Genomic DNA, 56,006 nt, shown 5'->3' with positions numbered 1-56,006 from the left:
AGCGCGCCTTCCTCGTCCACCCTGTGAATTTCGCGGAGGCTCTCATCCGTCCTCACAAGGCACACCTGGCGGTCGAGGCGTTCGAAGACTTGCGGCGGCTCGGAGTGGTATCGACGCACCTCTCGGAGCAAGGCCCGCTCTTGCTCGCCCAGCTGCAAATCGCTGACGGACTGAGCGAGATGGACGCTTGCGCGCTCGGCCTGGCCGTTGACAACGACATCCCACTGGTGACCTTCGACAAGCGGCTTGCTGCCGCAGCGCGGAAGCGCGGACTCCACGAACCCATATCCGCCTGAGCCGCCGGACACCTCTGCGCGCCGTCACTAGACTGAGCCGCATGAGTGAGCAGTCACCGGTGCCCTCCGTCCATCCCGCGACCTCGTCGATGCAGTCGCTGAAACGGGTGCGCACCCGCCACTTCCAGGCGGCGAAGGAGGAGGGGGCGCCGTTCACCGGCTTGACCAGCTACGACATGCTCACCGCCCAGATCTTCGACGAGGCGGGCATCGACTTCCTCCTCGTCGGCGACTCCGCCGGCAACAACGTGCTCGGCTACGACACCACGCTCCCGGTGACGGTCGACGACCTCATCCCCCTGACGCGTGCGGTCGCCGGCGCGGTCAAGCGGGCGTTCGTCGTCGCGGACATGCCGTTCGGCTCGTACGAGACCGGCCCGCTGGAGGCGCTGCACACCGCGGTCCGCTTCATGAAGGAGACCGGCGCGCACGCGGTGAAGCTCGAGGGCGGCCAGCGCAGCGCGGAGCAGATCCGCCGGATCGTCGACGCGGGCATCCCCGTCATGGCGCACATCGGCTTCACCCCGCAGAGCGAGCACGGCCTCGGGGGTCATCTCGTGCAGGGACGCGGCCAGGCGGCGGACGACGTGCTCGCCGACGCGCACGCTGTCGAGGAGGCGGGCGCGTTCGCGGTCGTCCTCGAGATGGTGCCGGCCGAAGTGGCCAAGCGCGTGACGGCCGAGCTGCGCATCCCGACGATCGGTGTCGGTGCGGGGCCGCACGTCGACGGCCAGCTGCTCGTGTGGACCGACTGGGCCGGCTTCACCACGGGCCGGGTGCCGCGCTTCGTCAAGCAGTACGCCGACATCAAGACCGTGCTGTCGGATGCGGCGCGCGCGTACAAGGCGGATGTGCAGGAGCGGACGTTCCCGACCGACGAGCACAGCTTCTAGCGGCCGCCGGCGCCCGCGAGGGCGCCGCGGCGCGGCCGGCCGCGGCAGAGCGGCCGACCGTCGCGGGGCTAGCGACCGTCCTCGGCGTCCTCCTCGGCCCACTTCGCGGAGTTCTCGCGCAGCTTCTCGAGGGCGTGCTCGGCCTCGTCGCGGGTGTCGAACGGGCCGACGCGGTTCGGCGCGGGCGACAGGAAACCCTGCTCCACCTCGCCGGTCTTCATGTTGTACCAGTACTTGTGCTCGGCGTCCTGCTTGATGCCGTACTCGTCGCTCGTCATAAGGTTGATCGTATGCCCAAGGATTCCGCCGGTCACCTGATCCCCGGTCGCGTCACACCGATGCGGCCCGTGCCGAGCCGGATCGCGCGCCCGGAGTACGTCGGCCGCCCCGGGCCCGCTCCGTACACCCGCGGCGACGTCTACACGCCCGACGAGGTGGAGCTCATCCGCGAGTCGGGGCGCATCGCCGCGCAGGCGATCGAACGCGTCGGCGAGGCCGTCCGCCCCGGCGTGACGACGGAGGAGCTGGATGCGATCGGGCACGAGTTCTTGCTCGCCCACGACGCCTACCCGTCGACGCTCGGCTACCGCGGCTACCCGAAGTCGATCTGCAGCTCGGTCAACGAGGTGATCTGCCACGGCATCCCGGACGACACCGTGATCGAGGACGGCGACATCGTCAACATCGACATCACCGCCTACAAGAACGGCTTCCACGGCGACAGCAACCAGACCTTCATCGCCGGCACCGCCTCCGACGAGGTCGTCGGACTCGTCGAGCGCACCCGCGAAGCCTTGAACCGTGGCATCAAGGCCGTCGCCCCGGGGCGGCAGGTCAACGTCATCGGCCGGGCGATCGAGTCGTACGCCAAGCGCTTCGGCTACGGAGTGGTCCGCGACTTCACCGGCCACGGCGTCGGCGCGGCCTTCCATTCCGGCCTGATCATCCCGCACTACGACTCGGCGCCCGCCCACGACGACGTGATGGAGCCGGGGATGGTGTTCACCATCGAGCCGATGCTTACGCTCGGCACCCACGAGTGGGAGATGTGGGCCGACGACTGGACGGTGGTGACCCGTGACCGGAGCATCACCGCCCAGTTCGAGCACACCCTGGTCGTGACCGAGCGCGGCGCCGAGGTGCTCACGCTCCCCTGACGTCCACGGGAGCCGGCGCGACCGGAGCCGGGACCGCGTCGTCGGCCGTCGCCCGCGCAGGCGACGGCAGCACGAACGCGATCCCCACGCCGAGCACCGTCGCCGCCGTCGCCACCCAGAACGCGGTGTCGAAGGCCGACGACACCGACGCCCCGCCCTGCACCGCCGCTTGCAGCAGCACCGCGAACAGCGCCGTACCGAACGACCCTCCTAACTGCTGCGCCGTCCGGGTCAGGATGCTGGAGTGCGCGATCTGCTCCCCCGCGAGCCCCTGGTACGACGCCACCATGAGCGGCATCGTGATCGCGCCGAGCCCGAACCCGCGCACGAACAGGGCGACAAGCAGCAGCGGATCGGCCGCCGACGTCGGACCGAGCGCGAACGGGATGGTCGCCACCGCGACCACCGCGAATCCGGCCACCGCGATCCACCGCGCACCGATGCGGTCGATGAGACGACCGGCGATCGGACGGCACGCCAGCGTCCCGAGCCCCTGCGGCACGAGGAGCAGTCCGGCGCCGAGCGCATCCGTCCCCCGTGCCTGCTGCCAGAACAGCGGCAGCAGCAGCATCGCGCCATACAGGGCGACGCTGGAGAGGAACAGCAGAGTGGATGCCGACCAGACCGAGCGGACGCGCAGCAGCCGCACATCCACCAGCGCAGCGCCCTTCCGCCGCAGTGCCCAGAACGCGAAGGCGGCGACGAGGACGGCGCCCGCCACCAGGGGCAGCCACGCGTCGAGCCGCGCGAACCCGCCGTCGAGCACCGAGTCGGACAGGCCCAGCAGCAGTCCGGCGAGCCCAGGCACCAGGAGCAGCACGCCGATCAGGTCGAGGCGGCGCTTCGGGTCGCGGCCGCGGTCCGATGGCAGCATCCGCCAGGCCAGCAGGAGACCGGCGACCGAGAACGGGATGTTGACCCAGAACACCCAGCGCCAGTCGCCGAGTGCGAGGATGAGGCCGCCGATAACCGGTCCGAGGATCGGGCCGGCCATCGCCGGGAGCCCGATCACCGCCGAGACGCGGCCGAGCTGTCGGCCGCCGGCCACCTCCATCACCATGGTTGTCATGACGGGCAGCATGAGACCGCCGCCGACGCCCTGGAGCACGCGGAAGGCGATGAGGGAGTCCGCGTTCCAGGCCAGGCCCGAGAGCACCGAGCCGGCGAGGAAGATCGCCAGCGCCACCATCCACACGCGCTTGCCGCCCCACCGCGCCAGGCACCACGCCGACAGCGGCACCGTCGCGGCGAGCGCGAGCAGGTACCCGGTGGTCACCCACTGGATCTGCGCGACCGTCGTGTGCAGGTCGCTCGCCAGGGTGTGGAGGGCGACGCTGAGGATGGTCGTGTCGAAGACCACCGCCAGCGCGCCGATGACGAGTGCGGTCGCCGTCCGCACGACCGTCCGATCCAGTTTCTCCGCCATGTCCGCTCCTTAAGATGCGCGTCTGTATCTTAACGAGATCGTACGACGATCGGATAAGATGCGCAAATGGACTCTAAAGAGACCCAAGGTCGCCGACGCCGCGGCGCGGCCCTCGAGAGCGCGCTGCTCGACGCCGCCTGGGACGAGCTCGACGAACACGGCTTCGCCGCCCTCACCATGGAGGCCGTCGCCGCCCGCGCCGGCACCAGCCGCCCCGTCCTCGCCCGCCGCTGGGCGACCCGCAGCGACCTGGCGCTCGCGGCCATCCGCCACCACTTCGCGGCCGAGCCGATCCAGGTGCCCGACCACGGCAGCCTGCGGGAGGACACGCTCGACCTGCTGCGCCAGATGAACACCCGGCGGCGCGGACTGGTGACGGAGGTGCTGCTCCGGTTCTCCGGCGTCGTCACCGAAGCCGACGGCGGCATCGCCGGCCTCCGCGAACGTCTGATCGGCGACCAGCCGACACAGCTCGGCGCCATCCTCGAGCGCGCGGACGCCCGGGGCGAGATCGACCTCGCCCGGCTCTCCCCCGTCGTCGCCGACCTCCCGCTTACCCTCGTCCGCCACGAGATGCTGATGCGGCTCACGCCGGCCGACGACGCGACGCTCCAGTCGTTCGTCGACGATGCGTTCCTCCCCCTCGCGCTGGCGACCCGTCGGCCGGGTGGCGGCACGCAGTGAGGTTCACGGCGCGGTAGATTCGAGGCATGACTTCGCAGAAGCACGCGATCGGCATCGACATCGGCGGAACCGGCATCAAGGGAGGCCTGGTCGACCTGTCGACCGGCGAGCTCGTGAGCGACAGGGTCAAGCTGCCCACTCCGGAGGGCGGCAAGCCGGACGACATCGTCGAGACCACGAAGGAGATCGTCGACCGCCTGGCCCAGGAAGAGCCGGATGCGCCGGTCGGCGTCTGCTTCCCCGCGATCGTCAGCCACGGGGTCACCCTCTCGGCCGCCAACGTCGCGAAGGACTGGATCGGGCTCCACGCCGAGGACCTCTTCGAGAAGGCGCTCGGTCGCGACATCCACTTCGTCAACGACGCCGACGCGGCCGGATACGCCGAGACCCGCTTCGGCGCGGCGAAGGGCAAGGACGGCCTGGTCATCATGACCACGCTGGGCACAGGCATCGGCTCCGCGCTGATCTACGACGGCATCCTCATCCCGAACGCCGAGCTCGGCCACCTGGAGATCGACGGCCACGACGCCGAGTCGCGCGCCGCGTACTCCGCCAAGGAGCGCGAAGACCTCAGCTGGGAGAAGTGGGCGAAGCGGCTGCAGAAGTACTACTCGACCGTCGAGTTCCTGTTCACGCCCGACCTCTTCATCGTGGGAGGTGGTGTCTCGAAGCACTACGAGGAGTTCCTCCCTCTGCTGAAGCTGAAGACCCCGATCGTCCCCGCCGTGCACCGCAACAACGCGGGAATCCTCGGCGCCGCGGCCCTGACCGTCCGCAACGAGCGCCGCGACGCCGGCGAGCGCGGCCGCAGCGCGGAGGCCGGGACGCCCCAGGACGCGCCCGCGCCGACCCCGGCGTAACATCCCATGCCGCGGGGTCGCCTCCGGGTGATGCTGGGTGCCGCCCCGGGCGTGGGCAAGACGTTCGCCATGCTCGAAGAGGGCGAACGGCTCCGCGCGCTCGGGAAGGACGTCGTCGTCGCCATCGTCGAGACGCACGACCGCGCGGCCACAGCCGCTCTCGTCGACACGCTCGAGGTCGTGCCCCGGCGCACCATCGAGCACCGCGGGGTGACGCTCACCGAGCTGGACCTGGATGCGGTCCTGCGCCGCAATCCCCGCGTCGCCCTGGTCGACGAGCTCGCGCACACGAACGCTCCGGGCTCGGAGCACGACAAGCGCTGGCAGGACGTCGAGACCCTGCTGCAGGCGGGGATCGACGTGATCTCGACCGTCAACATCCAGCACATCGAGTCGCTGAACGACGTGGTCGAGCAGATCACCGGCGTTCCACAGCGGGAGACCATCCCGGATGCCGTGCTCCGGCGGGCGGACCGCATCGAACTGGTCGACCTGGCGCCGCAGGCGCTGCGCGACCGGCTGGCCGACGGCCTCGTGTACCCGGCGGCGCGGGTGGATGCGGCCCTGTCGAACTACTTCCGCCTCGGCAACCTGACCGCCCTGCGCGAGCTGGCGCTCCTGTGGCTCGCCGACGAGGTCGACAACGCGCTGCTGGCGTACCGCGCCGAGCACGGGATCGCCGGTACGTGGGAGGCGCGCGAGCGCGTCGTCGTCGCGCTCACCGGCGGCCCGGAAGGGGAGACGCTGCTCCGCCGCGGAGCGCGTATCGCCGCACGGAGCGCCGGCGGCGAGCTGCTCGCCGTGCACGTCACCAGCCAGGACGGCCTCCGTGAGGCGCAGCCCGGCGTCCTCGCGGCGCAGCGCGCGCTGGTGGAGCAGCTCGGCGGCAGCTATCACCAGGTGGTCGGCGACGACATCCCACGCGCCCTGGTCGAGTTCGCCCGCGGCGAGAGCGCGACCCAGCTGGTGATCGGCGTCTCCCGCCGCAGCCGGCTCGCCGCGCTCCTGACCGGTCCGGGCATCGGCGCGACCGTCATCCGCGAGTCCGGTGACATCGACGTGCACATCGTGTCGCATGCGCGCGCCGGCGGGCGGTTCTCGTTGCCGCGTCCGCGCGGCGGGCTGACCGTGCGGCGCCGCGTGTACGGGTTCGCCCTCGCCCTGATCGGCGGCCCTCTGCTGACCCTGCTGCTCACCAGTGTGCGGTCAGGCGAGTCGATGACGGCGGATGTCCTCAGCTACCAGCTCCTCGTCGTGCTGGTCGCCCTCGTCGGCGGCATCTGGCCGGCGCTCTTCGCGGCGCTGCTCTCGGGGCTGACGCTCGACTTCTTCTTCGTGGATCCGCTCTACACGATCACCGTCGGCGAGCCCCTGCACCTGCTCGCGCTCATCCTCTTCGTCGTCATCGCAGCGCTCGTCAGCCTGGTGGTCGACCAGGCGGCGCGCCGCAGCCGTGCGGCGATCCGGGCAGCAGCGGAGGCGGAACTGCTGGCCACCGTCGCCGGCGGGGTGATCCGCGGCGAAGACGCGCTGCAGGCACTCGTCGCCCGCACCCGGGAGGCGTTCGGACTGAGTGCGGTCCGCCTCGTGGTCGCCGCGCAGGACGGCGGACAGACCATCGTGGCCGAGGACGGCGAGGCCGGCGCGTCGGAACCCGTGCAGCGCATCCCGGTCGGCCCGGCGGCGGGCGACGACCGAGGCGGGACGACGGGCCGCGCGTCCACCTCGTCCGCGCCGCGCGAGATCGCGACGCTGGAGCTGTACGGACGCGACCTGGAGGCGAGCGATCGGCGGCTGTTGTCGGCCATCGTCGCGCAACTGGAGGCCGCACTCGAACACCGCCGCCTCACCGCCACGGCCGCGGAACTCGCGCCTCTCGCCGAAGCCGACCGCGTCCGCAGCGCTCTGCTCGCCGCGGTCGGGCACGACCTCCGCCGTCCGCTCGCCGCCGCGACCGCCGCAGTGACCACCCTGCGCCAGTCGGACCTCGCGCTCGGCGACGACGATCGGGAGGCCCTGCTCGAGACCGCGGAGGACAGCCTCCACGGGCTGGCATCGCTCGTCACCGATCTGCTCGACGCCAGCCGGGTGCAGGCCGGCGCGCTGGCGGTCTCGCTGGCCCCGACCGAAGTGGATGACGTGGTGCTTCCCGCGCTCGACGAACTGGGGGCCGGCCCCGGCGACGTCGAGCTGGATCTCGGCGCCCACGTGCCGCCGATGCTGGCCGACGGCGTCCTTCTCCAGCGTGTCATCGTGAACCTTCTCGGCAACGCCCTCCGGTACAGCCCGCCGGACGCGCGGCCGGTACTCGCCGCCAGCGAGTTCGCCGGGACGGTCGAGCTGCGCGTCATCGACCGCGGGCCGGGCATCCCCGCCGAGCGCCGCGAGGCAGTCTTCGCGCCGTTCCAGCGGCTGTCGGACACCGACAACGATGCCGGCATCGGTCTCGGGCTCGCCCTGTCGAAGGGTTTCGTCGAAGGGATGGGCGGCACACTCGAAGCGGAGGACACGCCCGGCGGCGGACTCACCATGGTCGTCTCCCTGCCCGCGGCACGGGAGGCGGACGCGTGAAGATCCTCATCGCCGACGACGACCCGCAGATCCTGCGCGCGCTGCGCATCCTGCTCACCGCGCGTGGCTACCAGGTGCTCACCGCGCGGAGCGGGGCCGAGGCGCTCAGTGTCGCCGTCGACCAGCATCCGGAGCTGGTGATGCTCGACCTGGGGATGCCGGAGCTCAACGGCATCGAGGTCATCGAAGGGCTCCGCGGCTGGTCGAGCGTGCCCATCCTGGTGGTCTCCGGCCGCACGGGCTCCGCCGACAAAGTCGACGCCCTCGACGCCGGCGCCGACGACTACGTCACGAAGCCGTTCGCGGCGGACGAGCTGCTCGCGCGCATCCGCGCCCTCACCCGGCGGCAGGGCACGACGGCGGACGAACCGGTCATCACGTTCGGCGACGTGACGGTGGACCTCGCGGCGCGCCAGGTGACCCGGCGGGACGGGGACGGGACACACCCGGTGCGGCTCACGCCGACGGAGTGGCAGATCCTGGAGGTGCTGCTGCGGAACCCGCGGCGCCTGGTGACGCGCCAATCCCTGCTGACCCAGGTGTGGGGACCGCAGTACACGACGGACACCGGGTACCTGCGGCTCTACCTGTCGCAGCTGCGCAAGAAGCTGGAGCCCGAGCCATCGCGGCCGCGCTACCTGCTGACGGAGCCCGGGATGGGCTACCGCTTCACGCCCGACGACGCCTGACGCCGAACATTCGGCACGAATGTGCGTTTTGAGCGCCCGAAAGCGCACATTCGGCACGAATGTCGCGAGGGAATGGGCCGGCTGATACGCCGGGTTCTGTCACGGTGCGAGCACCGCGGACGGCCATCTATCTCGGGACGACGTTGCCGCCGCCCTCCAGCGGTCTACCCGGGGACGAGACGAGCAGCCTCATGGTCCCCTGTCCGACCTTGCTCCGGGCGAGGTTTACCCAGCCGGCCGGGTCACCCCGGCCGCTGGTGGTCTCTTACACCACCGTTTCACCCTTACCGCGGGCCGAAGCCTGCGGCGGTCTGCTTTCTGTTGCACTTTCTCGCGGGTTGCCCCGGGTGGGTGTTACCCACCGCCCTGCTCTGCGGAGCCCGGACGTTCCTCGGCGGTCCGCTCTCGCGGACCGACGCGACCGTCTTGCCGACCCATTCCGCGCTCAACGATAGCGCAGCGGCCTGAGCTGGTCCGCCGCCCGAGGTCAGGGCCGCACGTCAGGCCGCGCGTCAGTACCTACGTCAGAGCCGCGGATCGGACTCCCACGTCAGAGCCCGGAGTCCTCCCCGCGCACCAGGATGGCGCCGCTGTCGGGGCAGAGCACGACGTCGTCGGCCGCAGCGCGACGGATGTCGGACAGGTCCGACTCCGTCAGCTTCACGTTGGAGCCCATGGAGACGCCGCGGATCAGCGCCGCCGCGCCGATGCCGTAGCGGGTGCGCTGGCGCTCGTACAGCTCGATCAGGTCGGCCGGGAGCGTCTCCGCGATGGCTGCCCGGTCTTTCGCGAGTGCCGTGCGCTGCGCCTCCAGCTTGCCGGCCTCCTCGTCGCGTTCGCCTTCGAGCGCGGCGACGCGGCCGTTCAGTTCGGCACGGTCCGCCTCGACTGCGGCGAGCGCCTGCTCGAGGTCCTCGACGCGCTGCATGACGGTCAGCTCGATCTCTTCGAGGTCGTTCTTGCGCTTGGCGAGCGAGGCGAGCTCCGCCTCGAGTGCCTGGACGTCCTTCATCGAGGCCGACTGCTGCACGCGGTCGGAGTCGCGCTTCGCTCGCGCATCGACGACCTGGACGTCGGACTCGATGCGCTTGAGCTCGGCCCGGGCATCCTCGAGCTCTCCGGTCGCGGCGATCCACCGCGCTCGGAGCGCCTCCACCTCCGGCTGCAGCTTCAGGAGCTCGGCCGCCTGCGGCAGGTTCTTGGTGGCGTGGGCGAGCTGCGCCAGGCGGGTGTCGGCCGCCTGGAGGCGCAGCAGCTCGTTCTGGTCGGCAGGGCTGGCTTTCACGGTGTGGTGCTTCCTTCGTGCGAGGTGGTCATTGCAGGATGACGAAATCCCAGGGGTCGGTGCGGAGTTCGCTGACGACGACCTCCACCCCGGGCAGCGCGGCGCGCAGCTGATCGGCGGCGGTGTCGAGCCAGAGCCACTCGCTCGCCCAGTGGGAGACGTCGAGAAGGGCGGGACCACCGCCGAGCACCGCTTGCTCGCGTGCTTCTGAGGCGGGATGGTGCCGCAGGTCGGCGGTGATGTAGACGTCCGCACCGCGCACGGCGTCGCTGCCGAGCAGGGAGTCGCCCGCTCCGCCGCAGACGGCGACGCGCGTGACCGGCTGGTGGTAGTCGCCGGCGGCCCGGACTCCCCCGGCCGTCGGCGGGAGGATGTCGGCGAGCGCGCGAGCGAGCTGCCCGAGCGTCGTCGGCTGCGCGAGGTCGCCGACGCGCCCGATGCCCGTCATGCCGTCGGCCGCCGGTGAGATCGGGCGGGTGTCGCGGAGCCCCAGCCGCGCGGCCAGGACGTCGCTGGTGCCGTCGGCGACCACATCGGCGGTGGTGTGCGCCGCGTACAGGGCGACGCCGCCGCGGATCAGTCGGGCGAGCAGCGCGCCCTTGTAGCGGTCCTCCGCGATGCTGATGATGCCGCGGAGCAGAAGCGGATGGTGGGCGATCAGCAGGTCGGCATCGAGTTCGACCGCCTCGTCCACGGTCGCCGCGACCGCATCCACGGACAGCAGGATGCGCTCGATCGCGGCAGCCGGATCGCCCGTCACGAGCCCGGGCGCATCCCAGCTCTCGGCACCGGCGAGCGGCCAGAGCTGCTCGATGGTGTCACGGACGGAGGCGAGGGTGTGGGGCACGTCGTTCAGCCTACGGGATGCGGTCCGAACGGCACCGGACGGGGTCGGGGATGTGGACAACGCGCCAGCGCCCAACCCTGTGGACGGAATCCCCTTCGCGTCACGCGGCGGCCAGCTCCTGCCGCCGGACGGCGGGGACCGCGCTCACGAGCACTCCGAACATCCCGATGACGAGGGCGATGACCACCCCGATGTTGCTCGCACCGATGCCCGCGTTCGGGTCGATGCCGACGAGCCGGAAAAGGTACCCCTCCCACGCCAGCCAGGGCAACGGCGAGCTGATCGTGCCCCACCCGACCGCCGTTCCGGCCACCAACAGGCCCACGTTGATCCACCGCCAATCCGGGTAGACACCGCCACGGGCGAGCAGCGACGCCTGGTGGAACCGCCGCGTGCGCAGCATCATCTCGCCCGAGAACACGCCGACCCACGCCGCGACCGGCACGGAGAGGGCGGTCGGGACGCCACGGATGACGGAGGAGAGGTCGGTCACCGTCGCGGCCAGCACCACACCCACCGCCGCGATCGCCGCACCGGCGATCAGCGTGCTCCATCGCCGCCCCAGCCGGACGCCCAGCGCGTCGAGCGTGAAACCGGCCGAATACACGGTCAGCACGAGCGCCGAGACGAGCGACAGCCCCACCGCGAGCAGCAGCGGCACGGGGTACCAGGCGGGCAGCCCGAGCTGCACCAGACCCGCCACCGGGTCGCGCGCGAGCTCCCCCGCGAGCCCCGGATTGGATGCAGCCAGCAGTCCCCCGTACGACACCAGCAGAAGCGGAGGGACGCCCGCGCCGAACGTCGCCCACAGCATCGCCGCACCGCCCGACGACAGCGGCCGCTGGTAGCGCGCGACCTCGGCGCTGCTCATCGCCCACGCCAGTCCGACGTAGCTGAACACGATGACGGCGCCGGTGACGACGTGCGTCCACAGCGCGTCGGGCACGGCGAGCGCTCGCGACACATCCACGTGCCGCCAGGTCGCCGCCACCATCAGCGCGATGAGCACGGCGGAGGCGATCGTCAGCACCAACTGCACCCGCGCGACGAGGGCGTACCCGAAGTAGGCGACGGCGACGGCTGCCAGGATGGTGACGGCGAGTCCCGCGGACGTCGCGAGCACAGCATCCCCCGGCCACTGCTCTGCGACCGTGAGCGACCCGGCCGCCGACCCCGCCAGCCAGAGCAGGACCGACCCCCAGAACAGCTTCACGACCAGCGCGAGCACCGTCGGGATGATGTTCCCGCGGAACCCGAACGACGCACGCGAGACGACCAGCGTCGGCTGGCCGCTCCACTTGCCGGCGAGCGTGCCGAGGCCGAGCGGCAGGAACGACAGCGCGACGCCGACGAGGGTCGCCACGAGCAGCTGGCGCAGGCTCAGCCCGAGAGCGAACAGCGTCGCGCCGACTCCCACGCTGATGAGGGAGGAGGTGCCGGCGAACCAGAGCCAGAACATCCGGGAGGCGCGTCCGACACGGCGCTCGACGGCCGTCGGTTCGAGGTCGGCGGCCTCGGGGATGAAGACCGCTGGACGGCGTTTCGCGGAGGGCTCGGGTGCCGGCGCTTCTCCGGTGGCCGGCGGAGTGGTGGTCGTGGCCGCGGAGGCGGCTACGGGAGCGGGGAGGTCTGCGCGGGTCGAGTCGTCGGTGAGGGTCTCCGACGCGACCCGCTCGGGCTCGACGGGAGGCGCTGCGGGAGCGACCGCCGTCACCACCGGGACGAGGGGAACCGGTTCCGAATCCCGCGGCGCCAGCTCCTCCGGCACCAGACCGAGTGGCTCCGCCCGCGCGAGCGGCGGATAGGCGGGCGGGGCGACGGCCGCGACGGGTTCCGGCTCCGGCTCCGGCTCGGCTTCGGCGGGCGCCGACGCATGCCGCCCCGGCCGGTGCCCCTCGTCCCCGTCCTCCGGCTCGCGCTCGCCGATCGGCAGGGCGTGCGCGCCGGTGGGATGCGCCTCCCGCGTCACGGGCACCGCCTCCGGCGCCGGCTCGCTGCGCTGGATCGGGATGGCCGCCGTCGCCACCCACGGGCTGAACGTCGGCTCGGGCCCGGTCGGCTCCCGGCGCACGGGCAGGTCGTCGAAGCTGATCGCCTGCGTGGGCGGCCCCGTCCACTCCTCTTCGTCATCCTCCGCAGCGTCGGCATCCGCCTCGTCCGCATCCACCTCGTCGGGCGCCACAACGTCGGGCCCGGTCTCGCCGGGCGCCCCGCCCTCGGCCGCCTCCTCCGCACCCCCGCGGAGCGCCTCGGGAAGGATGATCGGGATGGCCGACGTGATGCGCGCAACCTCTTCCTCGAGCACGCTCGCCAGCTCGTCGTCGCTGTGCCGATCGGCCGCTCCCCGGTCCATGGCCCCCAGACTACGACGCGCCGCCTCCCAGCAGCAGAGCCTCCCTCCCGCCGCCGCCCCACCCGCCGACCCCACCCACCGTCGAGTCCGCACATTTTGCACGTTTCGCGCCGAGAAACGGTAAGTCTCTGCGGACTCGGCGGTGGCGGGCCAGGATGCGCGGGCGGGGGAAGTAGCATCGGGGGTGTGAGCGAGATTGCGACCCCGTACGAGGACCTCCTGCGCGACGTGCTGACGAACGGCGCCCACAAATCCGACCGCACGGGCACGGGGACGCGCAGCGTCTTCGGCCGGCAGCTGCGGTTCGACCTCGCCGACGGCTTCCCGCTGATCACCACCAAGCGCGTCCACTTCAAGTCCATCGCGTACGAGCTGCTGTGGTTCCTGCGCGGCGAGAGCAACGTGGGCTGGCTGCGCGAGAACGGCGTCACGATCTGGGATGAGTGGGCCGACGCCGACGGCGAGCTCGGCCCGGTGTACGGGGTGCAGTGGCGCTCCTGGCCGGCCCCGGACGGCCGGCACATCGACCAGATCCAGCAGGTCATCGACACGCTGCGCAGCGACCCCGACTCCCGCCGCATCATCGTCTCGGCGTGGAACGTGGCCGACATCCCGAACATGGCGCTCGCCCCCTGCCATGCCTTCTTCCAGTTCTACGTCGCCGACGGCAAGCTCTCCTGCCAGCTGTACCAGCGCAGCGCGGACATGTTCCTCGGCGTCCCGTTCAACATCGCCAGCTACGCGCTCCTCACCCTCATGGTCGCCCAGCAGGTCGGCCTCGAGCCCGGTGAGTTCGTCTGGACCGGTGGAGACGTCCACATCTACGACAACCACGTCGAGCAGGTCACCGAGCAGCTGACGCGCGATCCCTATCCCGCGCCCACCCTGCGCTTCGCCCGCACGCCCGACAGCATCTTCGACTACCGGTTCGAGGACTTCGTCGTCGAGGACTACCAGCACCACCCGGCGATCCGCGCGGCCGTCGCCGTATGACGATCGCACTGATCTGGGCGCAGGCCCACAACGGGGTGATCGGCGCGGACGGCGTCATGCCCTGGCACCTCACCGAGGACTTGCGGCACTTCCGCGCGCTCACCGGCGACGATCCGGTGGTGATGGGCCGCCGCACCTGGCAGTCGCTGCCCGAGCGCTACCGGCCCCTCCCTGGGCGCGACAACATCGTGGTCACCCGGCAGGCCGACTGGACGGCCCCCGGCGCGATCGTGGCGCATTCTGTGGATGAGGCCATCGCCTCCGCGGGAGACGCCCCCACCGTCTGGGTGATGGGCGGCGCCGAGCTGTACCGCCAGACGCTTCCGACGGCAGACCGGCTGGAGGTCACCGAGATCGACCTCGACGTCGCGGGAGACACGTACGCCCCCGAACCCGGCGACGGCTGGACGGTCGACGCGGGCGAGTGGCTCACCGGCTCCAACGGGATGCGGTACCGCTTCGTCACCTACACGCGCTGAAGCACGTCAGGTCAGCCCGGCGACCAGGTTCACCGTCGCTGCGACGATGACCGTCCCGAACAGGTACGACAGCAGGGTGTGCCGCAGCACCGTCGCCCGGATGTACGCGTTCTGGATGTTCGTGTCGGAGACCTGGAACGTCATCCCGAGCGTGAAGGCCAAGTAGGCGAAGTCGCTGTAGCGCGGCGGCTCCTCCTGGTTGAAGTCGATGCCGCCGCCGGTGCGGTAGAAGATGCGGGCGTACCGGAGCGCGTAGACGGTGTGCACCAGCGTCCACGAGAGCGCGACGCTGACGACGGCCAGCAGCGCGACGCCGAGCTGAGCTCCACCCTTGAGAGTTTTCGCATCGACCAGGATGTACACGACGGCGACGACGCTCGCCAGCGACGCCAGGAGGAGCACCAGATCGGTGGTCCGCCTGCCCGGATCCTCGAGAGTGGCGTGGTCTTTCGTGGAGGTGCCGTCGAGCCGCCAGACCGACAGCCACACCCAGGCGATGTAGACGATGCAGGCGGCCGCCCAGCCCGCGATGACCGCGTAATGCCAGGCGTTCAGCAGCCCGACGGCCACGGCGACCACGACGCCGGCGGCGACGGCGGTCGTCATCTTCGCGCGGGTCCGGCCGCGGCCCTTGTGCAGATCGTCGGTCACACTCCGGATGTTCGCACACGCCGCCTGAGCGCGCCGTGAAGCAGCGCCGGTACGATCGATGTCGTGACGTCAGCAGCCCACTCCGCCTCCGCTCTCCGGCCCTCCCCTCTGGCCGACCTCGACACCGCCACGCTCCGCGAGGCGCACTCCGCGTTCGCCCGCGCGTACGACGACCTGAAGGCCGCCGGCCTGAAGCTCGACCTCACGCGCGGCAAGCCGTCGGCCGAGCAGCTGGACCTCTCGAACGACCTGCTGCACCTGCCCGATGGCCGCTATCGGGATGCTGCGGGCACCGACCTGCGCAACTACGGCGGCGCGACGGGGCTGCCCGAGCTCCGTGCGATCTTCGCGGACGCGCTCCGCGTGCCCGTCGAGCAGCTGCTCGCGCTCGGCAACTCCAGCCTGACCCTCATGCACGACACCGTCATGTTCGCCCTGCTGCACGGCGTTCCGGGCGGCGAGCTGCCGTGGGCCGGCCGCCCGATCAGCTTCCTGGCGCCCGTCCCCGGCTACGACCGGCACTTCACCATCGCCGAGCGTCTCGGCATCCGGCTCATCCCGGTGCCGTCCGACGACAACGGCCCCGACATCGATGCGGTCGCGTCGCTGCTGGAGACGGATGACAGCATCCGCGGCATGTTCTGCGTCCCGGTGTACTCGAACCCGACCGGCGCCGTGTACTCGGAGGAGGTCGTGCGGGCGCTCGTGTCGCTGCCCGCCGCCGACGACTTCCGCCTGATCTGGGACAACGCGTACGCGGTCCACCACCTCACCGACGAGCGCCCCGAGCCGATCGACGTGCTCGCCCTCGCCGCCGAGGCCGGCAACCCGGACCGCCCGCTCGTGTTCGCCTCCACCTCCAAGGTCACCTACCCGGGCGCGGGCGTCTCGTTCTTCGGCGCCTCCCCCGCCAACGTCGAGTGGATGCTGCACAACCTGTCGGCCCAGAGCATCGGCCCCGACAAGCTCAACCAGCTGCGGCATGCCGAGCTGTTGCGCGACGCCGACGGCCTCGCCGCGCACATGGAGAAGCACCGCGCCATCCTGGAGCCGAAGTTCGCCGCCGTCGACGCGGCCTTCCGCGAGCGGCTCGCGCCGTGGGGCGGCGGCACCTGGACGGCTCCGCGCGGTGGGTACTTCGTGAGCCTCGACGTGATCGACGGCGCCGCCAAGCGCGCCGTGCAGCTCGCCAAGGAGGCCGGGATCGCGGTCACGCCGGCCGGGGCGACGTTCCCGTATGGCGACGACCCGCGCGACGCGAACATCCGCATCGCCCCGACCTTCCCTCCGCTCGACGAGCTGACGACCGCGCTCGACGGGCTCTGCACGGCGATCCTCCTCGCCGAGGCGGAGACCCTGCTGTCCGCGCGGGACTGACCCGCATGACCGGCTGGACGGTCCGCGCCAGCACGGAGGACGACTGGCAGGCGTACCGCACGCTGCGGTTCGAGATGCTCGAGGATGCGCCGATCGCCTTCCTGGAGACTCTCGAGCAGGCGCGCGCGCATCCTGACGAGCATTGGCGCAGGCGCGCGGCGAACACGTCGTCGACGAGCCGGCTGTTCGCCGCGGTCGCGGACGACGGCCGGTGGCTCGGCAGCATGGGCGGGTTCCAGTCCGCGCCGTCGCGGGAGCCGTACCTGGTCGGCGTGTACGTGTCGCCGGCGTGGCGGGGCCAGGAGCACGGCATGACGGACGCCCTGCTGGATGCGGTGATCGACTGGGCGCGCGGGCGCGGCAGCCGCCTGCTGCTGGAGGTGCACGAGGACAACGAACCGGCCATCCGCTCGTACCTCCGCCGCGGCTTCACGTTCACCGGACGCACGCAGCCGTATCCGCTCGATCGCACCGCCGACGAGCGCGAGATGCAGCTCCCCCTCACCGACGGCTCCCCCACGTCCCCCACCGCCGGCTCCTGAGTTTTTCGCGTTCCCGACGGCGTGTCGGGCGAAAAACTCAGGAGCTGATGGCGTGGATGCGGTCAGACCTCGCCGAAGCCGGTGTCGACGAGGTCGGCGAGAGCGTCCACCGCGGTGCGACCGTCAGGGTCGTCGGACGAGATGCGCGCGGTGGAGCCCGCGGTGAGCCCGAGCGACATGATGCCGAGGAGACTCTTCGCGTCCTTGCCGTTGACGGTCACCTTCACCGGGAAGGTGTTCGCGAGCTTGACGAACTCCGCGGCAGGGCGCGCGTGAAGCCCCTCCGGGTTGCGCACGAGCACCTCGCGCTCGTACGGGCCGGCGGTCTCGGTTACCACTGGCTCGGCCGCTTCGGCCGGAGTGGATGCGGCCGCCTGCTCGCCGCCGGACCTCCCGGCCCACGCATCCACCGCACGTTCCGCGGCAGCGACGACCTCGTCGAGACTTCCGCCGGACTCCGCGGCGACCGCCGCAGCGACACCGCCCTCGACGAACGGCACGTCCACGACCCGCACGCGGGACCGCTGCGCCTCGTCGAGCATGTCCAGCACCGTCTCCGCGGTGAGCAGAGCAGAGCCGAGGTCGCTGATCACCACGACACCATCGCCGCCGTCGGCCTCCGACACGGCGGACATCACCTTCGTGAAGCTGGTGCCGATCCCATCGTCGTCGGTCCCGCCCGCCGCGACCAGCCGCACCGAGCCCGCCATCTGACCGGCGAGCTGCACCATCCCCGCGGCGATCTGGGAGCTGTGCGAGACGAAGACGACACCGACCTTCCCGGTCATCCGGCCGCCTCGGCGGTCTGGGCCGCTGCGCGCAGCAGCAGCGCCGTCGACTGGGCGCCCGGGTCGCGGTGCCCGGCCGACCGCTCGCCGAGGTAGCTCGCGCGGCCCTTCCGGGCGACGAGCGGCTCAGTCGCCTCCGCGCCCTTCTCGGCGGCCTCCGCCGCAGCCGCCAGGATGCCCGCGGCCGAGGCCCCGGACTCCTGGGCGGCCGCAGCGGCGTCCACCGCGGGCGTCCATGCGTCGATCATGGTCTTGTCGCCGGGTTCGGCCTTTCCACGGGACACGATGCCGTCGCGCGCGGCCGCCAGGGCCGCGACGAGCGCCTTCTCATCGATGGCGGCGGCGTCGCCCACGGGGTCGGCCGCCTTCAGGAACGCCGTGCCGTAGAGCGGACCGGACGCACCCCCCACCGTCGAGATCAGGGTCATGGCGACCGACCGCAGCGCCGCGTTCGGCGTGGTGTCGTCCGGCAGCTTCTCCAGGGCGATGACCGATGCGTGCAGCCCGCGGTCCATGTTCTCGCCATGGTCGCCGTCGCCGATCTCACGGTCGAGCGTGTTCAGCTCCTGCTTGTGCTCGCCGATGGATGCCGCCGCGGCGGAGATCCACTGCCTCACCCAGTTCGTGTCCAGCGTCATCGACGCCTCCTCCTCGTTGTCGTTCCGGCTTCCTACAGGCCCCAGCGCAGAGCCGCGGTGTGGACGGGGGCGTCCCACAGCTGCGTCAGCTCATCGTCCAGCTTGAGGAGCGAGATGGATGCGCCCTGCATCTCGAGCGACGTGACGTAGTTGCCGACGAGGGAGCGGCTGAGGGTGATGCCGCGCTCGTCGAGCACCTCGGCCGCCCGCCGGAACAGGATGTACAGCTCCGACAGCGGCGTGCCGCCCATGCCGTTGACGAACAGCAGCACCTGCGAGCCGTCGAACGAGAGGTCGGTGAGCACCGCATCCATCATCCGGTCGACCAGGCGGTCCGCCGGCTCCAGCTTGATGCGCTCGCGCCCTGGCTCGCCGTGGATGCCCACCCCGAACTCGATCTCGTCCTCCGGGAGCACGAAGCCGGGCTCTCCGGCGTGCGGCACCGTGCCGTCGGTCAGCGCGAGGCCGATCGAGCGCACATTCTCGTTGACGCGCTCCGCGATGGCCGTGACCGCGTCGAGGTCGTCACCGCGGTCCGCGGCTGCTCCGGCGATCTTCTCGACCAGGACGGTGCCCGCGACGCCGCGCCGGCCGGCCGTGTACAGGGAGTCCTGCACGGCGACGTCGTCGTTGGTCACCACGGAGCGGACCGTGATGCCCTCCGCCGCCACCAGGTCGGCCGCCGTCTCGAAGTTGAGCACGTCGCCCGTGTAGTTCTTGACGATGTGGAGCACGCCGGCGCCGCCGTCGGCGGCCTTGGTGGCCTCCACGATCGGCATGGGCGTCGGCGAGGTGAACACCTCGCCCGGCACCGCGGCGTCCAGCATCCCCTTGCCGACGAAGCCGGCGTGGAGGGGCTCGTGACCACTGCCACCGCCGCTGACCAGGCCGACCTTGCCCTGCACCGGGCCATCGGCCCGGGAGACGAAGCGCGGATCCTGGGACACCGTGACGATGTCCGCGTGTGCCCGGCCGAAGCCCGCGAGAGACTCGGCCACGACGTCGGGTACGTCGTTGATGAGCTTCTTCATCGAAACCCTTCCTTCCATTCCAGTGGAATGCTCCACTTTGTCAGTGCGTCGCCGCCACCCACTCGTCGAGCTTCGCGGCCGCAGCCCCGGAGTCGATCGCTCGAGCAGCGACCGCCATTTGCGAACGGAACCGATCCAGGATGGATTCCTGAACCCTCGACGGGTCGGACGCGAGCTCGAAGGAAACGAGCCCGGCCGCCGCGTTGAGCAGGACGATGTCGCGCACGGGGCCTTCTTCACCCGCGAGCACGGCACGCACGACCGCCGCGTTGTACGCGGCGTCCTTCCCGAGCAGGTCGTCGATCCGCGCGCGGGGGATGCCCAGATCGCGCGGGTCGATGTCGTGCTCGGTGACGAGGCCCCTCGAGACCTCCCAGACGTGGCTGTGACCGGTGGTCGACAGCTCGTCGAGCCCGTCGTCGCCGCGGAAGACCAGCGCGGTCGCGCCGCGGGTCTGGAACACGCCGACGATGAGCGGGATGCGGTCGAGCGTCGCGACGCCGACCGCTGACGCCTCGGGGCGCGCCGGGTTGCACAGCGGTCCGAGGTAGTTGAAGACGGTGGGGACGCCCAGCTGGGCGCGGACGGGACCGGCGTGGCCGAACCCGGGGTGGAACGCGCTGGCGAAGGCGAACGTGATGCCGACCTTCTTCAGCACCTCGGCGACGCGGTCGGCGGGGAGCGTGAGGTCGATGCCGAGGGCGGCCAGCACATCCGAGGAGCCGGACGACGAGCTCGCGGCGCGGTTCCCGTGCTTGATGACGGGGACACCGGCGGCCGCCGCGACGATCGATGCGGTCGTCGACACGTTCACGGTGCCGAAGCGGTCGCCGCCCGTGCCGACGATGTCGAGCGCCATCGGATCCACCACCAGCGGCACGGCGTGGTCGAGGATCGCGTCGCGGAACCCGACGATCTCATCCACCGTCTCGCCCTTGGCGCGCAATGCGATGAGGAATGCCGCCAGCTGGGCGTCGGTCGCCGCGCCGGTCATCACCTGGTCCATGGCCCAGGCCGCGTCCGCCACGCTCATGTGCTCCCCCGCCAGGAGAGACGTCAGCACGGACGACCAGGACTGCGTGTGGACCATGAAGCGATCCTATCGGCGGGCGACACGCCACGGCGATAGCGGTCGCTGGACGCCTGGTAAGGCTGTCCTAACCGGAAATCCGGTCGATTCACGCCCCTCAGGTGGGAAAACCAAGGGTTCTTTTCAGCCATAATGGGTTACGTGACGAGCACCTCCATTTCTCCCTCAGCGAGTGCGCCGGCGATCAACCGGCCCAATGTCGTGGCCGTCGGCACGATCGTCTGGCTCGGCTCGGAGGTGATGTTCTTCGCGGGGCTCTTCGCGATCTACTTCACCCTCAAGTCGACGTCGCCCGATCTGTGGGCCGCCGAGACGCAGCACCTCAACATCCCGTACGCGGCGACCAACACGCTGATCCTGGTGCTCAGCTCGGTCACCTGCCAGTTCGGCGTCTTCGCCGCTGAGCGCATGCAGCCGCGCCGCACGGGCGGTCTGCTGCAGTTCTGGCGCTGGGGCATGGTCGAGTGGTTCACGCTGACCTACCTCATGGGCGCGGTCTTCGTCTCCGGCCAGGTGCTCGAGTACGCGACCCTCGTCTCCGAGGGCATCTCCCTCAGCTCCAACGCCTACGGATCGGCGTTCTACCTGACGACGGGCTTCCACGCCCTCCACGTCACGGGCGGCCTCATCGCCTTCCTCCTCGTGATCGGCCGCGCGTTCGCGGTCAAGATCTTCGGCCACAAGGAGGCGACGAGCGCCATCGTCGTCTCGTACTACTGGCACTTCGTCGACGTCGTGTGGATCGGACTGTTCGCGGTCATCTACATCATCCGATAGGAAACAGGAGCGTTCTTCACCCCATGCGTCCGAAAAACCCCCGCCCGGCCACCCAGCCTCGCACGGGCAAGCCCGCCCGCAAGGCCGGCCGTCGACACCCTCTGGCCACCGTCGCGCTGCTCGCGATCGGCCTCGGGCTGACCGGCGGCGCGTACGCCGCGTTCACGACGACCACCGCGTCCGCCGACGAGCCGCAGGTGGCCGCCGCCAGCCAGAACTCGGTCGACGAGGGCAAGAAGCTCTTCCAGGCCAACTGCGCCACCTGCCACGGGCTCGACGCCCAGGGCAGCTCGGTGGCTCCTAGCCTGATCGGCGTCGGCGCCGCCGCCGTCGACTTCCAGGTCGGCACCGGCCGCATGCCCATGCAGATGCAGGGCCCGCAGGCGCAGGAGAAGCCGGTCCAGTTCACCGACGACCAGGTCAAGGCACTCGCCGACTACGTCGCGTCCCTCGCCCCCGGGCCGTCCATCCCCGAGCAGAAGTACCTCGACGGGAAGGGCGACGCCGCCCACGGCGCCGAGCTGTTCCGCATCAACTGCGCCATGTGCCACAACGTGGCCGGCGCGGGTGGAGCGCTCACCGAGGGCAAGTACGCCCCGCCGCTCACCGGCGTCAGCGCCGAGCACATCTACGAGGCCATGGTCACCGGCCCGCAGAACATGCCGGTCTTCAACGACCTGAACATCACGCCGCAGGGCAAGGCCGACATCATCACGTACCTGAAGTACATCCAGAACAACCCGTCCCCGGGCGGCTTCGAGCTGGGCAACCTCGGCCCGGTCGCCGAGGGCCTGTTCCTCTGGATCTTCGGTCTGGGCGCCATCGTCGCCCTCACCGTGTGGATCACGGCCAAGTCCAACTAGTCGGCCCGCACAGGCACGAACCACAGCGTAAGAAGGAGAGCAATGGCACAGGACGAGAACGGCGGTCGCGAGCTGACGCCCGCCAGTTCGTCTGAGGCGCACCGCACCGGCGACCCCGGGACGGCGGTGATCATCCGCGACGCCGTCGAGAACCCCGGCTTCCCGCCTCACCGCCCGCGCGTCACCGACCTCGACCCGCGGAAGGAACGGCGCGCCGAGCGCACCGTCTACACGCTGTTCTACCTGTCGATCGCGGGCTCGGTCTGGGCGGTCGCCGCCTACCTCGCCTTCCCGATCGTCGACGGCGACCCCGGCTCGGTCCGCCTGAACAACCTGTTCATCGGCATCGGCGGAGCGCTCGCGCTCCTCGCGATCGGCATCGGCGCCGTCCACTGGGGCAAGGCGCTCATGCACGAGAAGGAGGGCGTCGACCTCCGCCACCCGGTGCGCGGCAGCGAGGCGACCACCGAGCGCGCCGCGGAGATCTTCCGCCAGGCCGACGAGGAGTCCGGCTTCAGCCGGCGCACGCTCGTGCGCAACAGCCTCATCGGCGCGCTGATCGCGTTCCCGCTGCCCGCCGTCGTCCTGTTCCGCGGCCTCGCGCCCGAGAACGAGGACCCGGTCGAGCTGCTCTCGAACACGATGTGGGCGAAGGGGGTCCGGCTCACCCGCGACCCAACCGGAACCCCGATCAAGGCCTCGGATGTGACCCTCGGGAGCGCGTTCCACGTGATCCCGGAAGGCCTCAACGAGTCGGAGAACATGCTGGAGGAGAAGGCCAAGGCGGCCGTGCTCCTCATGCGCCTCAAGCCCGAGGACCTGCACGTGTCCAAGGGCCGTGAGAACTGGAACTACGACGGCATCGTCGCCTACTCCAAGATCTGCACGCACGTCGGGTGCCCGGTGGCGCTCTACGAGCAGCAGACCCACCACCTGCTCTGCCCGTGCCACCAGTCGCAGTTCGACATCACGCACGAGGCGCAGGTCATCTTCGGACCGGCGAAGCGGCCGCTGCCGCAGCTGCCGATCACCGTCGACGCCGATGGCTACCTGGTCGCCCGCAGCGACTTCACCGAGCCCGTCGGCCCAAGCTTCTGGGAGCGCCATTGAGCACCACGACCGCCGCACCCGCGGCAACGACGACGGCCAAGAAGGGTGGCTTCACGGCGGCAGCCGCGAACTACCTCGAAGACCGCACCAGCATCTCAGGGGCCGTCAAGGAGTTCGGTCGCAAGATCTTCCCCGACCACTGGTCGTTCCTCCTCGGTGAGGTCGCGCTCTACAGCTTCATCGTCATCCTGCTGTCCGGCACGTTCCTGACGTTCTTCTTCCAGGCGTCGATGGCCGAGGTCACTTACAACGGCTCGTACGTGCCGCTGAAGGGCATCGAGATGTCCTCGGCGATGCAGAGCACGCTGAACATCTCGTTCGAGGTGCGCGGCGGTCTGCTGGTCCGTCAGATCCACCACTGGGCGGCTCTGCTGTTCGTGGCGTCCATCGGACTGCACATGCTCCGCATCTTCTTCACGGGCGCGTTCCGCAAGCCGCGTGAGCTGAACTGGGTGATCGGCTTCGTGCTGTTCATCCTGGCGATGGCCGAGGGCTTCACGGGCTACTCGCTCCCGGACGACCTGCTCTCGGGCAACGGCCTCCGCATCATCGACGGCCTCATCAAGGGCCTTCCGGTGGTCGGAACGTGGATCTCGTTCCTGCTCTTCGGCGGCGAGTTCCCGGGCACGGCGATCGTCGGGCGCCTCTATACGCTGCACATCCTGCTTCTGCCCGCGTTCGTCGTGGCGTTCATCGCGCTGCACCTGATGTTCGTGGTCATCCACAAGCACACGCAGTACGCGGCTCCCGGTCGCACCCAGGGCAACGTCGTCGGCTACCCGGTCCTCCCGGTGTACGCCGCGAAGGCCGGTGGATTCTTCTTCATCGTCTTCGGTGTCCTGGTGCTGATGGCCTCGCTGTTCACGATCAACCCGATCTGGAACTACGGCCCGTACGACCCCTCCCCGGTGTCGGCCGGTACCCAGCCGGACTGGTACATCGGCTTCGCGGACGGCGCCCTGCGTCTGGTCCCGCCGGGCTGGGAGTTCGTGTGGCTCGACCGCACCTGGTCGTTCAACATCATCATCCCGGTGGCGATCCTCGGTCTGTTCATCGTGACCGTCATGATCTACCCGTTCCTCGAGTCGTGGATCACCGGCGACAAGCGTGAGCACCACATCCTGGACCGTCCGCGCAACGCGGCAACCCGCACCGCCATCGGCGCTGCCGGTGTCACGTTCTACGCGGTCTTCTGGGCGGCGGCGAGCTCGGACATCATCGCGACGCACTTCAAGCTGACGATGGAGGGTGTCATCCACACCCTGCAGGCGCTGCTGTTCGTCGGACCTGTCGTCGCGTACGTCGTGACGAAGCGCGTCTGCCTGGCGTTGCAGAAGAAGGACCGCTCGATCGCGCTCCACGGCTACGAGAGCGGCCGCATCGTGAAGCTGCCCGGTGGCGAGTTCATCGAGGTGCACGAGCAGCTGAGCGACTACGAGCGCTGGCGTCTGGTGTCGTTCGAGTCCTACGAGCCGCTGATGCTGCGTCCGAACCGTCGGGGCAAGATCACGGCGGCGAACCGCATGCGCGCTGGCCTGTCCCGCTGGTTCTTCGAGGACCGCATCGTTCCGCCGACCCGGAACGAGCTCGAGTCGGGTCACGACCACCACTGAGGCCCGCCTCCGTCGGAAGCGCCGGTGCGTTCATTCGCGCCGGCGCTTTCGTGTTCCCGCCCGTTGTTCCCGTTCCTTGACCGAGGGGCTGCCGATGTCCGCTGATCCGTCCCGCCTCGCGGCCTGGCTGCGCTGCCCCGTGTGCGAGGCCGATCTGGAGCCGGTCGACCGCCTCACACTCGGTTGCGTCAACGGGCACCGTCACGACGTGAACAAGCGCGGGTACGTCTCTCTTCTGGGCGGAGGCACCAAGCACCTGGGCGACACCGCCGAGATGCTGGATGCGCGCGACCTGGTGCTCGAAGGCGGCGCCTACTCCCCCATCGCCGACGCCGTGGCGGCGTCCGCCGTCGGGACGCGCGTGCTGGATGCGGGCGCAGGAACCGGCCACTACCTCCGCGCGGCCCTGTCAGCCCTGCCGGACGCCCTGGGGCTCGCCATGGACCTGTCCCCGCAGGCGGTCGCTCGCGCCGTGCGGTCCTCGGACCGGGTGGACGGCCTCGTCGCCGACACCTGGCGTCCGCTGCCCGTGCGCTCGGACACGGCCGACACCGTGCTCGACGTGTTCGCCCCGCGCAACCTCCCAGAGTTCCACCGCGTCCTGCGTTCCGGCGGAACCCTCGTGGTGGTGGTCCCCCGCGCCGACCACCTCGGCTCGCTGCGCGCCGCGGGGACCATGCTCGACATCCCCTCCGATAAGGCGGACGACGTGATCGCCGCCGCAGAGCCCCTGTACGCCCTTCTGGCGCGCGAACCGGTCGCATACGACCTGGCGCTCACGCCGCCTTTGCGCGAGGCTCTGGCGGGCATGGGGCCTTCCGCGCGTCATGCTGCCGCAGGCGCTGCCGTCCCAGCCGACATCGGCGCCACGCGCGTCTCTGTCGACGTCCTGCGCTTCACCCGCCGCTGACGCCGCCTGCCCTGTAGGCCACGTCCTCAGCGCCTGGTGGACGCAACACGCCGTCCATGGCGTCGCAGCCACGGCGTGTTGCGTCCGCTGGATGGAGCAGGGCGGGGCCCGGCGGACACCTCCGCCCAGGCCGGAGCACGAGACAGCTCGCGCGGGACACCATCCGTGGGTCGCAACACGCCGTTACGGCGGCGGGATAACGGCGCGTTGCGTCCCACAGAGCGACAAACGCGGGCCACACGGCGGGTCGCGTCTCACGTGCGCCGGGCACCGGGCGGGACGGCGCGATGCCGCAGTCGTGCGCAGCGCCAGTTGGAGACGCAACCTGGTCGCCCGCGACCGCGCCATCCCTGGGTCGCAACACGCCGTTTGGGCAGGGGATAACGGCGTGTTGCGTCCCACACGCGAGGAGCGTGCCACACACGATGAGTGCCCACGTCCGTGTCATCCGTGGGTCGCAACACGCCGTTTGTGCAGGGGGATAACGGCGTGTTGCGTCCCACACGCGAGGAGTGCGCGTCACACACGATGAGTGCCCACGTCCGTGTCATCCGTGGGTCGCAACACGCCGTTATGGCGGCGGGATAACGGCGTGTTGCGTCCCACAGACAACGCCCCTGGAACGCAGCGAGGGCCGCCTCCCGTGGAGACGGCCCTCAGCAGGCGCGGACGGCGCGCTCAGCGCGCGAAGTAGCCGCGGTAGTACTCGTAGACCCAGCCGACGATGCAGACCAGGGCGAAGGCGACGCCGATGTAGCAGATCCAGAAACCGACGGCGAGGCCCAGGACGACCAGGCCCGCGCCGAACGCGAGGGCGACCGGCCACCAGCTCCACGGGCTGAAGTGCCCCAGCTCGGGGTCACCGTCGTCGATGTTCGCGTCGAGACGGTCCTCCGGCAGCTCCCCGCCCTGCGAGGCGTGGGAGCGACCGACATAGAACGCGATGAACGCGGCGAGGATCGCACCGAGCAGCATGCCGATGGTGCCGACCCACTCGACGTTGCGGTGGGACTGGTCGAGCAGGTTCCACAGCGTGTAGACGACCGCCGAGAGCAGGAAGAAGATCGACAGGATCCAGAACAGGATGGCATTGGCGCGCATGGGTTACTTCACCTCGTCGTTCGCGACGTCGTGCACAGGGGCGTCGGGGGCGTCCTTCGCGGGACCCACACCGATCGGGATGCCCGCCTCGGGGTGGTTCAGGTCGAACGCCGGCGACTCCGAACGGATACGCGGGATCGACGTGAAGTTGTGCCGCGGCGGCGGGCAGCTGGTCGCCCACTCGAGCGAACGGCCGTAGCCCCACGGGTCGTTGACCGTGACCTTGGGCGCGTTGCGCGCGGTCAGGTACACGTTCACGAAGAACGGGATCATCGAGATCGCCAGGATGCCGGCGCCGATCGACGAGACCTGGTTCATCCAGGTGAAGCCGTCCGACGGCAGGTAGGTGGCGTACCGGCGCGGCATGCCCACGACTCCCAGCCAGTGCTGGATGAGGAAGGTCGTGTGGAAGCCGATGAACAGCAGCCAGAAGTGCCACTTGCCCAGCCGGTCGTTGAGCATCTTGCCCGTCCACTTGGGCCACCAGAAGTAGAAGCCGGCGAACATGGCGAACACGACGGTTCCGAACACCACGTAGTGGAAGTGCGCCACGACGAAGTACGTGTCGGACACGTGGAAGTCGAGCGGCGGCGACGCGAGGATGACGCCGGTCAGACCACCGAAGGTAAACGTGATCAGGAAGCCGATCGACCAGAGCATCGGCGACTCGAACGTGAGCGACCCGCGCCACATCGTGCCGATCCAGTTGAAGATCTTCACACCGGTCGGGACGGCGATGAGCATCGTCATCAGTGAGAACCACGGCAGCAGCACCGAGCCGGTGACGTACATGTGGTGCGCCCACACCGTCACGGACAGGGCGGCGATCGCGATCGTCGCGTACACCAGCGTCTTGTATCCGAAGATCGGCTTCCGGCTGAACACCGGGAAGATCTCGGACACGATGCCGAAGAACGGCAGCGCGATGATGTACACCTCGGGATGGCCGAAGAACCAGAACAAGTGCTGCCAGAGCAGGGCTCCGCCGTTCGCCGCGTCGTAGATGTGCGCGTCGAACACGCGGTCGGCCGCGAGGGCGAAGAGGGCGGCGGCGAGCACCGGGAAGGCCATCAGCACGAGGATCGACGTCACCAGAGTGTTCCAGGTGAAGATCGGCATGCGGAACATGGTCATGCCCGGGGCACGCATCGTGATGATCGTGGTGATGAAGTTCACCGCGCCGAGGATGGTGCCGAAGCCCGACAGACCGAGGCCGAGCACCCAGAGATTGCCGCCGATTCCTGGCGAGAAGGTCGTGCTCGAGAGCGGTGCGTAGGCGAACCAGCCGAAGGACGCTGCGCCCTGCGGGGTGAGGAAGCCGGCGACCGCGATCAGCGAACCGAACGAGTAGAACCAGTACGCCAGCGCGTTCAGACGCGGGAACGCCACGTCAGGTGCGCCGATCTGCAGCGGCATGAGCACGTTGGCGAAACCGGCGAAAAGCGGCGTCGCGAACATGAGCAGCATGATCGTGCCGTGCATGGTGAACAGCTGGTTGTACTGCTCCTTGGTGGCGACCACCTGCAGGCCCGGCTCGAACAGCTGGGCGCGGATGATCAGCGCCATCACGCCGCCGATGAGGAAGTACACGAACGACGAGACCAGGTACATGTACCCGATGGTCTTGTGGTCCGTCGACGTGATGTAGTTCACGAGGATGTTGCCCTTGCGCTCCACACCGTTCGCGGTGAGGAACGTGGGCGCTGGCTTGGGGGCGGTGGTCGCTCCCGGTGCCGGTGCTGTCGTCGTCATCTGTGCGTCCTACTCGTTGCCCTGCGGGGCGCCCGTTCCGGGCAGGTTCTGGTTGCGGTCGTACTCGGAGCCCAGCTGACCCTCGTAGCCCTGGGCGCGGAGGCTCTTGATGTGTGCGTCGTACTCGGACTGCGGGACGATCTTCACGTTGAAGAGCATCGCGGAGTGGTACTCGCCGCAGAGCTCGGCGCACTTGCCGACGAAGGTGCCCGTGCGGTCGGTCGTCTCGAAGTACATGTAGTTGGTCTTGCCCGGGATGACGTCCTTCTTGTAGAGCATCGCCGGCACCCAGAAGGAGTGGATCACGTCGCGCGAGTCGAGCTGGATCGTGATCTTCTTGTTCTCGGGGAGGTACAGGGTCGGGACCTCGCCCTCCTGGACCGATCCGGGGGTGGCGCTGTTGTCATCCGGCTGGACCTGGATTCCCGGGTCGTAGACGTTGTCGCTGACGTAGTTGAAGTCCCATGCCCACTGCTTGGCGTAGACCTGGATCTTGACGTCCGGGTTCGCGTAGGGCTGCTCGATGGCGTTCTGGTCACGCGCGGTGAACGCGAAGAAGCCGAGCACCAGGATGAGCGGCACGATCGTGTAGAAGATCTCGATCGGCATGTTGTAGCGCAGCTGCACGGGGAGGCCGGTCTGGCCCTTCCGGCGGCGGTACACGATGACCGCCCAGAGCGTGAGGCCCCAGACGACGATGCCGACGATGAGCAGGACGATCCAGCTGGTCACCCAGAGGCCGCTGATGCGGTCGGTGTGGTTCGTGACGGGCGGCTCGCCCTCGACGAAGCCCGGGAGGAATCCGTGCAGCTGAGCCTGCGTGCAGCCCGCGAGTGCCACGACGAGCGTCGCGGCGATCGGGATGGCAGCCCATCGGAGACGGCGATTGTGACGCACCGGTGACCTTTCGAGTGACTACTGGACAGTTCACATGCAACTGTATGTGGCTGTGTCTACCCTACTCCGACTGACACCCTGATCCGAACAAAAGGGCCGCCCTGTGGAGGGCGGCCCGATGTGTTTCTCTGTGCTATATGAGGCTCAGTGGAAGGAGTCTCCGCACGCGCAGGAACCGGTCGCGTTGGGGTTGTCGATCGTGAAGCCCTGCTTCTGGATCGTGTCCTCGAAGTCGATCGACGCACCGTCGAGGTACGGGACGCTCATCTTGTCGACGATGACCTCCACCCCGTCGAAATCGACGGTCGCGTCCCCGTCGAGCATGCGCTCGTCGAAGTACAGCTGGTAGATCAGACCCGAGCATCCGCCGGGCTGGACGGCGACGCGCAGACGCAGGTCGTCGCGGCCCTCCTGCTCGAGCAGGCTCCTGACCTTGGATGCCGCGGCGTCGGTCAGGCCGACTCCGTGGGCCTTGGTCGCGGTCAGCGTTGTGTCGGTCATGGGACTCCTCACGAAGGTGAAACGGGACTTCGGAACGAAATCTGCGTCGATTGTACGTCGCCGAACTGGAAATTCGGCAGAGCGCGGGATCTGCTCAGGATGCGGTGCGCCCGTTGAGCCGCGAGAGCAGGAGCGCCTCGGTCAGCACGGCGCGCTTGAACACGCCCAGGTGCAGCGACTCGTTGGGGCTGTGAGCCCGCGTGTCCGGGTCCTCGACGCCGGTCACGAGGATCTGCGCGGCCGGGAACTCGCGGACGAGATCGGCGATGAACGGGATGGAGCCGCCGACGCCGGTCTCGACCGCTTCGGCGCCCCAGGCGTCGGTCATCGCGCGCTTCGCCTCGGTCGCCGCCCATCCGTCGGTGTCGACGAGGAACGGGTCGCCGAGGTCGACGTCGTCGATCGCGATGTGCGCGCCGAACGGCGCGTGCGCCCGCAGGTGGCGTTCGAGCGCCTCGTACGCCTCGCGAGCGGGCTGGCCGGGTGCGACGCGGGAGCTGATCCGCACGGCGACGCTGGGCAGCAGGGTGTTGGATGCGTTGGCCACGGTGGGCGCGTCGATGCCGGTCACGGTGATGGTCGGCTGCGACCACATCCGCGACAGGATCGGCCCGCGGCCGACGCTGGTGACGCCCGGCAGGAACGCCGCGTCCTCCGCGAGCTGCTCCTCCGTGAACGCCGGCGGCTCGGCCGCGGCGTCGTATGAGGTGAGCCCCTCGACGGCCACCGCCCCATCGTCGTCGTGCAGTGTGGCGAGCAGCCTGACCATGGCGAGCATCGCATCCGGTGCCGCTCCCCCGTACATGCCCGAATGGGAGGCGTGCTCCAGGGTCGAGACGGTGAGCCGGAACGTCACGTTGCCGCGCAGCGACACGGTCAGCGCGGGAGTGTTCACGTCGACGTTGTCGGAGTCGGCGACCACGATGACGTCGGCGGCGAGGGCCGCGGTGTTCTGCTGGAGGAAGTTCGCGAACGAGCGCGAGCCGAACTCCTCCTCCCCCTCGATGAAGACGGCGAGGCCGACCTCCAGGTCGTCACCCAGCACATCGCGCAGGGCGCGGACGCTCGCGACGTGGGTCATCACGCCCGCCTTGTCGTCGGCGGCGCCGCGGCCGTAGAGGCGGTCACCGCGCACGGTCGGCTCGAACGGCGGCGTGTCCCAGTTCGCCTCGTCGCCCTCGGGCTGGACGTCGTGGTGTGCGTAGAGGAGCACGGTCGGGCGGCCGTTCTTCGCGGCCCGTGTCGCCAGCACGGCCGGCTGTCCGAGCGTGTCGCCGTCGCCGATCGGCGCCTGCTTGATCTCGACGCTGTCGAACATCCCCGTGTCCGTCAGAAGCGCGGCGACGGCTTCGGCGCTGCGGCGCACGTTCTGCGGGTCGAACGCGGACCACGACACCGAGGGGATGCGGACGAGCTGCGAGAGGTCGGCGACGGCCGACGGCAACCCCGCATCGACCGCGGCGCGGACCTCCGCCTCGACGCCGGGGGTCGCTCCGCCCGACGCATCGTCGGCGGCCGCGGGAACTGGGGTCTGCTGGCTGTCTGTCATGCGGGTAATCTTAAGCGGACCCCACAAGCGAAGGCTCGAAGTTGGCGAAACGACAGAATGCGGCAAGCGAGGCGGAGACGCCCGTCGCCGAGACCCCCGAAGAGACGGCTGCCCGGCTGAAGCAGGGCAAGGGTGCACCGACGCCCTCGCGCCGCCAGCAGGAGGCCGCCCGCAAGCGCCCGCTGGTGCCGACGGACCGCAAGGAGGCGGCGCGCGTCGCCCGGCAGAAGCAGGCGGAGGCACGCGAGAAGGCGCGCATCGGCATGGCGGCAGGCGACGACCGCTATCTGACCGCTCGCGACCGCGGACCGCAGCGCCGGTACGTGCGCGATTACGTCGACGCCCGGTTCTCGATCGGCGAGTTCCTCATCCCCGTGATGCTGATCGTCATCATCCTGACCTTCCTGCCGTGGCCGGAGATGCAGGTCTACGGCCTGTTCGCGCTCTGGGGCTTCTTCCTGATCGCGGTCATCGACTGCTTCGTGCTGGGCTTCCTGGTGCGCAAGCGCATCGGCGCCAAGTTCGGCACGACGAAGGTGGAGCGCGGCCTGCGCTGGTACGCCGCGATGCGCGCACTGCAGCTGCGGGTCATGCGCCTGCCGAAGCCGCAGGTCAAGCGCGGCCAGTTCCCGAGCTGACGTGGCGATCGTCGCGGCGGCGGACGGCTCCGCCCTCGGCAATCCCGGCCCGGCCGGCTGGGCCTGGTACGTGGACGACGACCACTGGTCCGCGGGCGGCTGGCCGCACGGCACCAACAACCAGGGCGAGCTCATGGCGGTCATCGACCTGCTGGAGGCGACCGCCCACCTCGGCGACGACCTGCACATCTTCTGCGACAGCCAGTACGTGATCAACGCGGTGACCAAGTGGATGCCGGGCTGGAAGCGCAAGGGATGGCGCAAGGCCGACGGCGCTCCGGTGCTGAACCGCGAGCTGTTGGAGCGTCTCGACCGTGCCCTGCAGGGCCGCAGCTACCGCTTCGAGTGGGTCAAGGGCCACGCGGGCCACGAGCTCAACGAAGCGGCGGACGAGCGTGCTCGCGCCGTCGCGCTCGCGTATCAGAAGGGCGACCCCATCCCGATCGGTCCGGGCTGGCCGGGTCGCGCCGCCGTCGTGGAAGAGCCGGCTCCGGCACCCGCCGCGGCGGCGTCCGCGACTGTACCAACTGCCGCCGCACCCGCACCCGCATCCGCGCAGGACGCGTCCCTCGAGCTCGACCTCTTCGCCGACCTCGCCGCCGACGAGACGGACGAGCAGGTCGTCGCGCGACTGGAGCGCGAGCTGCTGGAGCCCGCGGTGCGCTCCGACGCATCCCGCCTGGCCGAGCTGCTGCATCCCTCGTTCGAGGAGATCGGGCGCTCCGGCCGGCTCTGGGGTCGGGATGCGATCATCTCCGAGCTGGCGGTCGAAGACGACCAGGCGGCCGTCATGGAGGTGCTCGCGGTCGACCGCGTCGCCTCGGAGACGCTGCTGCTCACCGCACGGACGACGGATGCCCGCGGGGCGACCCTGCGCAGCTCGCTGTGGGTGCGCAGCTCCGGACGTTGGCGCCTACGCTTCCACCAGGGCACGCCGGAGGCGTAGCAGCCCCCGGTTGATCTGCCGGGCCCAGAGCGGGCCTCGGTAGAGGAACGCGGTGTAGCCCTGCACGAGCGTGGCCCCGGCATCCAGCCGTTCCTGCACGTCCTCCGCGGTGTCGACGCCTCCGACGGAGATGACGCAGAGCTCGGCGGGCACGACGGCGCGGATGAGGCGCAGCACCTCCAGGGAGCGTGCGGCGACCGGGGGTCCGCTGAGGCCGCCTGCCCCCGCCGCCTCGACGACGGAGGGATCGGTGCGGAGTCCGTCGCGCGAGATCGTGGTGTTCGTGGCGATGATGCCCGCGAGCCCGAGCTCCACGGCGAGGCGCGCGATGCGCTCGACCTGCTCGTCGGTGAGGTCGGGGGCGATCTTGACCAGGAGCGGCGTGGTGCCCGCGACGTCCTTGACGGCGGTCAGGAGCGGGCCGAGCAGTTCGAGCTCCTGCAGGCCGCGGAGGCCGGGGGTGTTCGGGGAGCTGACGTTGACCACCAGGTAGTCGGCGACCGGCGCGAGCGCGCGGGCGCTGGTGAGATAGTCCGCCGTCGCGTCCTCGACGGCGACGACGCGCGACTTGCCGATGTTCACGCCGAGCACGGGACACCGGGATGCGCGTCGCACGCGGAGCAGCCGGTTGGCAGCGGCACCGGCGCCGTGGTTGTTGAAGCCCATCCGGTTGATGACCGCACGGTCGGGGATGAGACGGAACAGCCGCGGCTTGTCGTTGCCGGGCTGCGGCCGGGCGGTGATCGTGCCGACCTCGACGTGGCCGAACCCGAGTGCGCCGAGACCGAGCACGCCCTCGCCGTCTTTGTCGAAGCCGGCAGCGACGCCGAACGGCGAGTCGAACCGCAGACCGAGCGCCTCAACCGCGAGCGACGGGTCCGGGGCCGTGAAGCGCCGGGCCAGGCCGCCGAGCCCGACGGCCGGGAGGGCGCGGATCACCACGAAGGCGAGGTGATGGGCCCGCTCGGGGTCGAGTCGGGACAGGACGAGGTCGAAGAGTGCGCGATACATGCCGGTAAGAGAATACCTGGCTAGTCGACCTGCACCGGCTCCGCGTGGTGCGCCAGCCGCAGCGAGCGGATGGCCTCCTCGAAGTCGTCGAGTGAGTCGAAGCCCTGGTAGACGCTCGCGAAGCGCAGGTACGCCACCTCGTCGAGCTCGCGCAGCTCCGGCAGGATCGCCAGGCCGATGTCGTTGGCCTCGATCTGCGAGGCGCCCGTCGAGCGGATGGTCTCTTCCACCTTCTGCGCCAGGACGGCGAGATCGGAGTCGGTCACCGGCCGGCCCTGGCAGGCCTTGCGGACGCCGAGCACGATCTTCTCGCGGCTGAACGGCTCCGCCACTCCGCTGCGCTTGATCACGCTGAGGCTCGCCGTCTCCGTCGTCGAGAAACGACGGCCGCACTCCGGGCACTGCCGGCGGCGGCGGATGGACAGCCCGTCGTCGCTCGTCCGAGAGTCGATGACGCGGGAGTCCGGGTGACGGCAGAAGGGGCAGAACATGGAGGAATTCTATCGCTCAGCGGGTGCGGAACCGCTGGGTGACCGCTTCGCCGTGCGCGGGCAGGTCTTCCGCCGTCGACAGGGCGACGATCCGGTCGGCGACCTCGTGCAGAGCTTCGCGGTCGTACTGCACGACCTGCTGCGGCCGAAGGAAGGAGTACGCGCCGAGGCCGGACGAGAACCGCGCCTGACCGCCCGTCGGCAGCACATGGTTCGACCCCGCCAGGTAGTCGCCGAGGCTCACCGGTGACGTCGGCCCGAGGAAGATGGCGCCGGCGTTGCGGATGGAGCCGAGGAGCTCCTGCGGGTCGGCCGTCTGCAGTTCGAGGTGCTCCGGGCCGTAGGCGTTGCTGAACGCGGCCGCAGCGGCCAGGTCGTCCACGAGTACGATCGCGGACTGCGGGCCGCCCAGCGCGGTGCGCACCCGCTCGCTGTGCTTGGTGGCGCCGGCCAGCGCATCCAACTCGGCCACCACCCGCTCGGCGAACGCCGGGCTGTCGGTGACCAGCAGGGATGCGGCCGCCTCGTCGTGCTCGGCCTGCGACACGAGATCTGCCGCGACATAGGCGGGGTCCGCCGAGTCGTCGGCGATCACGAGGATCTCGGTGGTTCCGGCCTCGGAGTCGATGCCCGCCTGACCGCGCACCACGCGCTTCGCGGCGGCGACGTAGATGTTGCCCGGGCCGGTGATGACCTGGACCGGGTCGAGCCCGAGCTCTTCGACTCCGTACGCCAGCGCGCCGATCGCACCCGCGCCTCCCATCGCGTACACCTCGTCGATGCCGAGAAGGCCCGCCGCTCCGAGGATGACGGGGTGGACCGCTCCCCCGAACTCGCGCTGCGGAGGGCTCGCGAGGGCGACGGACGCGACGCCGGCGATCTGCGCCGGCACGGCGTTCATGACCACGCTCGACGGGTACACGGCCTTTCCGCCCGGCACGTAGAGTCCGGCACGCTCGACCGGCTCCCAGCGCTGCACGATGGAGGCGCCCGGGCGGATGACGGTCTCGGTCGGCGGCGGGACCTGCGCGGCGGTCGCCTCGCGTACGCGGGCGATCGCCTCCTCCAGCGCCTCGCGGACGTCGGCGGGAAGCGCCTCGACGGCCGCATCGATCTCGGCCTGCGGAACGCGGACCGAGGCCGGAGCCGCGCCATCGAATCGCTCGGCCTGCTCGGTGAGGGCGGCGACGCCGCGATGGCGCACGTCGTCGATCAGCTCGGAGGCGACCGACATCGCCACCTGCACGTCCACGACGGGACGGGGCACGAGTCGCTGGAAGGCGGCGCGAGTAGGCTGGACACCGCGGAGGTCGATGGTCTGGATCATGGCCCATCCACCTTATCCGCTCGGGCGAGTCCCTCCCCCGCGGAATGGTCCACACAGATTCGGGCTTGTATCCAACAGTATGAACAGCGCATCCCCCGACCCCACCGACGGCGCCATCGCCGACGCGACCCCCGACCTCGCGGCCTTCCGGCAGACGTTCCGGCGGCACGCGGCCGGGGTGGCCATCATCACGGCCCAGCGCGAGGACGGCACGCCCGTCGGGTTCACCGCGACCTCGCTCGCCTCACTCGCCGCCGTCCCGCCGCTCGCGACGTTCAACATGGCGCTGTCGGCCTCCAGCTGGCCGGCGATCGCGGAGACCGATCGCGTCGTGATCCACACCCTCGGTGTGCGCAACCGCGAGGTCGCCCAGACGCTGTCCGGCGACAACAGCCAGCGGTTCCTCGGCGACCACTGGTACCGCGGCCCGCACGGCCTGCCGGTGATCAAGGACACGACGGCGTGGATGATCGGACGGATCGTCGAGCGCGTGCAGGTGCACCAGAGCGCCGTCGTCGTCGTGCAGATCGAGCAGGGCGGACTCGGCGAGGACGACGCGCCGCTCGTCTACCACGAGCGCACCTACTGGCGTCCCGGCACCCCGGTCTGACCCGGCGCCCTCCGGACCCCGGTCAGACCAGGCAGTGCGGGCCCAGCAGGCCCTTCAGCTCGCCGTAGAGATCGGCGCTCACCGTCACCGGCTTCGGCACCTCGAACACGCGCGCGACCTGCCCCTTCACCAACCGGAGACGCACCTCGCTCTCGCCCGGATGCCGTGCGAGCACCTCGCTCAACGACATGACCGTGTCGGTCGTCGCCCGCTGGTCGGGCATCGTGATGACGAGCGGACCGGAGTCGTTCGCCTGCCCGAGGTCGGGGGTCATCAGCGAGAACGCGTGCAGGTTCATCCCGTCGTCGCGCAGGCTCACCCGGCCGCGGACGACGACGATCGCGTCTCCCTGCAGTTGCGCCGAGTACTCCTGATACGCCTTGCCCATGAACATCACGGTCAGCTCGCCGCCGAAGTCCTCGACCTGGATCATGCCGTACTGATTGCCCGACGCCTTCGCCACGCGGTGCTGCACGCTCGTCACGAGGCCCGCGATCGTCACCGTCTCGCCGTCCTGGATGTTCTCCGACGCCACGAGCTCGGCGATCCCCGTGCTGGCGAGCTTCGCCAGCTGCAGTTCGAGGCCGGCGAGGGGATGGTCGGAGACGTACAGCCCGAGCATCTCGCGCTCGAACGCCAGCTTGTCGCGCTTCGCCCACTCCGGCCGCTGCGGGATGTGGTGCTGCGTCTGCGACACCTCGTCCTCGCCCCAGAGGCTGTCGAAGTCGAACCCGACGTCGCCGTTGGCCTCGTTGCGCTTGATCTTCACGGCCGATTCGACCGCATCCTCGTGCACCTCGACGAGCGCACGGCGGGTGTGGCCGAGCGAGTCGAACGCGCCCGCCTTGATCAGCGACTCCACCGTGCGCTTGTTCGCGGCGTGGATGGGCACCTTGTTCAGGAAGTCGTGGAACGACTCGAAGCGGCCCTTGCTCTCGCGCGCCTCGCGGACGCCCTCGACGACGTTGGCGCCCACGTTGCGGACGGCTCCCATGCCGAAGCGGATGTCCTCGCCGACGGCGGCGAAGTAGAGGTTGGACTCGTTGACGTCCGGCGGGAGCACTTTGATGCCCATGCGGCGGCACTCGTTGAGGTACAGCGCCATCTTGTCCTTGGAGTCGCCGACGCTGGTGAGCAGCGCGGCCATGTACTCCGCCGGGTAGTGCGCCTTGAGGTACGCCGTCCAGTACGAGATGACCCCGTAGGCCGCCGAGTGCGCTTTGTTGAACGCGTAGTCGGAGAACGGGAGCAGGATCTCCCAGAGCTTGTTGACGGCGTCCATCGAGTAGCCGTTGGCCTGCATGCCTTGCGAGAAGCCCTCGAACTGCTTGTCCAGCTCCGACTTCTTCTTCTTGCCCATCGCGCGGCGCAGGATGTCTGCTTGACCGAGCGAGAAGCCGGCGACCTTCTGCGCGATCGCCATCACCTGCTCCTGGTAGATGATGAGGCCGTAGCTCGTCGAGAGGATGTCGGCGAGCGGCTCGGCGAGCTCCGGGTGGATGGGCGTGATCGCCTGCTGCCCGTTCTTGCGGAGCGCGTAGTTGGTGTGCGAGTTCGCGCCCATCGGGCCCGGGCGGTACAGCGCGATGAGTGCCGAGATGTCCTCGAAGTTGTCCGGCTTCATCAGCCGCAGGAGGGACCGCATCGGGCCGCCGTCGAGCTGGAACACGCCCAGCGTGTCACCGCGCGACAGCAGTTCGTAGGCGGGCCGGTCGTCGAGCTCCAGGTCTTCGAGCACCAGCTCTTCTCCGCGGTTGTCGCGGATGTTGTCGAGGGCGTCGTTGATGATGGTGAGGTTGCGGAGCCCCAGGAAGTCCATCTTGATCAGGCCGAGCGACTCGCAGGCCGGATAGTCGAACTGCGTGACGATCTGGCCGTCCTGCTCCCGCTTCATGATCGGGATGACGTCGATCAGCGGGTCGGATGACATGATCACACCGGCGGCGTGCACACCCCACTGGCGCTTCAGGTTCTCGAGCCCGAGCGCCGTGTCGAAGACGGTCTTCGCCTCGGGGTCGGTCTCGACGACCGCCCGGATGTCGACGGCCTCCTTGTAGCGCGGGTGGTTCTTGTCGAAGATCCCGGTCAGCGGGATGTCCTTGCCCATGACGGGCGGTGGCATCGCCTTCGTGAGCTTCTCGCCCATCGAGAAGGGGAAGCCGAGGACGCGGCCCGAGTCCTTGAGCGCCTGCTTGGCCTTGATCGTGCCGTAGGTGACGATCTGGGCGACGCGCTCCGAGCCGTACTTCTCGGTCACGTACTTGATGACCTCGCCGCGGCGACGGTCGTCGAAGTCGACGTCGAAGTCGGGCATGGAGACGCGGTCGGGGTTGAGGAAGCGCTCGAAGATGAGGCCGTGCTGCAGCGGGTCGAGGTCGGTGATCCGCATCGCATAGGCGGCCATCGAGCCGGCGCCGGAACCACGGCCGGGGCCGACGCGGATGCCGTTGCGCTTCGACCAGTTGATGAAGTCGGCGACGACGAGGAAGTAGCCCGGGAAGCCCATCTGCGAGATCACGCCGATCTCGTAGTCCGCCTGCTTGCGCACCTCGGGCGTGATGCCGTTCGGGTAGCGCTGCTCGAGGCCCTTCTCGACCTCCTTGACGAACCAGGTCTGCTCGGTCTCGCCCTCGGGCACTGGGAAGCGCGGCATGTAGTTGGCGGCGGTGTCGAACTTCACGTCGCAGCGCTCGGCGATCGCGAGCGTGTTGTCGCAGGCGTCCGGGTAGTCGCGGAACAGCTGCCGCATCTGCTCCGGGGTCTTCAGGTAGAACTCGTCGGCGTCGAACTTGAAGCGGTTCGGGTCGTCGAGGGTCGAGCCGGACTGCACGCACAGCAGCGCCGCGTGACTCTTGGCGTCCTCCGCGTGCGTGTAGTGGAGGTCGTTGGTCGCGACGAGCGGGAGGCCGAGGTCTTTCGCCAGCCGGATGAGGTCGGACATGATCCGGCGCTCGATGCCGAGGCCGTGGTCCATGATCTCGGCGAAGAAGTTCTCCTTGCCGAAGATGTCGCGGTAGTCGGCCGCCGCGGCCCGTGCCGCCTCGTACTGCCCCAGCCGCAGGCGGGTCTGCACCTCGCCGGACGGGCAGCCGGTCGTCGCGATGATGCCCTTGGAGTACTTGCTCAGCAGCTCGCGGTCCATGCGCGGCTTGAAGTAGTAGCCCTCCATCGAGGCGTACGAAGACAGCCGGAAGAGGTTGTGCATCCCCTCTGTCGTCGCCGCCAAGAGCGTCATGTGCGTGTACGCGCCCGATCCGGAGACGTCGTCGCCGCCGCCGTCGCCCCACCGGATACGGGTCTTGTCGGAACGGTGCGTGCCCGGGGTGAGGTAGGCCTCCGTGCCGATGATCGGCTTGATGCCGGCGTCGGTCGCCGTGCGCCAGAAGTCGAACGCACCGAACATGTTGCCGTGGTCGGTGATCGCGACGCCGGGCATTCCCTGGGCGGCCGCGGACTCCACCAGGGGTTTGACACGCGCCGCCCCGTCGAGCATCGAGTACTCGCTGTGGACGTGGAGGTGGACGAAGGAGTCGGACATCGATCTAAGCCTAAGGCCGTCCTCCGACGTCGGCCCTACGACTCTCGGAGGACGTCCAGAGCGTGCTGCAGGTCGGCGGGATACGTCGTCGTGAAGGTGACCCACTCCCCCGTCGCCGGGTGGTCGAAGGAAAGCTGCACCGCGTGCAGCCACTGCCGGGTGAGGCCGAGCTTCGCGCTGAGGACGGGGTCGGCGCCGTACATCGCATCCCCCACGCACGGGTGCCGCTGAGCGGCCATGTGGACGCGGATCTGGTGCGTGCGCCCGGTCTCCAGGTGGATCTCCAGCAGGCTGGCGGAGGGGAACGCCTCGATGGTCTCGTAGTGCGTCACGGACGGCTTGCCGCCGGCGACGACCGCGAACTTCCAGTCGGATCGGGGATGCCGGCCGATCGGGGCGTCGATGGTTCCGGTCAGCGGGTCGGGGTGACCCTGGACGACCGCGTGGTAGATCTTCTCGACCGTGCGGTCGTGGAAGGCGCGCTTGAGCACCGTGTACGCGCGCTCCGACTTGGCCACGACCATGAGCCCGCTGGTGCCCGCGTCGAGCCGGTGGACGATGCCCGCGCGCTCGGCGGCGCCGGAGGTGGAGATGCGGAAACCCGCGGCGGCCAGGGCACCGAGCACGGTCGGGCCCTCCCAGCCGACGGAGGGATGCGCAGCGACGCCGACGGGCTTGTCGATGACCACGATGTCGTCGTCATCATGGACGATCGTCAGCTCGGGGACCGCGATCGGCACGATCTCGACGTCGGACTTCGGCTGCCACGAGACCTCGAGCCAGGAGCCGGCGGAGAGGCGGTCGGACTTGCCCGCCTCGCGGCCGTCGACGGTGACACCGCCAGCCTCGGCGATCTCGGCGGCGAAGCTCCGGGAGAAGCCGAGCAGCTTGGCGAGGCCCGCATCGACCCGCGAGCCCTCCAGGCCGTCCGGGACGGGGAAGCTGCGCGACTCCATCTAGGCCTGCGGTTTGTCGTCGTGCGGTTCGGGCGCGGGGCGAACGGTGTCAACGGCCGCTGCATCCGCGGACGCTGCATCCGCGGCCTCAGCATCCGCATCCACGGCCTCCGCATCCACGTCGTCCGCATCCACCTCATCCTCGTCCTCGTCGCGCGCGTGGCGGCCGTCGAGGCCGACACCACGGAGGGTGAGAATGAGGAAGAGCGCCATGCTCGACACGATGGCGACGTCCGCCAGGTTGAAGATCGCCGGCAGCAGCGGGATCTGCAGGAAGTCGACCACGTGGCCGACCCCGAAGCCCGGCTCGCGGAACAGCCGGTCGGTCAGGTTGCCGAGCAGGCCGCCCAGCAGGAGGCCGAACAGCACGGCCCAGGCGGTGGAGCGGATGCGCGGGGCGTACCAGATGACGAAGCCCAGGACGCCGACCCCGACGATGGAGAAGATCCATGTCGAGCCGCTGCCGATGGAGAAGGCCGCACCGGCGTTCTTGACGAAATGGAACTGGAGCAGCTGCCCCAGGACCTCGATCTGCTGGCCCTCGTACAGGTTCGAGACGACCAGGACCTTGGCGATCTGATCGACGAGGTACACGCACAGCGCGACCACCGCCAGGACCGCCAAGGCCCTGATGCTGACCTTGGACCGGGAGGGACTAGCCTCCAAAGCCGGGGAACGCCGGGGGCTGCTGCCCCTGGCCGGAGTCGTCGGAGCCGCCCGCGGGGACCGGCGCCGGGACGGAGCCGCTCACGGGAGCCGCTGAGCGGCTGCCGGACGCACCGCCGGGCTGGGCGCCGCCGCCCTGCACGGGAGCGTCGAGGTCGCGGAGCTGGCCCTCGATGTAGCTCTTGAGGCCCTTGCGGTAGTCGCGCTCGAACGTGCGCAGCTCGTCGATACGGCGCTCGAGGCCGGTGCGCTCCTGGTCGAGGGCGCTGATCTGCGCGCGCTGCTTCGACTCGGCCTCTGCGACGATCCGGGCTGCCGTCGCGTGACCCTCGGCGATGAGCTGGTCGCGCTTCTCGACGCCCTCGCGCACGTGCTCCTCGTGGAGACGGCGGGCGAGCTGGAGCAGGTTGTTGGTGGCGTTGGGGTCGTTCGCGTCGTCCGCGGGCGCCTGGTAGGCCGGAGCGGCCTGCGCCTGCTGCTCAGCCTGCTGCTTCGCCTGCGCGGCCTCCTGCTGGGCCTGGGCGAGGCGCTGCTTGAGCTCCTCGTTCTCGCGCTGGAGGCGCTCGGTCTCGGCGTTGTCGGCCGCCTGCGGCGCCGCGGCGGCACCGCCCTGACCGCCGCTGCGCTGCAGCTCGGCGATTCGCGAGTCGGCCGCCACGAGGCGCTGCTTGAGCTCTTCGTTCTCCTGGTTCAGGCGACGCAGCTCGACGACGACCTCATCGAGGAAGTCGTCGACCTCGTCCTGGTCGTAGCCCTCGCGGAACTTCGTCGGCTGGAACCGCTTGTTGACTACATCTTCCGGAGTCAGCGCCATGGCAAGCCACCTTAGATCGTGAAATTGGAACAGAAACGCGTTCAGCCAACGCTAGCAAAGCGGGCGGGAGTCGCGCACTCCAGCGCCTGTCCGGCGCGTCGGCTCGTCAACGATACAACGGGCCTTCCCCCGAACCGCGGACCGACGCTCAGCGGAATCCCAGGGTCACGTACAAGCCGATGATCACCACGAGCATGGTGAGGCTCCAGCCGAAGTCGATCGCCACCGGGCCCATCGAGACGCGCGGGATGATCCGGCGGAAGAAGCGGATGGGCGGATCGGTCACCACGTACGTCGACTCGGCGAGCACGAGCCCGAAGCCCCGCGGGCGCCACTGGCGCGCGAAGACGCGCACCAGATCGAGCACGAACCGGGCCCACAGAACGAAGAAGTAGAGCAGCAACGCATAGTAGAGGACGGTCGCGATGAGGGAGACGACAAACACCTACCCAGTATGGACGAAAGCGCACCGCGTCCCCTGAGCGTCCGCAATGGACGAGAGGGAGGCGGTGCGCTTCGAGCGTCGACGGGCCGGAGCCCGCAGGTTCAGGCCTGGGCGAAGAAGGAGGCGTCGACCTCGGCGTCCTGGCCGCCGTGCTCGCCCGAGACGACGACGTGGCTGGGCGACAGCAGGAACACCTTCGGGGTGACCCGCTCGATCTTGCCGTAGAGGCCCTGCGAGAGGCCGCTGGCGAAGTCGATGAGGCGGCGGGCGTCGCCCTCGCTCATCTGCGAGAGGTTGATGATGACCGGGATGCCCTCCCGGAACGACTCGGCGATCGCCTGGGCGTCGCGGTACTGGCGGGGGTGGACCGTGAGGATCTCGTTCATTTCCTGTACCGATGCATTCCGTGCGGTGGACGACTTGCGCAGCGGCGTGACCGGAGCGCGACCGGCCGCGGGAGCGACCGGAGCGGGGTGGGGGACGGCCTGGACCGGCGACGGGGCCGGGGTGTGGACCGGTGCTTCGCGGCGCGGCTGGTGATGAGCCTGCTCCTGCGGCTGCTCCTCGAACTCCAGTTCCTCGTCGGCGAGGCCCAGGTAGACCATCGTCTTCTTCAGCGGGTTGGCCATGGTTCCTCCGTACAGACCTGCGCGTCGACGCCTCGCCACGCACTTCGAACTCTTCTTTTCGAGATTAACGAAGCTCCGGCCGATTCCCGGTAATGGCGGTCCCGATCCGAAGGTGTGTCGCGCCGGCCGCGATGGCTTCGCGGTAGTCCTGCGACATCCCCGCGGAGATCGACGTGGCCTCCGGCGCGAGGGTGCGGACGCGGTCGGAGGCGGCACGGACCCGCTCGAAGGCGCTGGCCGGCGTCTCGCCGAGCGGGGCGACGGCCATGACCCCGAGCAGGTTGAGCCCGGGCGCGGCGAGCACGTGCTCCACCAGCGGTTCGAGGTCGCGGTCGGCGACACCGCCGCGCGCGGGGTCGTCAGTGAGGTTCAGCTGGACGAACACGTCCACATCCGGGTCGCCTTCGCCCTCGCGCGCGGCGAGGGCGTCGACGAGCGAGAACCGGTCGACCGAGTGGATGACGGACGCGTAGCGGCGCGCCTGCCGCGCCTTCTTGCTCTGCAGCTGGCCGACGAAATGCCACGTGAGGTCGAGGTCGGCGAGCTCCGCCGCCTTCTCCTGCGCCTCCTGGTGGCGGTTCTCCCCCACGTCGTGCACGCCGAGGGCCGCCAGCTCGCGGACGAGCGAGGCCGGGTGGAACTTGGTCACCGCGATCGTCGTCAGCTCGTTGGGCGAACGGCCGGCGGCCCGGGCGGCGTCGGCGACGCCCTCCCGGACCGCGGCGAGCCGCTCGGCCAGCGGACTACTTGAGGAAGTCGGGGATGTCGAGGTCGTCATTCTCGTCGTCGAACGCCGGGTCCTTCTGCTGGGCGGCCTCGGTGACCGGGCTCTCGCCGGTCTGCCAGGCGTCGGTCGTCACGGGCGCGGGGATCTCGCCGGCCTCGACCTCGGCGGAGGAGGCCACCTGGGACTCCTCGGAACCGGCCTCGATGTAGCTGGCGCGGCGCGCATCCACCGCGGCGGGCCGCGTGCTCGGCTCGCCTCCGTCGAATCCGGCCGCGATCACGGTCACGCGCACCTCGTCGCCGAGGGTGTCGTCGATGACCGCGCCGAAGATGATGTTCGCCTCCGGGTGCACCGCCTCCTGCACCAGGCGGGCGGCGTCGTTGATCTCGAAGATGCCGAGGTTCGATCCACCCTGGATGGAGAGCAGGACGCCGTGGGCGCCGTCGATGGACGCCTCCAGCAGCGGGGAGGCGACGGCCAGCTCCGCCGCCTTGATCGCCCGGTCGGCGCCACGGGAGGAGCCGATGCCCATGAGGGCGGAGCCGGCTCCCTGCATGACCGACTTGACGTCGGCGAAGTCGAGGTTGATGAGGCCGGGGGTCGTGATGAGGTCGGTGATGCCCTGGACACCGGCGAGGAGCACCTGGTCGGCGGTGGAGAACGCCTCCAGCATGCTGATGCCGCGGTCGCTGATCTCCAGCAGCCGGTCGTTCGGCACCACGATGAGGGTGTCGACCTCTTCCTTCAGGCGCTGCACGCCGGCCTCGGCTTGCTGCTGGCGGCGCTTGCCTTCGAAGGAGAACGGCTTGGTGACGACACCGATGGTCAGTGCGCCGATCGACTTCGCGATGCGCGCGACGACGGGTGCGCCACCGGTTCCGGTGCCGCCGCCCTCACCTGCGGTGACGAAGACCATGTCGGCGCCCGCGAGGGCCTCCTCGATCTCCTCCGCGTGGTCCTCGGCGGCGCGACGGCCGACCTCGGGGTCCGCTCCGGCGCCGAGGCCGCGCGTGATCTCACGGCCGACGTCGAGCTTGACGTCGGCGTCGCTCATCAGCAGCGCCTGGGCGTCCGTGTTGATGGCGATGAACTCGACGCCGCGGAGGCCGAGCTCGATCATGCGGTTGACGGCGTTGACGCCGCCTCCGCCGATGCCGACGACCTTGATCACGGCGAGGTAGTTCTGTTGTGCTGTCACGTCCGGCCTCCACTGGAACCTTCAACCTCTAGCTGAGGCTTAAAGTCTTGCTGAGTATGCAATTCTCGATCCGACGTTAGGTGGGCCGGGCCGCCGCCCCGGTATCCGGTCAGGCGTGTCGGAAAAGTCGTGCCCAACCCGGTCATCCCGTCGTCACGCTGTGGGGCGAGGAGACGTCGTACCGCGACGATCCCGGCGCGCTCTTCAGCAGGGCGCCCAGGTCCGCCGCCTTGAGCGACGAGTCCTCCGCGCTCCCCCAGACCACGGTCGCACCGTTGCCCCGCAGAGTGAAGCTCACGTCGTCCTTCGTCTTGGCCGCGATGGTGTCGACCTGCGCCAGCACGTCCGCCGGGAGGGCGCTCAGGACGCTGGCCGCCGCCGCGAAGCCGGAGTCGGCATCCACGTCGGCCGCCCCGCCGCTCGCCGCGATCAGGGGGTACCCGTCCGGCCGCTTCTCGCTGCTCGAGATCGGCACCTTCGCTGCGTCCACCAGCGTGTACGCGGCTCCCTGCTGGATGACGCCCACCGGCTGCCGCTCCACCACGCGCACGATGATCGAGTCGGGCGGGTGGCTCTCCACCGTGTAGCTGCGGATGAGCGGGAACGCGGCCAGGTCGCTCGAGATGCCCGCCTGGTCGAGCAGCGGCAGCGGCGTGCCCAGCTGATCCGAGAGCTTCTTCTCGACGGCCTTCGCATCCAGCCGGGAGGTGCCGGTCACCTGGATGTGCTTCAGCGCGAGCAGCGGGGAGTACGCGATGAGCGCGACGGAGAGCACGAGCCCCGCCACGACGGCGCCGGCGGCCAGCCACGCGATGCGGCGGCGGCGCGACCGCTTGGTGAAGCGGCGCACCTCGCCCCGCTCGAGCCGCTTGCGCTCCCGGCGAGCCGCTCGCAGCGCCTTGTCGATCTCCCGGTTCGTGGGGAGCCGCGAGTACGGCGAGGTGTCCGTCGGCCGGTCGGCGCGGGCGGGACGCGTGGGTTCGGCGTCAACGGGCTGCGCAGCTGAGGGGTCGGCGATCACCGGGATGGGCTCGGTCACCGTGCCGACGCCGCGCGCGGGCGCGGACTCCCGCCGCTGCTCGTCGCGCGCCTCCGGCTCCTGCCGGAGTGGCGCGGGCGCGGACGCCGGCACCTCCTGCCGGTCGAAACCCTGGGGACGCTTCACCGAGCGGCCCGCTAAGCGCCGGGCGCGTCCGGGTGCTCCCGGCGCAGCGAGTCGAGCAGCTGGGGCACGATGCGGTACACATCGCCGCAGCCGAGGGTGATCACGAAGTCGCCCTCCCGGGCGATCTGAGCGGTGTGGTCGGCGGCCTGCTGCCAGTCGGCGATGAAGGCCACCCGCTCGGGATGCTCGAAGCGGTCGGCGACGAGCGCTCCGGTCACTCCGGGCTCCGGGTCTTCGCGGGCTCCGTACACGTCGAGCACGACGGTCTCGTCGGCGTAGCGCTCGAGCGTCTCGGCGAACTCCTGCGCGAACAGACGCGTCCGGCTGTACAGGTGCGGCTGGTGGACGGCGATGATGCGTCCGTCTCCGACCACCGTGCGGGCGGCGGAGAGCGCGGCGGCGACCTCGGTCGGGTGGTGCGCGTAGTCGTCGTAGACGCTGACGCCTCCCACCGTGCCGTGCAGCTCGAAGCGGCGCTCGGTGCCGCCGAACTCGGCGATGGCGGCGAGGGATGCGGCCGCGTCGAACCCGAGGCCGGTCAGCACGGCGAAGGCGCCGCCGGCGTTGATGGCGTTGTGCCGCCCGGGCACGCGCAGCCGCGCGGAGTAGTCCTCGCCCTGGTAGCGCAGAGAGAACGAGACGGGGCCGTCGGTCACGATGGAGTGGACGCGGACGTCAGCGTCCTCCGCCTCGCCGAACGTGACGATCCGCTTGTCCGGCGCCTGCTCGCGCAGCCGGCCGGTCACGTGCAGGGCGCCCGCGTCGTCGGACGAGACCACGACGAACTCGTCCGCTTCGCGGGCGAACGACACGAAGGCGTCCTCGAACGCCTCCAGCGAACCGTAGTGGTCGAGGTGGTCGGGGTCGACGTTGGTGATCAGAGCGACGGCCGTGTCGTAGAGCAGGAACGAGCCGTCCGACTCGTCCGCCTCGACGACGAACAGCTCGCCGGTGCCGGTCTTCGAGCTCGTGCCGAGGGAGGCGATGACGCCGCCGTTCACGAAGCTCGGGTCTTCGCCGAGGCCCAGCAGGCCGGTGATGATCATGCCGGTGGAGGTCGTCTTGCCGTGCGCGCCGGCCACGGCGACCAGGCGCGAGCGGTTGATCAGCCAAGCGAGGGCCTGCGACCGGTGCAGAACCGGGAGTCCTTTGGAGAGCGCCAGCTGGTACTCCGGGTTGTCCTGCCAGAGGGCGCCGGTGACGACCAGCGTGTCCGCGTCGCCGACGTTCGCGGCGTCGTGGCCGATGGCGATCGTCGCGCCGAGGTTCCGCAGGGTGTCGATGTTCGCGGAGTGCCGCACATCCGATCCGGTCACGGTGTAGCCGGCCTCGAGGAACAGGCGGGCGATGCCGCTCATCCCCGAACCGCCGATGCCGACGAAGTGGAGCTTTCCGAGCTCCTCCGGGAGGGCGAGGGTCAGGTCGGGCTTGATCGTCACAGGTACAGCTTTCGGTTACGCGAGAGGGACTCCATCCAGTATGAGGCTACGCGGCGACCCTGCGGATCGGCCCGAGGCTCACCGGAGTGGAGCTGTCAGAGGGCCGAGCGGATGAGGGCGACCATGCGGTCGGAGCCGTCGCGGACCCCGACCGACGCGGCCCGGCGTGCCATCTCGGCCACGCGGGCACGGTCGGACAGCAGCGGAAGAAGCTCGCCGTCCACCCAGTCCGGAGTGAAGGCGGCATCGTCGACGAGCACGCCGCCTCCCGCCTCGACGACCCCGGCCGCGTTGAACCGCTGCTCGCCGTTGCCGATCGGGAAGGGGACGTACACCGCCGGGATGCCGAGCGCGGCGAACTCGCACACCGTCGCGGCGCCCGCGCGGGCGACGGCGACGTCGGTCAGCGCGAAGGCGAGATCCATGCGGTCGCAGTAGTCGAGCAGCCGGTAGTGCTCGATGCCGGGGTCCGTCAGCTCGCCGCGCCCGCCCTGGATGTGCAGCACCTGCCAGCCGGCGGCCGTCAGCTCGGCGGCGCGTGCGAAGACGGTCTGGTTGATGCGGCGCGCGCCGAGCGAGCCGCCTGTGATGAGCAGCGTCGGGCGTTCGGGGTCGAGCCCGAACTCGGCCGCGGCCTGTGGGCGGACGGCGGCAGCATCCAGCTGCTCGATCTCCACCCGCAACGGCATCCCGACGAAGGTGGGATGCGGCAACGGCGTGCCCTCGAACGCCACGCCGACCCACGGCGTGTACCGGGCGCCGAGCCGGTTCGCGAGGCCCGGCCGCGCGTTCGCCTCGTGCAGGACGAGCGGAACACCCTCGCGCCGGGCCGCCGAGTAGGCCGGGGCCGCGGCGTAGCCGCCGAAGCCGACGACGGCGTCGATCCCGCGGTCGCGGATCAGACCGCGGACGGTCGAGATGCTGCGCCGGTACTCGCCAGGGAAGCGCAGAGCGGCCGCGTTCGGTCGGCGCGGGAACGGGAGCTTCGGGATGGTCGCGAGCTCGTAGCCGCGCTGCGGGACCAGACGCGCCTCGAGCCCCTCCTTCGTCCCGAGCACCAGCACCTCGGCATCCGGCTGGTCACGGCGCAGACGGTCGGCGACGGCGAGCAGGGGGTTCACGTGGCCGGCGGTGCCCCCGCCGGCGAGAAGGTACCGCGTCATGCCCGGGGGCCCGCCGAACCGGTCTCGGAGGCGGCCCGGGAGTCACGGTGCGACTGCCGGGCGAACGACAGCACGATTCCGATGGCGATCATGGAACTGATCATCGCAGTCCCTCCCGCAGAGATCAGTGGGAGCGGGACGCCCAGCACCGGGATCACCCCCAGCACCACGGCGATGTTGACGAACGCCTGGCCGATCAGCCACACCATGATGGCGGCCGTCGTCACCCGCGCGAACGGGTCGGTCGACGCATGGATGATGCGCAGGAAGACGACCGCGAGCATCACGAAGAGCAGGAGCACGACGACCGCGCCGATGAGGCCGAGCTCCTCGCCGATGATCGCGAAGATGAAGTCGGTGTCGGCGGCGGGCAGCCACGACCACTTGGAGTGCGAGTTACCGAGTCCGACCCCGAAGACGCCGCCGGAGGCGAGCGCGTAGAAGCCGTTCTTGATCTGCCAGTCCACGTCCGGGTTCGCGACGCTCGTCCCGCCGAAGTAGGCGGCGATGCGGCCGACACGGCTGGCGCTCGACAGCGCGACAACGACCGCGAGCGCGCCGACGGCGACGACACCGGTGAGGAGGTAGCGGAGGCGCACGCCGGCGAAGTAGAGGGCGCCGAGGATGAGCGCCGCCATGATCATGGTCGTGCCCAGGTCGCCGCCGAGCAGCACGAGCGCGACCGCGCCTCCCGCGATGGGGACGACGGGGACGGCGACATGCTTCCACTGGTCGAGCACATCCCGTTTGCGCGCAAGGACGACGCCCAGCCAGACGACGAGCGCGAGCTTGATCGCCTCCGACGGCTGGGCCGTGACCGAGCCGATGCGCAGCCAGTTGCGGTTGCCGCCGATCTCGACGCCGAGCGGGGTGAGCAGCACGAGCAGCTGCAGGAAGCAGGCGGCGCCGAGGAAGAACCAGATCGTCTTCTTCCAGAACCCACGTGGGATGCGCGAGACGAGGAACATCAGCGGCAGGCCGACCAGCGTGTACGCGCCCTGCGACCAGAAGCGGGAGAAGAAGTTGTCGTCGTCGTTGTGCGCCTCCACCGAGGAGGAGGACAGCACCATGACGAGGCCGAACACGACCATGAACAGCGTGATGCCGAGCAGGAGGAAGTAGTTGGCCGATTCGGACGTCATCCCCCGACCCAGCTGGATGCGGGTGGTCAGCGCGCCGATGCGTGCAGCGGCGCTGGGGCGGGACGCGGCCGACGGAGCAGCGCTCTGCTGAGGCCGGGCGCCCGGACGCTCAGTCCTGCGCGTCGGGACGCGGGGCGGACTCGTCATCCGCCTCACCTCCCAAGTACTCGTTCACGGCCGACTGGAAGCGGCGGCCTCGTTCTGCGTAGTCGGCGAACTGGTCCATCGATGCCGCCGCCGGAGCGAGCAGCACAGTGTCTCCTTCGTGCGCGAGACCACCGGCCAGCCGAACCGCCGTCGGCATGACCTCATCAGTCTCGTCGGCGACGACCTCCAGCACCGGAAGGTCCGGCGCGTGTCGCCGGAATGCGGCGAGGAGCGCCTCCCGGTCGACGCCGATGAGCACAGCGCCGCGAAGGCGGCCGACGTGCCGGCCGACCAGCGCATCCACGTCGACACCCTTGAGCAGGCCGCCGACCAGCCACACCACGGAGGGGTAGGCACGCAGGGACGCGTCGGCCGCATGCGGGTTCGTGGCCTTCGAGTCGTCCACCCAGTTCACGCCGGCCTGGACGCGCACCAGCTCGATACGGTGCGCGTCGAGCCGGAAGGCCGTGAGCACGTCGCGGATGATCTGTGGGGCCACGCCATACGACCGCGCGAGCGCGCTGGCGGCGAGGATGTTCGCGACGACGTGCGGTGCCGAGAGCCCGGCCTCCTGCAGCTCGTCGAGAGTGGTCAGCTCGAGCGCCGCGTTCGCTCGGTCGTCGAGGAAGGCGCGGTCGCAGAGGATGCCGTCCACGATCCCGAAGTCGCTCGGGCCGGGCACGCCGAGGCCGAAGCCGATGGCGCGTGCGCCCTCGGTGACCTCCGCCTCCTCCACCATGTGCAGGGTGTTCTCGTCGGCCTTGTTGTAAACGCAGGCGACGCGGGTGTTGTCGTACACCTTCGCTTTGGCGGCGATGTACGCCTCGAGCGAGCCGTGCCAGTCGAGGTGGTCGTCGGCGATGTTGAGGCACGCCGCCGAGAACGGAGCCAGCTCGCCTCCGACGTTCCGGTTGACCCAGTGCAGCTGGTAGCTGGAGAGCTCGACCACGAGCACGTCGAATCCCTCGGGATCGCGGATGGCGTCGAGGACGGGGACGCCGATGTTGCCGCACGGTGCGACGCGGTTGCCTCCCGCGAGGATCATCGTCGCGGTGAGCTGCACGGTGGTGGTCTTGCCGTTGGTGCCGGTGACGCAGATCCAGTCGGCGGGGCCTTCGGCGCCATCGGGACGTGCGACCTTGTCGCGCAGACGCCAGGCGAGCTCGATGTCGCCCCACACGGCCGTGCCGCGCTGCTCCGCCCAGAGCAGGAGGGGGTGATCCCAGTGGAAGCCCGGCGAGGCGATGACCAGTTCAGGGTCGAACGCGACGAGACGCTCCGGCGGCGCGGTGAGGTCGGACTCCTCGAGGAGCTCGGCGCCGATGACCTCCAGCAGCATCCGCCGCTCGTCGTCGGCCTTCGCCGCGACGACCAGCACGTCGGCTCCCAGCTCGACGAGGGTGTCCGCGACCGAGAAGCCGGTGACGCCCAGGCCGTACACGGCGACCCGCAGGCCGCTCCAATCGTGGTGCCAGCTGGTCAGAGCGGCCAGGCGCTCCGCCAGGGCGTCGCCCGCGCGGGCGGTGTCGTCGGAATCGGTCACGTCGCCAGCCACTCCAGGTAGAAGGACCCGACGCCGGCGGCGACGAGGAGTCCGCCGATGATCCAGAACCGTACGACGACCGTTACCTCCGCCCACCCCTTCAGCTCGAAGTGATGGTGGATGGGGCTCATCAGGAAGATGCGTTTGCCGTGCGTGAGCTTGAAGTACGCCCGCTGCACGATCACCGACCCGGCCTCGATCACGAAGATGCCGCCGATGAGGATGAGCAGTAGCTCCGTGCGGCTCAGGATGGCGAGGGCCGCGACCGCGCCGCCGAGCGCCAGCGAACCGGTGTCGCCGAGGAAGATCTGCGCGGGCGAGGTGTTCCACCAGAGGAAGCCGACGACCGCGCCGACGATCGCCGTCGCGACGATCGCGAGGTCGAACGGATCGCGCACGTCGTAGCATTTCGCGACGTTCTCGGGGTTCAGGTTGATGCTCGCGCACGACTGGATCGACTGCCAGAACCCGATGATGATGTAGGCGCCGATCGCGAGGATGGACGCGCCGGAGGCGAGCCCGTCGAGGCCGTCCGTGACGTTCACGCCGTTCGATGTCGCCGCGACCAGGAAGTTGATCCAGATCAGGTAGAGGCCGTAGCCGACGATCACGCCGATGGCGCCGTACCGGGTGATCTCGCCGAAGTCGATCGCCGGCAGGTCGCGGATGAAGGACACCGTCATCGTCGCAGGCGTGTAGCCGTTGCCGTTCGGGAAGCGGATCGCGAGGAAGGCCCAGACGGTGGCGACGATGACCTGGCCGGCCACCTTTGCCCAGCCGGTGAGACCGAGGCTGCGCTCGCGCCGGGTTTTCAGGAAGTCGTCGATGAACCCGACGACGCCCAGGCCGACCATGAGGAACAGCACGAGGAGCGCCGAGACGCTCGTCTCGTCCCCCGTCAGCAGGAGGGCCGTGAAGTAGCCGAACAGGGTGCCGAGGATGACGACGATGCCGCCCATGGTCGCGGTGCCGCGCTTGGCGTGGTGGCTCTGCGGTCCGTCGTCGCGGATGAACTGTCCCCACTGCAGCCGGCGGAAGAGCCGGATGAAGAGCGGGGTCAGGAAGAGCGTGAACGCCATCGACAGCGCACCGGATGTCAGCAGGGCTCTCACGAGAACGATTCTCCCAGTCGGTCGCCCAGGAAGCGCAGTCCGGCCGAGTTGGAGGACTTCACGAGCACCGTGTCGCCGGGACGCAGCGCGCCCCGGAGGTGCTCGAACGCGGCGTCCTGCGTGTCGAAGTACAGGGATTCGCCGTCCCAGGAGCCCTCGTTGATGGCCGAGATGTGCATCCGGCGCGCCGCCGGTCCGACGATCACGAGCTGGTCGATGCCGAGCCGGACGGCGAGCAGGCCGATGCGGTCGTGCTCCTCGCCGGAGAACTCCCCCAGCTCGCTCATCTCACCGAGGACGGCGATGGTGCGGCCGTCCGGTTCGGCGATCTGCGCCAGGGTCTTGATCGCTGCGGCCATCGAGTCCGGGCTCGCGTTGTAGGCGTCGTTGATGACCGTCACGTCGCTGCCGCCCATGACCTCCATCCGCCAGCGCTCCGCCGTCTTCACGGTCTGGAGCGCGGACACGATGGTGTCGATGTCGACGTCGAGCACGTACGCGGAGGCGGCGGCGGCCAGGGCGTTCATGACGTGGTGCTCGCCGAGCACCTGGAACCGCACCGGGCGCGACTGCGCCTCGGAGCCAGGACCGTCGGCCCCGTTCCGGGGCGGCAGGTGGAGCGTGAACGACGTGCCCCTCCTGTCGGAGACGACGTCGGTCGCGCGCACGTCGGCGCGCTCGTCCAGGCCGAACCAGAGCACGCGGGCGACCGTCTTGTCCGCCATCGTGGCGACGCGCGGATCGTCCATGTTCAGCACGGCGACGTCGGACTCCAGCAGGTCGGTGACCATCTCGGTCTTCGCCTGCAGGGTCTTCTCGATGCCGCCGAACTCGCCGGCGTGCGCGAGGCCGACCTTGAGGACGACTCCGACGTCCGGGCGCGCCATGCGTACCAGGCGGGCGATCTCGCCGATTCCGCTCGCGCCCATCTCGGCGACGAGGAACTGCGTCTCCTCGGTCACCTGGAGCATGGTCACGGGTGCGCCGACCTCGTTGTTGAAGGAGGCGCGCGGCGCGATCGTCTGTCCGACCTGCTCGAGCACGGCGCGGAGCAGGTTCTTGGTCGTGGTCTTGCCGTTGGACCCGGTGATGCCGACGATCTTGAGCAGTCCGAGCGCCCGGACCCGGGCGATGACCTCGGTGGCGAGGTCGCCGAGGGCGACCACGGTGTCCTCAACCAGCAGCTGCGGGACGGGCAGCTCGAGTGGATGGTCGACGACGACGAGCGCGGCGCCCGCCTCGACCGCCTGCGGGGCGAAGAGGTGGCCGTCGGTCACATCCCCCGGCTTCGCGAAGAAGATGCTGCCGGGGACGACCTCGCGCGAGTCGGTCGTGGACAGTCCGGAGACGACCGTCTCCGGGGAGACATGGGTGCCGTCGAGCAGCAGGGTGCCGCGGGTGGCCTCGGCGATCTCGGCCAGGGTGAGGGCGATCATCTACAGCCACCCGGCCTCTCGCAGCGCGAGGCGCACGTCGTCGCGGGCCGAGTACGGCAGCCGCTGTCCGGCGACCTCCTGGTAGTCCTCGTGGCCGGGACCGGCGTACAGGACGACGTCGCCCTCGTCGGCCAGGGACAGCGCGGTGCGGAACGCGGCGCGCGGGTCGGGCACTTCGTACAGTTCGAGGTCGGGGACGGCGCTGCGTGCTCCGTCGAGGAGGGCGGCGCGGATGCTCGCCGGGTCCTCCCAGCGCGGGTGGAAGTCGGTGATGACCACGGCGTCCGACCCGCGGGCCGCGATGGCCCCCATGTCGGTGCGCTTCGTGGTGTCGCGGTCGCCGTCGGCGCCGAACACCATGACGATGCGGCCGTCGGTCACCTTGCGGAGTGCGCTCAGCGTCGAGAGGAACGCGTCGGGGCTGTGGCCGTAGTCGATGAAGACGACGGGGCCGCGATCGCCCGACAGCCGCTCTGCGCGACCCGGGATGTACGCGTCGATCCCGCCGTCGCGCTCCAGCGCAGCTCCGATCGCGTCGAGGTCGTACCCCGACTCGACCAGCATGACGATGGCGAGCGCCGCGTTCGCCGCGTTGTACGCGCCGAGCAGCGGGATGCTGGTCTCGAGCCGGCGTCCGTCCGGGCCTTCGAGGGCGAACGAGGTGCGGGTGAGCGTCTCCTCGAGCACGGTGAGCAGCCACTCGGAGTCGGCCCCCGGCGAGCTGGAGAGCGTGGCGACCGGGATGCGCGACTGCTCGACCAGGGCGCGGCCCCAGTCGGAGTCGACCGTGACGACGCCGCGTCGGGCGCGGTCGGGCTGGAAGAGCTCGAGCTTCGCGGCGAAGTAGTCGTCCATCGCGGCGTAGTCGTCGAGGTGGTCGTGGCTGAGGTTGGTGAAGCCGACGACGTCGAACACGATCCCGTCGACGCGGTGGCGGGTCAGCGCCTGCGCCGACACTTCGATGGCGACGGCCCGGACGCCCTCCTCGCGCATCCGGGCGAGCAGCGCGTGCAGCTCGCTCGCCTCCGGCGTGGTCAGCTTGCTCGTGATCGCCGTGTCGCCGATGCGGCGCTCCGCCGTCGAGCTGAGGCCGGAGACGACTCCGAGCTGTCCGAGGATGGCGTTGAGCAGGTACACGAC

The 56,006-nt window shown here is 70.1% G+C and carries 53 protein-coding genes and 1 other RNA gene (2 of these 54 running past the window's edge); 19 read left to right on the top strand and 35 right to left on the bottom strand.

The genetic code is table 11. The features are described from left to right. On the top strand, window positions 1-296 hold the 3' portion of the coding sequence (locus ABIC47_RS16000) for a type II toxin-antitoxin system VapC family toxin (protein WP_043742455.1). Its footprint begins 91 nt before the window's first position; only the last 296 of its 387 coding nucleotides appear in the window; its start codon lies off the left edge, out of view; its stop codon occupies window positions 294-296. Between the two features lie 41 nt (window positions 297-337). Next, window positions 338-1,189, top strand: a complete 852-nt coding sequence (gene panB, locus ABIC47_RS15995) for a 3-methyl-2-oxobutanoate hydroxymethyltransferase (protein WP_354481897.1) — start codon at window positions 338-340, stop codon at window positions 1,187-1,189. Between the two features lie 68 nt (window positions 1,190-1,257). Here panB and ABIC47_RS15990 read toward each other — a convergent pair whose 3' ends face one another. Further along, window positions 1,258-1,467, bottom strand: a complete 210-nt coding sequence (locus ABIC47_RS15990; protein WP_018191320.1) for an SPOR domain-containing protein — start codon at window positions 1,465-1,467, stop codon at window positions 1,258-1,260. Between the two features lie 12 nt (window positions 1,468-1,479). On the opposite strand from ABIC47_RS15990, the gene map reads away from it, so the two are divergent. Then, window positions 1,480-2,346 carry a type I methionyl aminopeptidase gene (map, locus tag ABIC47_RS15985; protein ID WP_354481893.1) on the top strand — a complete coding sequence of 289 codons (867 nt, stop codon included), beginning with the start codon at window positions 1,480-1,482 and terminating at the stop codon, window positions 2,344-2,346. On the opposite strand, the gene ABIC47_RS15980 is transcribed toward map, so the two are convergent. Next, window positions 2,333-3,772 carry an MDR family MFS transporter gene (locus tag ABIC47_RS15980; RefSeq protein ID WP_354481890.1) on the bottom strand — a complete coding sequence of 480 codons (1,440 nt, stop codon included), beginning with the start codon at window positions 3,770-3,772 and terminating at the stop codon, window positions 2,333-2,335. The two genes, map and ABIC47_RS15980, sit on opposite strands and share 14 nt — an antisense overlap. 66 nt (window positions 3,773-3,838) lie before the next feature. Here ABIC47_RS15980 and ABIC47_RS15975 point away from each other — a divergent pair, with 66 nt between their 5' ends. Genes ABIC47_RS15975 through ABIC47_RS15960 form a run of 4 tightly spaced genes read left to right on the top strand, consistent with a single transcriptional unit; the run spans window position 3,839 to window position 8,576 of the window. Then, a complete protein-coding gene (locus tag ABIC47_RS15975) occupies window positions 3,839-4,456 on the top strand; it encodes a TetR/AcrR family transcriptional regulator (RefSeq protein WP_354481887.1) in 618 nt (205 codons plus the stop codon). 26 nt (window positions 4,457-4,482) lie between these two features. Then, the gene (gene ppgK, locus ABIC47_RS15970) at window positions 4,483-5,316 is read left to right on the top strand and encodes a polyphosphate--glucose phosphotransferase (protein WP_018191324.1); all 834 of its coding nucleotides are present in this window, start codon (window positions 4,483-4,485) and stop codon (window positions 5,314-5,316) included. Window positions 5,317-5,322: 6 nt separating this feature from the next. Further along, window positions 5,323-7,887, top strand: coding sequence for an ATP-binding protein (locus ABIC47_RS15965; protein WP_354481884.1), 2,565 nt, complete (start codon window positions 5,323-5,325; stop codon window positions 7,885-7,887). Next, window positions 7,884-8,576, top strand: coding sequence for a response regulator (locus tag ABIC47_RS15960; RefSeq protein WP_354481881.1), 693 nt, complete (start codon window positions 7,884-7,886; stop codon window positions 8,574-8,576). Before ABIC47_RS15965 ends, ABIC47_RS15960 begins: the two co-directional genes overlap by 4 nt. 69 nt (window positions 8,577-8,645) lie before the next feature. On the opposite strand, the gene rnpB is transcribed toward ABIC47_RS15960, so the two are convergent. The 4 genes from rnpB to ABIC47_RS15940 all read right to left on the bottom strand — a co-directional run bounded on the left by rnpB (window position 8,646) and on the right by ABIC47_RS15940 (window position 13,061). Continuing rightward, an RNA gene (gene rnpB / locus ABIC47_RS15955) (RNase P RNA component class A) lies at window positions 8,646-9,013 on the bottom strand. Window positions 9,014-9,126: 113 nt separating this feature from the next. Further along, on the bottom strand, window positions 9,127-9,861 hold the full coding sequence (locus ABIC47_RS15950) for a zinc ribbon domain-containing protein (RefSeq protein WP_354481878.1): 735 nt from the start codon (window positions 9,859-9,861) through the stop codon (window positions 9,127-9,129). A 28-nt stretch (window positions 9,862-9,889) separates the two neighbouring features. Further along, window positions 9,890-10,708, bottom strand: a complete 819-nt coding sequence (locus tag ABIC47_RS15945) for a Nif3-like dinuclear metal center hexameric protein (protein WP_354481875.1) — start codon at window positions 10,706-10,708, stop codon at window positions 9,890-9,892. Window positions 10,709-10,808: 100 nt separating this feature from the next. Next, window positions 10,809-13,061 carry a purine-cytosine permease family protein gene (locus tag ABIC47_RS15940; protein ID WP_354481872.1) on the bottom strand — a complete coding sequence of 751 codons (2,253 nt, stop codon included), beginning with the start codon at window positions 13,059-13,061 and terminating at the stop codon, window positions 10,809-10,811. Between the two features lie 186 nt (window positions 13,062-13,247). On the opposite strand from ABIC47_RS15940, the gene ABIC47_RS15935 reads away from it, so the two are divergent. Then, window positions 13,248-14,054, top strand: coding sequence for a thymidylate synthase (locus ABIC47_RS15935; RefSeq protein ID WP_354481869.1), 807 nt, complete (start codon window positions 13,248-13,250; stop codon window positions 14,052-14,054). Further along, the gene (locus ABIC47_RS15930; RefSeq protein ID WP_354481866.1) at window positions 14,051-14,533 is read left to right on the top strand and encodes a dihydrofolate reductase; all 483 of its coding nucleotides are present in this window, start codon (window positions 14,051-14,053) and stop codon (window positions 14,531-14,533) included. Before ABIC47_RS15935 ends, ABIC47_RS15930 begins: the two co-directional genes overlap by 4 nt. Before the next feature lie 6 nt (window positions 14,534-14,539). On the opposite strand, the gene ABIC47_RS15925 is transcribed toward ABIC47_RS15930, so the two are convergent. Then, window positions 14,540-15,139 (bottom strand): DUF1345 domain-containing protein, encoded by a 600-nt coding sequence (locus ABIC47_RS15925; RefSeq protein WP_502910267.1) that lies wholly within the window; start codon window positions 15,137-15,139, stop codon window positions 14,540-14,542. A 108-nt stretch (window positions 15,140-15,247) separates the two neighbouring features. Here ABIC47_RS15925 and ABIC47_RS15920 point away from each other — a divergent pair, with 108 nt between their 5' ends. Then, complete coding sequence (locus ABIC47_RS15920) at window positions 15,248-16,561, top strand: aspartate aminotransferase type Ic (RefSeq protein ID WP_354481860.1); 1,314 nt, start codon at window positions 15,248-15,250, stop codon at window positions 16,559-16,561. Between the two features lie 5 nt (window positions 16,562-16,566). Next, window positions 16,567-17,103 (top strand): GNAT family N-acetyltransferase, encoded by a 537-nt coding sequence (locus ABIC47_RS15915; protein WP_354481857.1) that lies wholly within the window; start codon window positions 16,567-16,569, stop codon window positions 17,101-17,103. Window positions 17,104-17,165: 62 nt separating this feature from the next. Here the strand turns inward: ABIC47_RS15915 and dhaM are convergent, their stop codons facing one another. Genes dhaM through trpD form a run of 4 tightly spaced genes read right to left on the bottom strand, consistent with a single transcriptional unit; the run spans window position 17,166 to window position 20,650 of the window. Then, entirely contained in the window at window positions 17,166-17,891 is a 726-nt protein-coding gene (gene dhaM, locus ABIC47_RS15910) for a dihydroxyacetone kinase phosphoryl donor subunit DhaM (RefSeq protein ID WP_354481854.1), read from the bottom strand. Next, window positions 17,888-18,529, bottom strand: a complete 642-nt coding sequence (gene dhaL / locus ABIC47_RS15905) for a dihydroxyacetone kinase subunit DhaL (RefSeq protein ID WP_089876265.1) — start codon at window positions 18,527-18,529, stop codon at window positions 17,888-17,890. Before dhaL ends, dhaM begins: the two co-directional genes overlap by 4 nt. Window positions 18,530-18,561: 32 nt before the next feature. Next, complete coding sequence (dhaK, locus tag ABIC47_RS15900; protein ID WP_354481851.1) at window positions 18,562-19,560, bottom strand: dihydroxyacetone kinase subunit DhaK; 999 nt, start codon at window positions 19,558-19,560, stop codon at window positions 18,562-18,564. Window positions 19,561-19,600: 40 nt separating this feature from the next. After that, on the bottom strand, window positions 19,601-20,650 hold the full coding sequence (gene trpD / locus ABIC47_RS15895) for an anthranilate phosphoribosyltransferase (RefSeq protein WP_354481849.1): 1,050 nt from the start codon (window positions 20,648-20,650) through the stop codon (window positions 19,601-19,603). A gap of 132 nt (window positions 20,651-20,782) precedes the next feature. Between trpD and ctaE the strand changes: the two genes are divergently transcribed. From ctaE to ABIC47_RS15870, 5 genes are all read left to right on the top strand, one after another. After that, window positions 20,783-21,427 carry an aa3-type cytochrome oxidase subunit III gene (gene ctaE / locus ABIC47_RS15890; RefSeq protein ID WP_026307206.1) on the top strand — a complete coding sequence of 215 codons (645 nt, stop codon included), beginning with the start codon at window positions 20,783-20,785 and terminating at the stop codon, window positions 21,425-21,427. A gap of 23 nt (window positions 21,428-21,450) precedes the next feature. Next, the gene (qcrC, locus tag ABIC47_RS15885) at window positions 21,451-22,290 is read left to right on the top strand and encodes a cytochrome bc1 complex diheme cytochrome c subunit (RefSeq protein ID WP_018191340.1); all 840 of its coding nucleotides are present in this window, start codon (window positions 21,451-21,453) and stop codon (window positions 22,288-22,290) included. Between the two features lie 42 nt (window positions 22,291-22,332). Continuing rightward, entirely contained in the window at window positions 22,333-23,400 is a 1,068-nt protein-coding gene (qcrA, locus tag ABIC47_RS15880) for a cytochrome bc1 complex Rieske iron-sulfur subunit (protein ID WP_018191341.1), read from the top strand. Further along, window positions 23,397-25,013 carry a cytochrome bc1 complex cytochrome b subunit gene (gene qcrB / locus ABIC47_RS15875; protein WP_018191342.1) on the top strand — a complete coding sequence of 539 codons (1,617 nt, stop codon included), beginning with the start codon at window positions 23,397-23,399 and terminating at the stop codon, window positions 25,011-25,013. The genes qcrA and qcrB overlap by 4 nt, the downstream gene beginning before the upstream one ends. A gap of 94 nt (window positions 25,014-25,107) precedes the next feature. Beyond that, window positions 25,108-25,923 (top strand): methyltransferase domain-containing protein, encoded by an 816-nt coding sequence (locus ABIC47_RS15870; RefSeq protein WP_354481845.1) that lies wholly within the window; start codon window positions 25,108-25,110, stop codon window positions 25,921-25,923. Window positions 25,924-26,601: 678 nt separating this feature from the next. On the opposite strand, the gene ABIC47_RS15865 is transcribed toward ABIC47_RS15870, so the two are convergent. The 5 genes from ABIC47_RS15865 to ABIC47_RS15845 all read right to left on the bottom strand — a co-directional run bounded on the left by ABIC47_RS15865 (window position 26,602) and on the right by ABIC47_RS15845 (window position 31,723). Beyond that, window positions 26,602-27,024, bottom strand: a complete 423-nt coding sequence (locus ABIC47_RS15865) for a cytochrome c oxidase subunit 4 (RefSeq protein ID WP_018191344.1) — start codon at window positions 27,022-27,024, stop codon at window positions 26,602-26,604. Window positions 27,025-27,027: 3 nt separating this feature from the next. Continuing rightward, the gene (gene ctaD, locus ABIC47_RS15860) at window positions 27,028-28,776 is read right to left on the bottom strand and encodes an aa3-type cytochrome oxidase subunit I (RefSeq protein WP_018191345.1); all 1,749 of its coding nucleotides are present in this window, start codon (window positions 28,774-28,776) and stop codon (window positions 27,028-27,030) included. Between the two features lie 9 nt (window positions 28,777-28,785). Further along, window positions 28,786-29,673 carry an aa3-type cytochrome oxidase subunit II gene (gene ctaC / locus ABIC47_RS15855; protein WP_018191346.1) on the bottom strand — a complete coding sequence of 296 codons (888 nt, stop codon included), beginning with the start codon at window positions 29,671-29,673 and terminating at the stop codon, window positions 28,786-28,788. Between the two features lie 144 nt (window positions 29,674-29,817). Continuing rightward, window positions 29,818-30,174, bottom strand: coding sequence for an iron-sulfur cluster insertion protein ErpA (gene erpA, locus ABIC47_RS15850; RefSeq protein ID WP_018191347.1), 357 nt, complete (start codon window positions 30,172-30,174; stop codon window positions 29,818-29,820). 94 nt (window positions 30,175-30,268) lie between these two features. Next, window positions 30,269-31,723 (bottom strand): dipeptidase, encoded by a 1,455-nt coding sequence (locus tag ABIC47_RS15845; protein WP_354481840.1) that lies wholly within the window; start codon window positions 31,721-31,723, stop codon window positions 30,269-30,271. A 41-nt stretch (window positions 31,724-31,764) separates the two neighbouring features. On the opposite strand from ABIC47_RS15845, the gene ABIC47_RS15840 reads away from it, so the two are divergent. Continuing rightward, a complete protein-coding gene (locus tag ABIC47_RS15840) occupies window positions 31,765-32,361 on the top strand; it encodes a DUF3043 domain-containing protein (protein ID WP_018191349.1) in 597 nt (198 codons plus the stop codon). A 1-nt stretch (window position 32,362) separates the two neighbouring features. Next, window positions 32,363-33,307 carry an RNase H family protein gene (locus tag ABIC47_RS15835; protein WP_354481838.1) on the top strand — a complete coding sequence of 315 codons (945 nt, stop codon included), beginning with the start codon at window positions 32,363-32,365 and terminating at the stop codon, window positions 33,305-33,307. Here ABIC47_RS15835 and ABIC47_RS15830 read toward each other — a convergent pair. Genes ABIC47_RS15830 through hisD form a run of 3 tightly spaced genes read right to left on the bottom strand, consistent with a single transcriptional unit; the run spans window position 33,275 to window position 36,136 of the window. After that, complete coding sequence (locus tag ABIC47_RS15830) at window positions 33,275-34,318, bottom strand: quinone-dependent dihydroorotate dehydrogenase (protein WP_354481836.1); 1,044 nt, start codon at window positions 34,316-34,318, stop codon at window positions 33,275-33,277. The two genes, ABIC47_RS15835 and ABIC47_RS15830, sit on opposite strands and share 33 nt — an antisense overlap. 20 nt (window positions 34,319-34,338) lie before the next feature. Beyond that, window positions 34,339-34,809 carry a transcriptional regulator NrdR gene (nrdR, locus tag ABIC47_RS15825; protein WP_018191352.1) on the bottom strand — a complete coding sequence of 157 codons (471 nt, stop codon included), beginning with the start codon at window positions 34,807-34,809 and terminating at the stop codon, window positions 34,339-34,341. Window positions 34,810-34,825: 16 nt separating this feature from the next. After that, window positions 34,826-36,136: a histidinol dehydrogenase gene (gene hisD / locus ABIC47_RS15820; protein WP_354481833.1), complete on the bottom strand. Its 1,311-nt coding sequence runs from the start codon at window positions 36,134-36,136 to the stop codon at window positions 34,826-34,828. Window positions 36,137-36,215: 79 nt separating this feature from the next. Between hisD and ABIC47_RS15815 the strand changes: the two genes are divergently transcribed. After that, entirely contained in the window at window positions 36,216-36,746 is a 531-nt protein-coding gene (locus tag ABIC47_RS15815; RefSeq protein ID WP_089876283.1) for a flavin reductase family protein, read from the top strand. A gap of 22 nt (window positions 36,747-36,768) precedes the next feature. Here ABIC47_RS15815 and dnaE read toward each other — a convergent pair whose 3' ends face one another. The 16 genes from dnaE to ABIC47_RS15735 form a co-directional block, all read right to left on the bottom strand. Continuing rightward, the gene (gene dnaE / locus ABIC47_RS15810; protein ID WP_020077380.1) at window positions 36,769-40,284 is read right to left on the bottom strand and encodes a DNA polymerase III subunit alpha; all 3,516 of its coding nucleotides are present in this window, start codon (window positions 40,282-40,284) and stop codon (window positions 36,769-36,771) included. A 35-nt stretch (window positions 40,285-40,319) separates the two neighbouring features. Further along, the gene (locus ABIC47_RS15805; RefSeq protein ID WP_354481828.1) at window positions 40,320-41,240 is read right to left on the bottom strand and encodes an RluA family pseudouridine synthase; all 921 of its coding nucleotides are present in this window, start codon (window positions 41,238-41,240) and stop codon (window positions 40,320-40,322) included. Beyond that, complete coding sequence (lspA, locus tag ABIC47_RS15800) at window positions 41,241-41,864, bottom strand: signal peptidase II (protein WP_354481825.1); 624 nt, start codon at window positions 41,862-41,864, stop codon at window positions 41,241-41,243. 31 nt (window positions 41,865-41,895) lie between these two features. After that, window positions 41,896-42,720, bottom strand: coding sequence for a DivIVA domain-containing protein (locus ABIC47_RS15795; protein ID WP_354481822.1), 825 nt, complete (start codon window positions 42,718-42,720; stop codon window positions 41,896-41,898). 148 nt (window positions 42,721-42,868) lie between these two features. After that, a complete protein-coding gene (locus ABIC47_RS15790; protein WP_018191359.1) occupies window positions 42,869-43,165 on the bottom strand; it encodes a YggT family protein in 297 nt (98 codons plus the stop codon). A 101-nt stretch (window positions 43,166-43,266) separates the two neighbouring features. Further along, entirely contained in the window at window positions 43,267-43,794 is a 528-nt protein-coding gene (locus ABIC47_RS15785; RefSeq protein ID WP_018191360.1) for a cell division protein SepF, read from the bottom strand. Window positions 43,795-43,858: 64 nt separating this feature from the next. Beyond that, window positions 43,859-44,572 (bottom strand): YggS family pyridoxal phosphate-dependent enzyme, encoded by a 714-nt coding sequence (locus ABIC47_RS15780; protein ID WP_354481818.1) that lies wholly within the window; start codon window positions 44,570-44,572, stop codon window positions 43,859-43,861. Continuing rightward, entirely contained in the window at window positions 44,538-45,719 is a 1,182-nt protein-coding gene (ftsZ, locus tag ABIC47_RS15775) for a cell division protein FtsZ (protein ID WP_018191362.1), read from the bottom strand. The genes ABIC47_RS15780 and ftsZ overlap by 35 nt, the downstream gene beginning before the upstream one ends. 142 nt (window positions 45,720-45,861) lie before the next feature. Then, window positions 45,862-46,884 carry an FtsQ-type POTRA domain-containing protein gene (locus tag ABIC47_RS15770; RefSeq protein WP_018191363.1) on the bottom strand — a complete coding sequence of 341 codons (1,023 nt, stop codon included), beginning with the start codon at window positions 46,882-46,884 and terminating at the stop codon, window positions 45,862-45,864. Window positions 46,885-46,895: 11 nt separating this feature from the next. Next, on the bottom strand, window positions 46,896-48,323 hold the full coding sequence (murC, locus tag ABIC47_RS15765; protein ID WP_354481816.1) for a UDP-N-acetylmuramate--L-alanine ligase: 1,428 nt from the start codon (window positions 48,321-48,323) through the stop codon (window positions 46,896-46,898). A 95-nt stretch (window positions 48,324-48,418) separates the two neighbouring features. Continuing rightward, the gene (locus tag ABIC47_RS15760; protein ID WP_354481813.1) at window positions 48,419-49,486 is read right to left on the bottom strand and encodes a UDP-N-acetylglucosamine--N-acetylmuramyl-(pentapeptide) pyrophosphoryl-undecaprenol N-acetylglucosamine transferase; all 1,068 of its coding nucleotides are present in this window, start codon (window positions 49,484-49,486) and stop codon (window positions 48,419-48,421) included. Then, window positions 49,483-50,775 (bottom strand): putative lipid II flippase FtsW, encoded by a 1,293-nt coding sequence (gene ftsW / locus ABIC47_RS15755; RefSeq protein ID WP_354481810.1) that lies wholly within the window; start codon window positions 50,773-50,775, stop codon window positions 49,483-49,485. The genes ABIC47_RS15760 and ftsW overlap by 4 nt, the downstream gene beginning before the upstream one ends. Beyond that, the gene (gene murD, locus ABIC47_RS15750; protein ID WP_354481808.1) at window positions 50,738-52,318 is read right to left on the bottom strand and encodes a UDP-N-acetylmuramoyl-L-alanine--D-glutamate ligase; all 1,581 of its coding nucleotides are present in this window, start codon (window positions 52,316-52,318) and stop codon (window positions 50,738-50,740) included. Before murD ends, ftsW begins: the two co-directional genes overlap by 38 nt. Beyond that, the gene (gene mraY / locus ABIC47_RS15745) at window positions 52,315-53,430 is read right to left on the bottom strand and encodes a phospho-N-acetylmuramoyl-pentapeptide-transferase (protein ID WP_018191368.1); all 1,116 of its coding nucleotides are present in this window, start codon (window positions 53,428-53,430) and stop codon (window positions 52,315-52,317) included. The genes murD and mraY overlap by 4 nt, the downstream gene beginning before the upstream one ends. Then, on the bottom strand, window positions 53,427-54,866 hold the full coding sequence (locus ABIC47_RS15740) for a UDP-N-acetylmuramoyl-tripeptide--D-alanyl-D-alanine ligase (protein WP_354481804.1): 1,440 nt from the start codon (window positions 54,864-54,866) through the stop codon (window positions 53,427-53,429). The genes mraY and ABIC47_RS15740 overlap by 4 nt, the downstream gene beginning before the upstream one ends. Beyond that, window positions 54,867-56,006, bottom strand: the 3' portion of a protein-coding gene (locus ABIC47_RS15735; RefSeq protein WP_018191370.1) for a Mur ligase family protein. 405 nt of this gene lie beyond the right edge of the window; 1,140 of the gene's 1,545 nt are visible here — the last part of the coding sequence; the start codon falls outside the window, past its right edge; the stop codon is at window positions 54,867-54,869.

Origin of the sequence: Leifsonia sp. 563 (assembly GCF_040545055.1) — a bacterium.
In the GTDB taxonomy this organism is placed as follows: Bacteria; Actinomycetota; Actinomycetes; order Actinomycetales; family Microbacteriaceae; genus Leifsonia.
The sequence above is the reverse complement of the archived record's forward strand: the minus strand, read 5'-3'. Positions and strand labels throughout refer to the sequence as shown.

What these genes read in the sequence shown, in the direction of transcription:
- map (WP_354481893.1), top strand. Translation starts at nt 1,480, where the DNA reads ATGCCCAAGGATTCCGCCGGTCACCTGATCCCCGGTCGCGTCACACCG.
- ABIC47_RS15925 (WP_502910267.1), bottom strand. Translation starts at nt 15,139, where the DNA reads ATGACGACCGCCGTCGCCGCCGGCGTCGTGGTCGCCGTGGCCGTCGGG.
- dhaM (WP_354481854.1), bottom strand. Translation starts at nt 17,891, where the DNA reads ATGACCGGGAAGGTCGGTGTCGTCTTCGTCTCGCACAGCTCCCAGATC.
- ctaE (WP_026307206.1), top strand. Translation starts at nt 20,783, where the DNA reads ATGGGTTACGTGACGAGCACCTCCATTTCTCCCTCAGCGAGTGCGCCG.
- qcrC (WP_018191340.1), top strand. Translation starts at nt 21,451, where the DNA reads ATGCGTCCGAAAAACCCCCGCCCGGCCACCCAGCCTCGCACGGGCAAG.
- trpD (WP_354481849.1), bottom strand. Translation starts at nt 20,650, where the DNA reads ATGGTCCACACGCAGTCCTGGTCGTCCGTGCTGACGTCTCTCCTGGCG.
- dnaE (WP_020077380.1), bottom strand. Translation starts at nt 40,284, where the DNA reads ATGTCCGACTCCTTCGTCCACCTCCACGTCCACAGCGAGTACTCGATG.
- ABIC47_RS15870 (WP_354481845.1), top strand. Translation starts at nt 25,108, where the DNA reads ATGTCCGCTGATCCGTCCCGCCTCGCGGCCTGGCTGCGCTGCCCCGTG.
- qcrA (WP_018191341.1), top strand. Translation starts at nt 22,333, where the DNA reads ATGGCACAGGACGAGAACGGCGGTCGCGAGCTGACGCCCGCCAGTTCG.
- hisD (WP_354481833.1), bottom strand. Translation starts at nt 36,136, where the DNA reads ATGATCCAGACCATCGACCTCCGCGGTGTCCAGCCTACTCGCGCCGCC.
- ABIC47_RS15845 (WP_354481840.1), bottom strand. Translation starts at nt 31,723, where the DNA reads ATGACAGACAGCCAGCAGACCCCAGTTCCCGCGGCCGCCGACGATGCG.
- ABIC47_RS15740 (WP_354481804.1), bottom strand. Translation starts at nt 54,866, where the DNA reads ATGATCGCCCTCACCCTGGCCGAGATCGCCGAGGCCACCCGCGGCACC.
- ABIC47_RS15785 (WP_018191360.1), bottom strand. Translation starts at nt 43,794, where the DNA reads ATGGCCAACCCGCTGAAGAAGACGATGGTCTACCTGGGCCTCGCCGAC.
- ftsW (WP_354481810.1), bottom strand. Translation starts at nt 50,775, where the DNA reads ATGACGAGTCCGCCCCGCGTCCCGACGCGCAGGACTGAGCGTCCGGGC.
- ABIC47_RS15975 (WP_354481887.1), top strand. Translation starts at nt 3,839, where the DNA reads ATGGACTCTAAAGAGACCCAAGGTCGCCGACGCCGCGGCGCGGCCCTC.
- ABIC47_RS15990 (WP_018191320.1), bottom strand. Translation starts at nt 1,467, where the DNA reads ATGACGAGCGACGAGTACGGCATCAAGCAGGACGCCGAGCACAAGTAC.
- ABIC47_RS15915 (WP_354481857.1), top strand. Translation starts at nt 16,567, where the DNA reads ATGACCGGCTGGACGGTCCGCGCCAGCACGGAGGACGACTGGCAGGCG.
- ABIC47_RS15930 (WP_354481866.1), top strand. Translation starts at nt 14,051, where the DNA reads ATGACGATCGCACTGATCTGGGCGCAGGCCCACAACGGGGTGATCGGC.
- dhaL (WP_089876265.1), bottom strand. Translation starts at nt 18,529, where the DNA reads ATGACGCTGGACACGAACTGGGTGAGGCAGTGGATCTCCGCCGCGGCG.
- ABIC47_RS15815 (WP_089876283.1), top strand. Translation starts at nt 36,216, where the DNA reads ATGAACAGCGCATCCCCCGACCCCACCGACGGCGCCATCGCCGACGCG.
- erpA (WP_018191347.1), bottom strand. Translation starts at nt 30,174, where the DNA reads ATGACCGACACAACGCTGACCGCGACCAAGGCCCACGGAGTCGGCCTG.
- ABIC47_RS15940 (WP_354481872.1), bottom strand. Translation starts at nt 13,061, where the DNA reads ATGGACCGGGGAGCGGCCGATCGGCACAGCGACGACGAGCTGGCGAGC.
- ABIC47_RS15965 (WP_354481884.1), top strand. Translation starts at nt 5,323, where the DNA reads ATGCCGCGGGGTCGCCTCCGGGTGATGCTGGGTGCCGCCCCGGGCGTG.
- ABIC47_RS15830 (WP_354481836.1), bottom strand. Translation starts at nt 34,318, where the DNA reads ATGTATCGCGCACTCTTCGACCTCGTCCTGTCCCGACTCGACCCCGAG.
- panB (WP_354481897.1), top strand. Translation starts at nt 338, where the DNA reads ATGAGTGAGCAGTCACCGGTGCCCTCCGTCCATCCCGCGACCTCGTCG.
- ABIC47_RS15865 (WP_018191344.1), bottom strand. Translation starts at nt 27,024, where the DNA reads ATGCGCGCCAATGCCATCCTGTTCTGGATCCTGTCGATCTTCTTCCTG.
- ABIC47_RS15980 (WP_354481890.1), bottom strand. Translation starts at nt 3,772, where the DNA reads ATGGCGGAGAAACTGGATCGGACGGTCGTGCGGACGGCGACCGCACTC.
- ABIC47_RS15795 (WP_354481822.1), bottom strand. Translation starts at nt 42,720, where the DNA reads ATGGCGCTGACTCCGGAAGATGTAGTCAACAAGCGGTTCCAGCCGACG.
- dhaK (WP_354481851.1), bottom strand. Translation starts at nt 19,560, where the DNA reads ATGAAGAAGCTCATCAACGACGTACCCGACGTCGTGGCCGAGTCTCTC.
- nrdR (WP_018191352.1), bottom strand. Translation starts at nt 34,809, where the DNA reads ATGTTCTGCCCCTTCTGCCGTCACCCGGACTCCCGCGTCATCGACTCT.
- ppgK (WP_018191324.1), top strand. Translation starts at nt 4,483, where the DNA reads ATGACTTCGCAGAAGCACGCGATCGGCATCGACATCGGCGGAACCGGC.
- ABIC47_RS15805 (WP_354481828.1), bottom strand. Translation starts at nt 41,240, where the DNA reads ATGGAGTCGCGCAGCTTCCCCGTCCCGGACGGCCTGGAGGGCTCGCGG.
- ABIC47_RS15760 (WP_354481813.1), bottom strand. Translation starts at nt 49,486, where the DNA reads ATGACGCGGTACCTTCTCGCCGGCGGGGGCACCGCCGGCCACGTGAAC.
- ctaD (WP_018191345.1), bottom strand. Translation starts at nt 28,776, where the DNA reads ATGACGACGACAGCACCGGCACCGGGAGCGACCACCGCCCCCAAGCCA.
- ABIC47_RS15780 (WP_354481818.1), bottom strand. Translation starts at nt 44,572, where the DNA reads ATGACGACCTCGACATCCCCGACTTCCTCAAGTAGTCCGCTGGCCGAG.